Raw genomic sequence first — 50673 nt, 5'->3', positions numbered from 1 at the left:
TCAGCGTCACGCCACGGACCTGCGGATAACTGGCGATGGTGTTGCCGGCATAAACCTGGGCGCCGAAATGAGCCCGATGTTCGGGGGTGTCCGCCGTCCTGAGCGTCGTGCCATCCATCGCAAACAGGCTCAACCCCTTGAACAGGTATTGTTTGCGGTCCTGCTCAGCCCACGCCTTGGCCGACAATTCGAACAGCGCCTTCAGTGGTTGCGCGCCCAGGCGCTGCCGGGCCTGAGCGACAGCGCTCTTGCTGACGAACGGCGCCTGCATATCCGGTAGCGCAAGATCGAGATCGTCGACAACCTCGCTGATCGATTGATGCCGATACAATGCCAGCGCAATAACCAGCCAAACAACCTGCTCAGCGGGCAAGCGGCGTTGCCGGATGCTCGCCCGTCCCGTGTAAGCCACCACCTGCTCAATCCACTCGTAGGGCAAGTGCTCGCCCAGGCGAGCCCAGTCGGGCGTCTCCTGTTCTTCAGCGAGAAAATTCAGGGTGTCATCAAGCATGGCGACGCAGGTTAACAGCCTCCATCACCGTTTACAACACCCAAAACAAAAATGCCGTTCAGTTCTTAACTGAACGGCATTAGGCTCGAGGGCCGGTTTTTTCATGGACGTGCGCCGAAGGACGGCCGGCGGCAACGAAAACTGCGGCGCCCGTTCACGTGCCCGACAAGCGCCGATGCAGTTCCACCAGCGACAGCTTCGTGCGAAACAACCGCGCGAGACTGCGGCTCGCATAGGTGTCGACGTCGCCCGGCGCGGTCCAGCGGTACGCATCCATCTCGGGAATCATCGAGCCGTCGCGACGGCTCGGAAAGAGCGACGTACACGTGCACTGAGCCGGATCGATCTCGCCTTCGGCCACCTGCACCGCGAACAGGTGCAGGTCCTTGTCGTGCCGGTACGCGAAGCGGCCGAGATCGAGCAAGCGCGCCGGTGCGAATTCGATCCCGGTTTCCTCGAGCAGTTCGCGCAGCGCGGCGTCGGCCGGCGTCTCGCCCGGCTCGCCCTGCCCCTTCGGGATATCCCAGTGCGTGGTGTCCGTCGCGTGCGCGAGGAACACGCGGCCACCCGCATCGAGGATCACGACGCCGCACGATACCGTGCGCGGCGCGCCGCCCCGCTTCGTCATGCGCGTGCTCAGCGCTTCTGCAACTGCCACTTGCCCGCGGCCGTCTTGCAGTAGACGGGCTTGAGCGTCATCGTCTGGCCCTTGGCGGTGATTTCGGTCGCGATTTCACGGCAGGTCTTGCCGTCCGTCTCGGTCGTGCTCGGCGTGAGCTTCGCGTCGATCTGCGTGCCGCGGCCGCTGCTCTGCCACGTCGTGGTTTCGCCGTCCTTGCCTTCGTCGCGGGCCTGCACGACCGCCTTCGTGAGCGATGCGCGATCGGTGTTGCTGAAATAGCTGATCGGCGTGTCGTTCAGGAAGTTCAGGTTGTTCTGCGCATGGGCGGGCAGCATCGCGGCTGCGCACGCGGCGCCGGCCAGCACGCGCGTGACGACGGAAAGGGATGCACGCATCGACATGTTTTTTTCTCCTTGGATGTTCGATCGAACGGCGCGGCGCATGCCGGCGAACCGGGGGCCGGCCCTCCGGCGCGCGCCACGCCCGTCAGCGAGCGAGCATAGCATGCGTGCCGCAAGGACCGTCTTCTAGCGCGCAGCAGACGCGGCCGTCGGTTGATATCCGTCGGTCAGCGTGCCGAGGAGCGCGATCACGTCCTTGATCTCGGCCGCATTCAGCGCCGGCCGATCGCCGCGCTTGCGGTCGAACGGCGGCTCGCGGTTGATGTTCGGCCAGTAGCGCTTCGGCAAATCGTCGTAGATCTGCACCTTGCCGTGCACGATCGGGTAGAACTTCTCCGGATGGATGTCGCGTTCGACGTAGAAGCGCATCACGTCCTCGAGCGAGTGATACACGCCGTTGTGGAAGAACGTCTTGCGCAGCGCGACGTTACGCAGCGACGGCGTGCGGAACAGCCCGCAGAATTCGTCGCGCCCCTTCAGGTCGGTGCGTTCGGGGCCGCATGCGCCGAGATCGTAAAAGCGCGGGTCGCGATTGACCGGCAGCGCGCGGTTGCGCGGCACCGCGATCGCGATCAGCCCGAAATCGCTGAACTGCGGCGGGCCGCCCTCGAGCGTGCGCTGGCTGATGTGGCAGCTCGCGCAGTTGCCCTTCTTCTCGTCGTTGAACAACTGCAGCCCGTGCAGCTCCGCGGGCGTGAGCTGCGCGTGGCCGGCGAGATATGCGTCGTATTTGCTCGTGTACGGATCGAACAGCGCAGGCTGCTGCTGAAATGCGTCGAGCGCGCGCAGCACCGCATCGAACGTCGCCTGGTCGTCGCCGAGCACCCGGTCGCCGAACGCCTTGCGGAACGCGTCGGCATACGGCGCGGCGCGCACCGCCTTCGCGACCCGTGCGGGCGAACTGCTCATCTCGAACGGCGACGTGAGCGGAATGCGCGCCTGCGCGTCGCGCGTGTCGACGCGGCCATCCCAGGTCAGCCCGCCGGTCGGACCCGCGTCGATGCTTTCGTCACCCTCGTCCGGCGAATCGTGGAAGTGCTCGCTGAACGGCGGGATGCCGCGCAGGTACTTCAGCGACGGCACCGCGCGAAAGCCGGTACGGTGCATGTCGTCGCCGCCCAGTTGCACCGACAGCGCGTTCGGCGGCCCAAACGCATGCTCGGCGCTGTGGCACGACGCGCAAGCGAGCTTGCCGGACCCGGACAGCGACGGATCGAAGAACAACTGCTTGCCGAGCGCCGTCATCTGCTTCACGCCCTCGAACACCTGCGCGCGCGTCTGCGGCTGGCCGGCCGGCGCGACCGCCGGAACGGGAGCGGCCTGGGCCATCGGTACGACGGACGCGGCCGGTGCGGTCGTGCCGGGCCGCGCATCGCAACCGGCGAGCGCCGCGAGCGCGCCGACCACCGCGAGCGTCGCCGCGGCCGGGATCAGCGATCGCGCGGACGCGAAGGATTTCAGAAGGGTGTGCATCGTTGTTCTGGTAGCGGTGGGCAATCGGCCGGAGCTTATGTCAGTTCCGTGACCGTTGAATGACGTTCCACCGACAGTCAATTGAAAGCGGCCCTACACTCGGCTGTCAAATCGGTTCCAGATAATGCGCGCAGCCGGGCGGTACCGCGAGGTTCGTGCGCCGGCCCTTCCGCCACCCGGTTCCCACACGCGACCAACGACGAAGAGAGAGAACATCGCATGAAGAAGCACGCCTGGATTCGCTGCACGCCGATCGCCCTCGCGGCCGCGCTCGCCCTGACCGCCTGCGGCGGCGACGACGTCACGCAGCAGGGCCTGTCGGCCGTCAAGAACGTGGTCGTGATCTATGCGGAAAACCGCAGCTTCGACAATCTGTACGGCAACTTCCCGGGCGCGAACGGGCTGCAGAACGCGACGGCCGCGAACTCGGTGCAGAAGGACCGCGACGGCTCGACGATGGCGACGCTGCCGAAGATCTGGGGCGGCCTGACCGCGACCGGCATCACGCCGGCGGTGACCGAGGCGATGACGGCGAACCTGCCGAACGCGCCGTTCGCGATCGACGATCCGAACGGTTTCAATCAGTCGATGAGCATCGCGACGCGCGACATCGTGCACCGCTTCTATCAGGACCAGATGCAGATCAACGGCGGCAAGAACGACATGTACGCCGCATGGACCGACGCGGGCGGCCTGACGATGGGCCACTACACGGCCGATCCGTCGAAGCTGCCGCTGTGGAAGATCGCGCAGCAGTACGTGCTGGCCGACAACTTCTTCATGGGCGCGTTCGGCGGGTCGTTCCTGAACCACCAGTACCTGATCTGCGCGTGCGCACCGTACTACCCGAACGCCGACAAGAGTCCGGCGGCCGGCAAGATCGCCGTGCTGAACGCCGACGGCAAGTCGCTGAAGGTCGCGACGAACTCGCCGGCTTCCGCGCTGAGCGGCCCGCCGAAGTTCGTCAACGACGGCGCGCTGACGCCCGACTTCTACGGCATCAACACGATGCAACCGGCGTATCAGCCGAGCGGCAACAAGGCGGCCACGGGCGGCGATCCGCTGCTCGCCGACCCGGCCAATCCGTCGACGATGCCGCCGCAGACGGCGACCAACATCGGCGACCTGATGACCAACGCGGGCGTGTCGTGGGCGTGGTATTCCGGCGCGTGGGGCCAGGCGCTGCAGGCGAGCCAGAACGGCACGTCGAACGTGATCTACGGCGCCGACCTGTCGACGCCGAACTTCCAGCCGCACCATCAGCCGTTCAACTACTTCGCGAACCAGGCGCCGGGCACCGCGAGCCGTGCGCAGCACCTGCTCGACGGCGGCGCGAACGGCGCCGAGTTCATCAAGGCGATCGATGCGGGCGCGCTGCCGCAGGTCACGTTCTACAAGCCGCAAGGCAACCTGAACGAGCACCCGGGCTACACGGACGTCACCTCCGGCGACCAGCACATCGCCGACGTGATCGCGCACCTGCAGGCCGGCCCGCAATGGAAGAACATGGTCGTGGTCGTCACGTACGACGAAAACGGCGGCTTCTGGGATCATGCGACGCCGCCGAATGCCGATCGCTGGGGCCCGGGCACCCGCATTCCGACGCTGATCGTGTCGCCGTATGCGAAGAAGGGTTTCGTCGACCATACGCAGTACGACACGGGCTCGATCCTGCGCTTCATCACGCGCCGCTTCTCGTTGCCGCGCCTCGCGGGCCTGCAGCAGCGCGACGACGCGCTGAAGGCGAACGGCGCGCAGCCGATGGGCGACCTGACGAACGCGCTCGCGCTGTCGCCGAACCTGTAACGGCATCGCCGTCGCCGCGAACGGGCCGGCCACGCCGCCGGCCCGGACGAACGAAGGGCAGCCCCGCGGGGCTGCCCTTTTTCATGCCGCGTGCGGGTGGCCGCGCGCCGCCACCACCCGTACTTCAGCTCGACACCGACGTAATCCGCGTTGTGCCCGCCCGCCTGCCGGATCGCGTCGCCGACCTGGAAATGCACGGCCTCGATCGCGCCGATCAGCGGCGTCAGCACTTCAAGTTTCGGGTTGCTCATGGCGAAGGGGTCCTGTGAACGGAAAAAGGGCGAGCCTGCCTCGACCGTGAAAACGGGAGGCGCCCGGAATGCGTCGGCGCCGGATCGTCATCGGCCGCGTCGAAACATTTAAGCCGCAAGCGCGTGGCGCGAACATCCAAGGAATGGAATCGATCCGCTTCCGGAAACGACGCCGGTTCGAACTCGCCCGCTCTTTTTTTCTTCTCGCAAACCCGATACGCTTTCAAAACTTTGACGGTGCCGTTCCGGTGCCGCTCGGCCGTCACGAGGCGCCCCCATGAAACCGTATGTCCTCTCGCTGCTCGCCGGCATCCTCACCGGGGTCATCTACGGCGCGATCGGCGTGAACTCGCCCGCGCCGCCGGTCATCGCGCTCGTCGGCCTGCTCGGCATGCTGGCCGGCGAACAGATGCTGCCCGTCGCGCGGCGCATGCTGTCCGGCCATCGGCTGAACGCCGCGTGGTGCGACGCGAAGTGCAGCCAGCACATGTTCGGCGCGCTGCCGGGCGGCGCCGCGAACGACCGCAAGCCTTCTTGATCCACTCCATCGCCGCCCGCCACGCATGACCAACGTCGAGCTGTTCCATTACCTGTTGCTGTTGATCTGCGGCGCGGGCGCCCTCACCTGGCTCGCCGAGCGAATCTCGATTCCGCCGGCCGTCGTGCTGCTGCTCGGCGGCTGCGTAGTCGCCGTCGCCGGCAAGCGCGCGCCCGACATGGACCCGGCGCTGCTGCTCGCCGCCGTGCTGCCGCCGCTGCTGATGTCGAGCGGGTTCTACACCGCGTGGAAGGAATTCCGGCAGGAGCTTGCATCGATCGCGTCGCTCGCGCTCGGGGCCGTGGCGTTCACGACCGTCGCGGTCGCGCTTGCCGTGCATGCGGCGAATCCCGCGCTGCCGTGGGCCGCGTGCTTCACGCTCGGCGCGATCGTGTCGCCGCCCGACGCCGTCGCCGCGAAGGCGATCCTGCAGCGCCACCCGCTGCCCGCACGGCTCGTCGCGGTGCTCGAAGGCGAAAGCCTCGTCAACGATGCGTCGGGCCTGCTGCTGTACCAGATGGCCGTGTCGGCCGCGCTCGCCGTGTCGATCACGGGGGCGAGCGCGACCGGCCTGTTCTTCTCGCTCACGCTGATCGGCATCGCGGTCGGCCTCGCGTGCGGCCATGCGATGTGCTGGGTGCTGCAACGCCTGCGCGAGCCGATGCTCGGCATCGTCGTGACGTTCGCGATGGCATGGGGCAGCTACGGAATCGCGGAAGCCGTCGGCGGCTCCGGCGTGCTGTCGGTCGTCACCTGCGGCCTCGTGCTCGGCGTGCGCCAGCATCGCGTGTTCGGCGCCGACATGCGGATCAAGGCGAAGGCGACATGGGAAGCGATCGTGTTCGTGCTCGACGCGCTCGTGTTCATCCTGATCGGCCTCGCGCTGCACGCGATCCTCGCGGGCGTGAACCACGAAGGCGCGGTGCTGATGGCCGGCCTGCGGGTCGCGCTGCCGGCGACGGCCGCCGCGATCGGCGCGCGCGTCGTGTGGGTGTTCGTCGCGATGTGGCTGCCGGGCCGCCTGTGCGCGCGGCGCGCGGGCCACGCGGCGTGGTCGTGGCGCGAAGCCGTCGTGCTCGGCTGGTCGGGCATGCGCGGCGTGGTGAGCCTCGCGGCCGCGATCGCGCTGCCCGCCAGCTTCCCGGGCCGCGACCTGATTCTGTTCAGCACGTTCCTGCTGATCATCGCGACGCTCGTCGTGCAGGGCGGCACGCTCGCGCCGCTGATCCGCGTGCTGAAACTGCGCCCGGCCGCGCGCCGCACGATGTCCGAACATGCGGTGCGCGCGCACACGTTCGGCGCGGCGCTTGCCGAGCTCGACGCGCGCGAGCAGCGCGGCGCCGGCCTCGAACGCGCATCGCTCGACCGGCTGCTGACCGAATACCGCAGCCGCGTCGCGTTCAACGAACGCGCGCACCGCGACGGCGCGGAGCCCGCGGACGTGCGCGCGCGGATGCTGCGCGTCGAGCTCGAGCTGGTCGGCGTGTCGCGCGACGCGCTGCTCGGCCTGCATCGCGACGGCCGGGTCGACGACGCGGTGCTGCACCGCATAGAATCCGAACTGGATTTCGAGGAGCTGCGACTGCAGCGCCTGCTCGAACCCTGACGTCCGGCCCGCGGCCATGCCCGGCCGGGCCCGCCCCCTTTCCCACCTGGAATTGCCATGAGCGAACTCACCGTCGAAGCGAGCATCGGCCCGGTCGATTATCTCGTCCACTTTACCGACGGCGTCCACCAGTGGCGCGCCGACGAACCCGCGTCGCTCGGCGGCGGCGATACGGCGCCAACGCCCGTCGCGCTGCTGCTGTCGAGTCTCGGCGCATGCACCGCGATCACGCTGAAGATGTACGCGCAACGAAAAGACTGGCCGCTCGACGAAGTGCACGTGACGCTCACGCACGAATCGGGGAGCGCGGGCAGCACGATCGTGCGCCGCATCACGCTCGACGGCGGCCTGACCGACGAGCAGCGCGAACGCCTGTTGCAGATCGCGAACGCGTGCCCGGTGCACAAGATCCTCACGCACCCGATCGCGATCGACACGGCGATCGCCTGAGCGCCTCCCGTCACCGCCACTGTTCCCGTCACGAGATTCCCGACATGTCCGCCCCGATCAAGACCCTGCTCACGCCGCGCGAAAGCGACATCGGCCACCTCGTCGTGCGCCGCGTTCTGCCCGCGCGCGCCGCGCGCCTCGTCGGCCCGTTCATCTTCTTCGACGAGATGGGCCCGGCCGTGCTGCCGGCCGGCCGCGGCATCGACGTGCTACCGCACCCGCACATCGGGCTCGCGACCGTCACCTACCTGTTCGACGGCTCGCTGATGCATCACGACAGCCTCGGCTTCCGGCAGAAGATCGTGCCGGGCGACGTGAACTGGATGACGGCCGGCCGCGGGATCGTGCATTCGGAGCGCTCGCCCGACGAGGATCGGCCGCGCGAGCAGCCGGTGCATGGCATCCAGACCTGGGTCGCGCTGCCGGTCGAGCATGAAGACACCGCGCCCGCGTTCGTTCACCACGCGGCCGACACGCTGCCGTCGTTCACGCGCGACGGCGTGACCGTGCGCGTGATCGCGGGCACCGCGTTCGGGCTCGCGTCGCCGGTCGCCGTGTTCTCGCCGACGCTCTATGCGTATGCGGAATTCGCGCCGGGCGGGCAGCTCGCGCTCGATGCGGAGCACGACGAGCGCGGCGTATATCTCGTCGACGGCGACCTCACGATCGACGGCACGCCGCTCGCTCCCGCGACGATGGCCGTGCTCGAACCGGGCGCGACCGTGGCGCTCGCAAGTACGAACGGCGCCCGCGTGATGCTGCTCGGCGGCGCACACCTGCCGGGCGAACGGTTCATCGAATGGAATTTCGTGTCGAGCGAACGCGCGAAGATCGATGCGGCGCGCGCCGCGTGGGCCGATCAGACGTTCGGCAAGGTGCCGGGCGAAGAAGGCGAATGGACGCGCCAGCCGGAACGCAAGGCGCAGTAAGCCGGTTCGCCCGGCACGGCGGCGACGTGCCGGCCATCAAGCCGGCCGTCGTGCGTTTACCGCTTCAATCCCATCAGCTTCGCGAGCGTGGGCCAGCGATCGAGTGACGCGTCGAACGCGCGGCGCGCCTGCTCGTCGACATAGCGCTCGGGATCGAGCGCGGGCAGATGCCGCGCGAGGCCAATCACGTCGTTAGGTTGCGACAGGCGATCGTCGTCGCCTTCGCCGGAAATCGTCACTGTTCGTCGATCCATACGCCGTCCGGAGTTTTCACCGCATAGCCCGCGGCGGTCTGCATCGTCACCGTGCCCTCGTTCTCGCCGACCATTCGCGTGCGCGGCAAATCGGCCGCATATTGCGCGAGCGTCGCGCCCGGCTTGAACGGGCTGTTCGACACGAGATTCGACAGCAACTGCGCGAGCGCGAGGAAGCTGGTCGGCTGGTCGATCACGGTCGTCGCGCCGTGGTTGCCCGTGAAGCCGACGAGCCGCACGCCGACCGGCCCGTGCACGATGCGCGGCGTCGGAATCTCGCGCAGCCCCGCGATCTGGTTCTTGTCGCCGCGCAACGCGGCGCCGTGCTCGGGCACGAACACGATCACCGCGCGGCGGCCCGATTGCGCGATCAGGTCGGCGAGACGGTCGAAGTCGGTCATCATTTTCGTCGCGCGCTGCGGGTACGAATCGATGCTCGTCAGCGCGCTGCCGATGACGCGGTTGCCGTCGTGCAGGCTGATCGTGTTGTAGTACAGCGCGACCGGCCCCGGCACCGCCGCGCGCTGCGCGTACCAGTTCGCGAGCGTCGAGTAGTCGTCCTTGATCGCCGAGCCGTCGAACGCATGCATCGTGACCGGCGCGGCCGCGTTCGAGATCATCGGCGCATCGGCCACGCCGATGTTGTCGTGGACCACCTGCAGGAAGTTGTCGAAATGGCCGTCGTGGTTGAGCAGCGACTGCACCGTGTAGCCGGCGCTCGCCAGTTGCGAGAACAAATGGCACTGCGGCGGCGCGGGCTTGTACAGGTCCGCATGCGCTTCCTGCCCGCAGCTCGCGCGCAGCACGCGGATCGCCGCCGGGCCGCTGTAGCTCGCGGCCGTGCTGAAGTTCGTGAACAGGTAGTCGAAGTGGCTCAGCATCGGATGGTTGCGCACCTTCGCCGCGTCGAGGTCGTCCCACGACAGCGAGCAGATGTGCAGCACGATCACGTCGAACTGCGCGGCCGGATCGCTGCCGAGATGGCCGAACGCGACCTGCCGCTGCGACTCCTGCGCGCGGAACGTCGCGAGCGCCGCGTTGTGGTCCTCGGGCTGGTCGACGCGTGCGGCGCCCGCCGCATTCGCCTGCGTCTGCGCCGGCGCGGCGACGCGCGCCATCAGCCCGCTGCCGGCCTGCCACAGCGGCATCACGATCAGCACGGCCACCACGAACGTCGCGACGCGCAGCCAGCGATTGACGATGAAATAGACGATCAGCACGCCGACGATCGCCAGCGCCAGCACGGGCGGCAGCAGCCGCGGCAACAGCTCCATCCAGTAGTCGAGACGGAACGTGCTGACTTCGCGCGCGGCCTCGGCGAGACGGGCGAGCGGCGGCGCATGCAGCTCGCGCGCGAGCAGCGGCACCGCGATCGCGATCGCCACGACCTGCCGGACGATGCGCCACGCACGCGAGCGGATCGGCGCGCTCGCCACCAACGCCACCGCGAACGCGAGGTTCGCGAGCCAGAACGGCTGCAGGTGCCCGGTCGCGAACAGCGCGAACTTCAGGATGAAATACAGATTCCAGAACGTCATCTAACCTACTCCATGATGCGCGCCGCGTCAGTCGCGCGCGCGATCGAGTTTCGGCGCAAGCATGGCCTGCACGCCACGCACCGCACCCTTCCACATTCGGACATAACCGTCCAGCCCGATCCGCAGCACTTCCTTGAGGCCGCCGAGCGGCGTGTCGGGCCGCGCGCTTTCGTGCCAGTCGAGCCACGCGTCCGCGCGGCCGAACGTGCACTGCACGAGCTGGCGCTCCTGCTCGAGCGTCAGTTCCTCGAAGCTCACGCCGACATGCGTCGGCGTCGCGCGGGTCACGCGCACCGGAAACGGAAACGCGCGGTCGCCGCGGGTCACGCACACCGTCAGCGTGTCGCCGACGGCGAGCGACAGCCCCGGCACCGCTTCGAGCCCGAGGCCACCCGTCGAGTAATCGCTCGTGAAGCACGCGGCGGTCGAGCCGTCGGCGAGCAGCAGCATCGCCGGCACGCGCATCGCGATCCGGTGCGTGACGCGCACCTGCTTGGTCTCGCGCGCGACGGCCAGCGCCGCGCCGAGCATCGCGAGGTTGTAGACGGTCCAGCCGAGCGTGATCAGGATCGTCGACGCCTCGTCGCCCTGGTCGACCACGAGCCGCCACAGGCCAGCGACGATCGCGAGCACGTTCAGCGCGAACAGCACGAGATACGGCTTCGAGGTCGACCAGTCGACGTAGCCTTCGTCGATCTTGCCGCCCTTGTCGGTCACGTTGAACTTGCCGTGCTTCGGGCTGAAGAACGCGACGGTGGTCGGCAGCGCGATGTACCACGCGAGCACCGATTCGTAGACCTCGGCCCAGAACGAATGACGGTAGCGCCCCTGCATCCGCGAGTTCGCGACGTTCGCGAGCACGAGGTACGGGATCACGTAGCTGGCGAGCGCGAACGACGACGCGTTGATGAAGTACAGGTGGAAGAACAGGTACGCGAGCGGGATCGTCAGGAATATCAGCCGCGGAATCCCGTAGAAGAAATGCAGCATCGCGTTGCCGTAGCAGATCCGCTGGATGAAGCCGAGCCCGCGCCCGAGAAACGGGTTGTCGATCCGGAAGATCTGCGCCATCCCGCGCGCCCAGCGCGTGCGCTGCTTCACGTGGCCGGCGAGGCTTTCGGTCGCGAGGCCGGCCGCCTGCACGGTCGGCAGGTACGCCGACGTATAGCCGCGCCGATGCAGCTTGAGCGCCGTGTGCGCGTCCTCGGTCACGGTCTCGACCGCGACGCCGCCGACCTCCTCCAGCGCGCTGCGCTTGAGCACCGCGCACGATCCGCAGAAGAACGTCGCGTTCCACAGGTCGTTGCCCGACTGCACGAGGCCGTAGAACAGGTTGCCCTCGTTCGGGACCTCGCGGAACGTGCCGAGATTGCGCTCGAACGGATCGGGCGAGAAGAAATGGTGCGGCGTCTGCACGAGCGCGCATTTCGGGTCGCGCAGGAACACGCCCATCGTCGTCTGCAGGAACGAGCGCGTCGGCACGTGATCGCAGTCGAAGATCGCGATGTAGTCGCCGTGCGTCTTCGGCAGCGCGCGGTTGATGTTGCCGGCCTTCGCGTGGAGGTTGTCGTCGCGCGTCAGGTAGTCGATGCCGGCCTCGGCCGCGAATGCCGCGAACTCGGGGCGCCGGCCGTCGTCGAGCAGGTACACGCGCAGCTTCGCGCTCGGCCAGTCGATGCTCTGCGCGGCGAACACCGTCGGCTTCACGACCGACAGCGGCTCGTTGTAGGTCGGGATATAGACGTCGACCGTCGGCCAGGTGTCCGGATCGTCGGGCAGCGGCACGATCGGCCGGTCGAGCGGCCACGCGGTCTGCACGAAGCCGAGCAGCAGGATCATCCACGTATAGGCTTCGGCGCCGTACAGCAGGTAGCCGGCGACGGCTTCCACCGGGCTGCGGAAGTCGAGCGTCTGCGTCGTGCGCCACCACACGTAGCGCAGCGTGGCCAGCAGCGCGAGCGACGCGAGCGCGAGGGTCGGCAGATGGCCGGGCAGGCGGCGCAGCGCGAGCGCGAGCACCGCGACGATCGCGAAGAACGCGAACTGCGCGCCGGGCATCAGCGGCGACATCCCGGCCGCGGCCCACAGCACCGCGCCGGCGACGAGCAGCAGCGGCGCGAGCCAGCGGCGCCGGCCGACGCCGTTCGCGCGCGCATCGAGCCAGCCGCCCCAGCGCGTCCACGGCAGGCGCTCGAGCATCGCGTTGATGCGCCGGGCGACCGCACGCCCGGCCACGTAGACGGGCACGACGAACGTGTCGAACCACGCGAGCGGATCGCGCGCGGGCCGGCCGTCGGCCGCACGCGGCGCACGTACGATCGCGCGCCACAGCCATTCGCGCACGCTGAGCGGCTGCAGCACGCCCCAGTCATGCGCGAGCCGCAGGAACGCGATGCGCACCCAGCGGCGCACGTGATCGGGCCGGCCGGGCGGCGGCGCATGGAAGAACAGCCGCACGAACCAGTCCACCCGCGTGCGTTCCGCGGGCAGTCCGATGCCGCGCGCGCACCAGTCGGCCGCGCGACGGCCGAACATGCGCAGTCGCGACGCGAGCGCGGCCTTCATCGCACGGCTCCCGCGCGGCCGGCGACGGCGGCCTTCAGCCACGTGTCGACCCAGTTCGCGACGCCGTTCAGGTCGTGCGACGCCTGCGAATACGGCGCGTCGTCGAAAATCCAGCTGCCGCGCGCGAGCGCTTCGGGCACCGCCGCATCGACGTGGATGCGCTGCTCGAGCATCGACGCCGGCCCCGCGACCGCGCGCAGCATCGCCAGCGCGTCGCGCTGCATGTCGCGCGCCGGGTTCAGCCGGTTCACGACGATCTGCAGTTCGCCGCGGCCGGCCCGTAGCGCGCCGAGCCGCGCGGCCGTCGTCGCGCAGGCGACCGGCTCCGGCGGCACGACGACGAGCGTCAGGTCCGCGCGGCGAATCGCCTGCTCGGCCTGCGGCGACGGATAGCGCGCGGTGTCGACCAGCACGACGCCGTCGGCCGGCAGCGCGATCTCGTCGAGCGCGCGCGACAGCCAGGCCGGATCGGCGGCGAGCTGCGCATCGCACGCGGCGGCGCCGGCCGCATCGACCTGCCCGTACGGCACGAACAGCACACCGTCGGCGTTGCGCCACGTGTGCGCGTGCCACGGTTCCGCACCGCCCAGCAGGCCGTGCGCAAGACCCTGTTCGGCCAGCGTGTCGAGGCCGAGCGTCGCGCCCATCAGGTTCTGTGCATCGAATTCGACGGCGACGACCGGCCGGCCGCGGCGCGCGAGCAGCACCGCGAGCGCGGCGGCCAGCGTCGTGCGGCCCGCGCCGCCCGTCGTCGACGTGAGGGCGATCGTCTTCATCGTGCCCCCTTGCCGGCGCGGTTATCGCGGTCATCGCCTTCTTCGCCGCCGGCGCCCGGCAGCAGGCGGCCGCGCAACGCGACCGGCACGAGTTCGCACGGCACCGCGTCGCGCCGGTCGATGCCGCGCGGCGCGTGGAAGCCGCGGCCGACGCCGAGGTGCTGCGCGACGATCCACACCGGCACCGCGATCACGATACCGACGATGAAGCCGATGACGAGTTCGGCGATCATGCGTTCTCCTGCTTGCGCAGCGGCATCGCGCTGCGGACGGCGCCGCGCGCACGCACGGCGGGAATGACGGGCTCCGGCGCCGACGTGTCGGCGGCGGCATCGGCGGCGGCAGGCTCGGACGCCTGCGGTGCGCCGATCGCGTCGAGCGTGACGACGGTATCGATCGCCTCGATCGCGTCGCTCACCTCGCTCGCGTCGGGCAATGCCGTGCCGGCGCCGGCGTGCGCGGGCGGCGCCGCGCGTGCGGCGCCTGCCGGCTGCGTCGCCGCGAACAGGTCGCTGTAGTCGGCGATCGGCGCGCGCCGGTTCTCGGCCTTCAACGCATCGAGCTCGGTGTCGATGCTGCCCTGCCCGAGACACACGACGCGGTCGGACAACGTATCGACCGGCACCTCGAAGATCCGCGCGAGCGCGTCCTCGGCGTCGACCGGCTCGCACGCGAACAGGAACACGAACAGGTGCCCCGCATCGGCCGTCACGACGTCGCCCGCGCGGCGCGGCCGGCAGTGCCGCAGCGCGTCGACGTGCGACACGCCCGGCAACAGCGTGAGCTTCGCGAGCGTGTGCGGCAGCGCGAGCACCGCGCCGCGGTCGAGCACCGCGCGAATCCGCAGGCAGAACGCGCCGACCGGCAGATAGCCGAGCACCGAATCGCCGAGCGCGGCCGCGAGCGCCGCGCGATAGTCGGCCGCGACGGGCCGCGCGTAGAGCTGGCCGTGCAGCGCGTGCACGGCCGCCTGCATCCGCGAGACGGGCAGGTCGCGCGCGACGACCCGGTTCGCGCCGACGCTCAGCACGAGCACCTCGAACTGCTGGCGCAGCACCTCGCCGCGCTCGACGACCGCGATCTTCAACGCGCCGCCGCATTGCCGGCGCAGCGCGTGCACGTCCGCGCACAGCGCTTCGAGCTGCGCGTGCGAGCGGAACACGAGCACCGCGGTCGCGGCCTGCGCGTTCGCGCACGCGGCGACGACGGCCGCGTTGTCGTCGACGATCTCCCAGCCGTCCGGCACGCGGCTCGCGCCGTCGAGCACCGCGCGGCTGACCACCACGCGATCCTCGTCGCTCGCGAGCTTCATCCGGCGCGCCGGTTCGGTCGCGCCGCCATCGACGCTCGCCGACAGCCGGCCGCCCGGCGCAAAGCGCAACGGCCGCACCTCGCCGGCCGCGAGCGTGTCGCCCGCGCGCCAGAAATCGACCACCCACAGCAGCTCGCCGTGGGTGCGCTGCAACTGCGCGACGCCCGAGCAGATCCCGTGGAAGCCGCTGCGCGGCGTGCGATCCGCCTCACGCACGAGCGGTGCATCGTCGGCGCGCGCGGCGCCGCCCGCACGAGTGGCTTCGGGGTCGAGCAGCAGCACGAGCGCAATCCGGCGCGTGCGGCACCAGTCGGCCAGCGCGTGCGCTTCATCCGCGAGCGCGACCGGATCGTCCCAGCTGAACCAGCGCTGCGCGCCTTCGACGAAATACAGCGACCGGGCATGCAGCCCGTAGCGCTTCATCGCGCGCAACCCGCCGGTCAGCCGCGCGAACGGGCCCGGCGCCACGCCGCGCGGCGCGTCGGCGGTCACGCCGGCGTCGGCCGGCTCGGCCGCCGGCGGCATCGCCAGCACGTTCAGGTTGCGCGGCCAGCCGGCCGGCTGCGCGCCGCCCGCGAAGCCGAGCGATTCCATCCGTGCGGCGACGCGCGCCGGATCGCGCGCGAGCACGATCGTGACGTCGCGCGTGCGCGCCTGGCGCGCGCTTTCCCACACGAGCGCGTCGCATCCCGGCGTGCCGCCGGCCGCGTAGATCGCGTAAAGGCCGCCGGCCTCCAGTTGCGTCCACGTATCGGGCAGGCCGTCGATCGCGAGCCGGCTCAATGCGCCGGCGCGGCCGCGCGCCGACCCCACACGCAGCAGCGCGCGCAGGCGATCGACCAGGCCGGTGGCGCCGGGCGCGGGGCGGGTGGCATCGAATTCCGTCTTCACGCGTTCCCCTAGTAATCCGAATAAAGCCGCACGGGCGTCGGCGTCACGAGCCAGTTGCGCGGCGCGCGCGCATCGAACGCATAGCGCAGGTACACGAGCGCCGCGCTCGGCGCATAGTCGTGCGACCGGTCGATCTGCAACTGCGCGCCGACGCTCAGGTGCGGGTTCACGCGATACTCGACGATGCCGTTCACGCCGTACGAGAACGACACGCCGCGCGTCGAACTGCCCGCATACACGAACCCGGCCGCCACCTGCGCGGCGCGCTGGCCGGTGAGCGTCGGGTAATACAGCGAATCCTTCTCGTAGCTGTTCGAGATCCCGCCCGTGACGGTCAGGTCCCACGACAGCGCATCGTGCCGCCCCGCCCATTCGATCGGCACGCCGAGCGACAGATAGCGCTGCGGGCTGTAGTAACCGCCCTGCCCGTACGTGTAGTAGCGCAGGTTCTGCGCGTAGTGCCATGCGTTGCCGACGAGCCCGGTGCTGACCTTCATCGTCGCGCGCTCGTACACGGGCACCGTGAAGCCGGTGCGCAGCGTGACTTCCGCATTGCGTTCGACGTTGCGGCCGGACAGCACGCCCGCGCCGAGTTCGGCGAACAGGTTCGTGCGGCCGACGTCGACCGATGCGCGCAGGTTCACGCCGTCGCGGCGCACGCCGCCCCACACCGCGCCCGTCCACGGGTCGCGCATCCCGGCGTACGACAGCACGCTGCTCGTTTCCGGCCGCCGCGACGCATTCACGGAGAAGCTCGCGGGGCCCGCGTCGAAGCGATAGCGCACGCCGCCGACCAGGTAATGCACCGGGAAACCGAGCGGCGACGTGCCGAGATCGAAACGCCATGCATCGGACAGATAACCGGCGCCGAGCGCGACGCCCGTGGTCGACTGGTGCAGCGAGCCCGGCGGATTCGCGATCGATGCGGGTGTCAGGGCGTTCTGCGCCCTGAGCCCCGCGTACGTGCCGAACGTCTTCAGCGAAAACGCGTCCGGGTTGCTCGTATCGAGCGTGCCGGGGTCGAGGTGCACGGTGTCGATCTGCGCGAACACATGCCCGTCGTAGCGGACCGGCATCTGCATGTAGATCGGCACCTGCTGCGCGCGATACGACGAGATGCCTTCGTCGCCCGATTTGTATGCGGGGATCCAGCCGGTCTCGATCTCGGGATTGCGTCGCTGCGCCAGCTCCGCGAACGCGGCCTGCGCGGGCGTGAGCCCGTCGCGGCCGGGGCTCACGCCCGTCGCGGGTTCCTGCGACTGCGACAGCCGGTACAGCGACGCCGCGTCGTCATAGCGGCCCTGCGCCTCGGCCACGCGCCCGGCCGCGACCGTCACGTCGGCGCGTGCCGGATACGCGGCCTGCAGCCGGTCGGTCACCTGCGCGGCTTCGTCCGGGCGTCGCAGCGCGTTCAGGCGGCGCACGGCCGACAGCTGCGTGTCGACGTCGTCGTCCGGCGTGCGCGCCAGCACGGCCTGCACGCGCTCGCGTGCGGCGGCTCGGTTGCCGCTGTCCTCGTCGATCCGGGCGAGCGCGAGCTGCGTATCGGCGTCGTCCGGCGTACGCGCGACGACCGGTGCGAGCGCCTCGCGCGCCGCGTCGTAATGGCCCTGCGCGCGTTCGAGATCGGCGAGTTCGAGCGCATAGCGCTTGTCCGCGCGGCCGGCCGGGCTCGCGCGATCGAGCAGCGTGCGCGCCCGTGCATAGTCCTGTCGTGCGATCGCGTCGTCGGTCTGCCGCAGCACGAGCCGCAGCGACTGATCCTCCAGTCGCGCCGTCTGCGCCGGCGTCAGCGACGGATCGCGGCGCAGCGTGTCGAGCCACGCGGCGAGCGCCTCGTCGCGCCCCGCGCTGCCGAGCAGGTCGCCGTAGCGCAGCCGCACGTCCGCATCGGCTTCGCGCGGATGCGCGGCGATCCAGTCGCGCAGCGGCGCGAGGCCGCGCTCGGGTTCGCCCGCGTCGATCCACTGCGCGCCGATCGCCGCGAGCATGTCGGGATCGTCCGGCGCGCTCGCCTGCGCGTGCGCGAGCGTGGCCGCGAAGGCCGCGCGGTCGCCGCGTGCGCGCGCGCCGCGCGCATCGGCCAGCGCGCTTTCGGCATCGAGCTTGCGCGCCAGCGCGCGCATCCCGTCCGAGCGGTGCGCGTCGTCGACCGGCGCCAGCGCGGCCTGCGCACCCGCGACGTCGTCGATCGAGTTGCGGTACAGCGCGCTCGCGTAGCGCATCTCGGGCGTATCGCTTCGCGCGAGCCCGTCGTCCATCACCGTGCGGCCGAGCTGCGGCAGCCCCATGTCGCGATAGAGGCGCGCCAGCGCGAAGCGCGTCCACGGCGCGTCGGGCGCCGCGCGCACGGCCGCCTCGTAGCGTTGCGCGGCCGGCCCGCGCGCCCCCTTGTCGGCCAGCGCCCGCGCTTCGTTCGCGAGCACGTCGCCGCGCAGGCCGTCGAGCGTGCGGCGATCGTCGGCGCCCGTCACACGCCCTTGCAGCGCGTCGAGCAGCGGGCCGATCCGGTCCGCGCGGCCGGTGTTTTCATACAGCGTGGCCGTGTCGCGCACGGCCGACAGGCTCGGCGAACGCGCAGCCAGCAAGCCGCGCAGCAACGGCTCCGCCCGCGCCCAGTCGTGCTGCGCGAGCAACGCATCGGCGAGCTGCAGCTTCGCGTCGGGGTTGTCCGGCTGCATCGCGAGCGCCGCACGCGCGGCGCGCTCGGCATCCTGTGGGCGCCCGGCGCTGGGCGCTTCGCGGCCTTGCGCGAGCAGCCCCCAGAACTGCGCGGTACGCGCGAGGCCCTGCCATTTGCCGCGCTGGTCGGTCGCACGCGACGCGGCTCGCGCGAACAGCGCACGCGCTTCGTCGTGGCGCCCTTCGCGCAAACGCAGCAGGCCGAGCCCGCCCAGCGCGTCGGCGTCGTCCGCCCGCGCCCGCGCGGCGCGCGCGAGCAGCGGATCGGCGGCGGCCAGGTCGCCGCGCGCGAGCGCCTGCAACCCGCGCTGCTGCGCGATGTAGTCGGGATCGCGTTCGAGCCGGCGCTGCGCGTCGCGCTGCTGGTCGAGGGCGGCGGCGCGATCGCGGAATTCGGTGTCGTCCGGCGCGAGCGCGAGATACGCATGCAGCGCATCGAGATACGCGGGATCGCTGCCGGCCGACTGCAGCACGCGCCGCCACAGCGCCATCGCTTCCGTATGGTCCGCGTCGGTGCGCTTCGCGAGCGACGCGGCGATCCGGTTCGCTTCCGCGCGCGTGTCGTCGCGCTGGTTCAACAGCCGCGCGAGCGCGACCGACGCGCTCGTGTCCCGCGGATCGGCGGCGATCGCGCGGCGCAGCGCGGCGATCGCCGGCTCGCGGCCGCCCGGCGCATTCGACACGATCTGGTAATACTCGGCGCCCAGCGCGCCCGACGGCGCGCCGTTCGGAAACAGCGCGACGATCCGCCGGGCCGCCTCGTCGGCGCGGCCGCTGCGCGCGAGCAGCCGAATCTGCGCCATCTCGCCGCGCCCGCTCGTCGCGACGCGGTATTCGTCGGCCACCCGCCGCGTGCCAGGCGCATTCGGCGACTGCGCCTGCAGCCGCGCCAGCGACGCCTGCGCGCCTTTCGCGTCGCCGAGCCGCAGCAGCACGCGCACCTGTTCGGCCAGCAGGTCGGGGTCGCCCGGCGCGATCAGCAAGCCCTTGCGCAGCGCATCGCGCGCGAGATCGTCGCGATGCTTGATGCCCCACATCCGCGCGGTGTCGAGCTCGCGCCGCGCATCGGCGGCGGCCGAGGTCGACGGTGTCGCGGGGTTCGCGATCGCCGTGCCCGTGGCAGCACCCGGCGCCGCCGCGCACACCGACGACGCGAGCCACGCGAATCCCGCGACGTGCGGCGCGGCGCGCTTCAGCGGGCGGCGCACGAACGGCCTCCCCAGCGGGTGTCGAGCGTGCCGTCCGCCCCGAATCGATAGCGGCCGTCGCGCCAGCCGAGGCCGAACAGCGTCAGCACGCTCGTGTAATAGCCGGGCGCCGACTGGCGCGCGAGCGCATCGACGCGAGCCGCCTGTGCATCCGCGAGCGCGTGCTGGCCGCGTGCGTCGAGAAACGGCACGGCCGCCGCGGAGAAGCCGCCGTTGCCGTCGTTCGGCCCCGCGACGCCCGTCGTCGTATCGACCTTCTCCGGCGGCGCGCCATGCGCGGCGATATGGTCGGCGAACGGCGCGAAGCGCGCGAGCAGCGGCGCGGCAAGCGGATCGGCGCGGTCGAGCGTGCCGGCCCACAGGTACACGCGGATCGCGTTGTACGCGCTCTCCGCATGCGTGTCCGGATCGGGCCCGAAGCCCTTGCCCGCGCGATACAGCGCCCAGTCGGGCGAGAAGCCCTTCGGCGCGGTGTCGAGCAGCACGCGAGCGGTGCTCGATGCCAGCGCGCTCCAGCGCCGGTCGTCGGGCAGCCGCACGCCGAGCGCGCGAATCACCTGCGGCGGCGAATAGCTCGGATTCACGCGCCATTGGCCGTTGGCGAGCTTGAAGCCGGTCGGCCCCGGCAGCAGCGTGAGGCCGAGGCCCGGCACGGTCGCCGTCTCGTCGTCGAGCACGCGCTTCGCGAGCAGCGCGCCGCGCGCCGTATAGCTGCGCTCGTGCCACAGCCGCCCGGCCTCGACGAGCGCATACGCGATCCACAGGTCGGCGTCCGACGCCGCGTTCGCGTCGAGCACGCGCCACGCGCCGTCGGGCGCGCGGCCCCACAGCCACGCCGGCAGGTGCGCGCTCAGGTCGCCCTGCGCGAGGTTGTTCTCGGTCCATGCGAGGATCGTATCGAACATGCGCCGGTCGTTCGCGACCAGCGCGAAGAAAAGTCCATACGCCTGCCCCTCCGACACCGTGCGCGAATCGGCCGAGCCGATGTCGATCACGCGGCCGTCGGCCGAGATGAAATCGCGCTTGAACGCGTCCCAGCCCGGCCACGCCGCGCCGCATCCCGCGCCCGCCGCATCGGCCGTACTGGCCGGCGCGGCGTGCGCGCGCGTGGCCACGCCGGCCGCCGCGCACGTCACCGCAACCGCCAGCGCGAGCATCGCGCCGACACGCCGCGCCGGCTGCGTTGCCCGTCGCTTCGTCATTGCCCGCGCCATCCGTTACATCCCCCGTCGACGCGCGGCGATTCGCTGCAGCACGCTGAACACGCCGAGCGCGAGCAGCAGCCCCGCGGCGACGCCGACCGCGCCGAGTACGACCGGATGCCGTGCCGCCTCCGTCCACACGCGCGCATACCACGGCACGAAGCCGACCACGTAAGGCTCGCCGACCCGCAGGCTGTCGACCCGCCCCGGCCGCACCAGCGCAAGGTCGCCCTGCAGTTGCGACACGAGCCCCGAGTTCTCGAACACGTCGAGCAGATCGCCGAGGCGCGGCTGGTCGGTCGCCGTCAGCGCGACGACGCTGCGGCCGTGACTGTCCGGCAGCTCGAACCCGGCGAGCGCCGCGAGCGGGCCCGCCTGTTCGATGTGCGCGCCGCCGTCGGGGAGGCCCACGCCGTTGCGCCAGCGTTCCTTCACCGTGAACGCGACACGCGTCGCGCCCGCGCCGCCGGCCCCGCCCGGCTCGCCGATCGCGAGCGGCAGCGCCGTGCGCCACTGCGCGAGCAGCGGCGACGCCGGCGAGCCGTCGATCACGAGCAGATCCTTGTGCCCCGACAGCGCGGCGACGTCCCCGGGCCGCGCGACCTGCACGCGCAGCGCCGGGAAGCCGGTCCATTCGCCCATGTGGCCAAGCATCGTCAGATAGGCCTCGAGCTCCTGCGGCGACGGCCGGTCGGGCATCACGACGGCCGTCTGCGACAGGTCGGCGAAGCGCGTGAACGGGAAGCCGCTGTTCGCGAAGAACGCGAGGTTCGGCAATTGCGCGTAATGGACGAAGTGCGAGAAGTCGATCGTCGAATCGGGATCGATCGCCGCGCGCTGCGGCTCGGTGGCCGTGCTCGAACACAGGCCCGTCTTCTGCGAATCGAGCGTGAAGCGGAACTGCAGCTGGTTGCCGCTGCCGACGCGGAACGCGGGAATGTCGACGTCGCTCGTCACGCGCCCTTCCGGCACCGACAGCAGCGGCAGCTGCATGCGGCCGTGCGCGTCCTCCGCCTGGGCCGGCCCGAGCCGGTACGACTTCACGAGCTGATCGTTGATCTCGATCGCGAGCGTCGAATTGTCCTGCACGGTCGGCGCCGTGTAGCGGTAGCGCAGCGTGATCGGCACGCCCGCGCCGTTCCACGAATGCAGATCGGCCGGCACGCGCAGGTTCAGCCGGATCGCGTCGGGCGTCGTGCCGCGCACTTCCAGCTGGTGCGGGTCGTTCACGAGTTCGCGGAACGCGATCGGCCGGTTCACCGGCAGCCAGCGCGGCGCGTCGTACGGCTTGCGCGGCGCGCCGAGATCGACGTGCGCGACCGTCGCCGCCGGCCCCGACAGCGCCGCGCGGCCGAGCACGAGCGTCGCGACCGCATCGTCGACCTCGGCCGCCGTGCGGCCCGTGACGACCAGCAGCTTGCGGCCCGGCGCGGCCGGGTTGTCGGCGACCGCGAGCAGCGGGCCGTTGACTTGCGGCAGCGCGAGACCGGCCGGCAGCGTCGCGGCCGTGCCGACCACGACGGCCTGGTCGTCGGCCGGCAGCGCGGTCGACACCGGGAAGCGCGCATGCCGGTAGTCGGCCAGCGCGCCGAACCACGACGCGAGCACGCCCGCGCTGCGCAGCGTCGCCGAATCGGGCGTGGCGGGCAGCACGAACGGTAGCCGCAAGCGGCCGTTGTCGCGCCGGTCGAAGAACGGCGCCGGCAGCAGCGCGAGATCGTTCGGCAGGCGCACCGGCGCTTCGTCGAGGATCAGCTCGCTCGTCGGGCTCACGTCGGCCCACAGCGCCGAGTTCGCCGGATCCTCGCAATGGTCGAGCGTGTAATGCGCGATCAGGCGCAGGCCGATCTGGTTGAAATCGGAAAAGTAACGCGGATCGATCGGGATTTCCTGCGTCACCGTGCGGCCCGCGCGCGCGGCGTCGAACGGGACGGTCGCGATCACCTCGCCGTTCACCGACACCTTCAGGTGCGACAGCGGAAAGACCAGCGACGGCGAATACGCGTAGGTCAGGCGCAAGCGCGCGCCCGTGACCACGCGGTCGAGCCGCACGCCGGCGTTGATCGTGCGCGCGTCGTCGGCGCCGCGCAGGCGCAGCGGATCGAACGCGCCGAGCGATGCGAACGGCAAGTGGACGGTCGTCGCCGGCAGGCCGGCGGCCGGCGCGCTGGCCGCCGTCGGCGCCGCCGCGGGCACCGCGGCCGGCGCGGGATCGGGCGCCGCCGCGCGAGCGGCCCCGGCCGTCGACGCGGCAGCCGGCACGGCCGGCATCGGCGCGGCCGACAGCGCGGCCGTATGGAAAGCGCCGGTCATCGCGGCCGTCAGGACGAACAGCGACACGGCGGGCTTCATGCGCGGCCTCGCGTCGTCACGATCGTCCGGTGATCCTGCGCGTCGCAGCAGACGCGCGCAAAGCAGCTATGCCCGTGAGTGCACATCCCCTCTGCTTCCCCTCATATCTGGCTTGATTGCATTTATCGGTACGACGCGGCGGATGCTTCAACGACCGGTTCGTCGCGCTGACGGACGTCTGGCACTCGCGCCCGTCATTTGTCACACTATCTTAAAAATAGAACAAAACTTACCGTGATTCGCGACTGAGAGGCGAAAAAATCTCAATTCGGTCGGAAATGCCGCGCGGGAAGAGTGAATGGCAAGCATTGCGCCGCTGCCAGCCGGACGGCTGGAACGGCATACTGCCGGCGCGATACGGCTGGCCGGGCATCGGCCCCGTTCCGTTGCGGACGGCCCGGAACGCGCTGCCGCAAGCGGCGCGTATGCTACCGCAAGTACACGCCGCGCGACGCACTTTCTTCATGGAAAACTGACCTGGATCAAATCGGCGACTCCGCCACCCCGTCGGCCGGGACGCTGCTGCGCAGCATCGCCGCGATGCTGCCGGACGACGGCACCGACATGCACGCGCTGATCGAGCATGCGGACCAGGCGATGTACGAGGCCAAGCGCACGCGGACGCAACGGGCGGCCCGCGCGTAACGTGTGACGCGTCGCATGCATCGCTAGCCGATCGGCGACACCGCGATCGCGATCCCGACGACGAGCCACTGCACGATCGCGACGAGCACGGCGGCCCGGCACAGCCCGACCGCGCCGCGCACGCGCGCGTCGAGCGTGCGTCCGGCCTTCGTCGCGTCGATCCAGCCCAGATCGACGAGCGCGCGGTCGAGCGCCGCCCGGCCGCCGTCGACCGCCCCGTCGCCGTCCATCGCCCGCGCCAGCGCGGCAAACAGCCGTCGATCGATCTCGATGCGCACCGCGTACCACAGCGCCGCGATCCCCGACCCCGTGCTGACGACGGCCAGCAGCACGCGGCCGAGCGTCGCCGGCGGCCAGCCCGCCGCGATCCATCCGCCCGCGCCGGCCGCGGCCAGCGCGGCCGCGATCGCCCACGCGCCCGCGTCGAGCGCACCACGCGCGGCGGCGATCCTGAAGGGGCCAGATCGATCGCCCATCACACGCGCTCCGCGTCGCGACGGCGATCGATCCATTGCTGCAGCACGGCCACGCTTTCATCCGACCATACCGCGTGCGGCCGCACCGCGCGCACCGCGGCCAGCGCGTCGCGCGCATCGGTCAGCCCGCGCCGCGCGGCGAGCCACGCGGCCGCGCACAGCACGCTGCGCCCGTAGCCGAGCGCGCAGCAGACCAGCACGTCGCGCCCTTCGCCATGCAGGCGTTCGAGCGCCGCGACGGCCTGCGCAAGCCGCGCCGCCGTCGGCGCGACGAGATCGAGCTGCGGCACGCACGCATACGCGAGCAACGCATCGGCCGCCGCCCAGCGCGGCATCTCGGCGGTCAGGTCGACCAGCGCGGTGAAGCCGTGGCGCCGGATCTCGCGCGTGGTCGGCGTCCGGCCGATCGACACGCGTTCGTCGATCCGCATGGGTGCCGGCTGCCGGAACGTCCACAGCCGCGAATTGACGAACGCGCCGGCGACCGTCGGCGCGAGCAGCCAGCCGATGAAGACCGGAAACCGGCCCTCCGCATCCTTCTGGAACGCGCCCGGCGCGCCGCGCCGGTATGCCCATGCGACGCAGGCGAGCGCCAGCGCGGCCCACCCCGCCGCCAGCGCCCAGCCCGGCGCGCGCGGCACGCACGCCAGCGCCGCGAGCGCGACCAGAGCGGCACCGCACGCATAGCGTCGCGCGAGCGCGCGACCGGCCGCGGACGGCGACGCATCGGCGCCCGGCAAACGGCCCGCGGCATCGCGCAGCGGAAACAGGAACAGCGCGAGACAGCCGACGGCCGCCCCGGTCGGCACGTCGATCGCATGATGCTGGTAAGTCGTCAGCACCGACACGCCGATCGCCGCGAACCACAGATGCAGCACGACACGGGCGAACGTACCGCGCAGGTGCTTCGCATAGACGGCCCACAGCACGACGAGCAACCCGATATGCAGCGACGGCGCCTGGTTGAACGGCTTGTCGAAGCCCATCAGCAGCGTGAACAGCGCGCCGGCCACGCCGCCCGCGTCGGGCCGCTCGAAGCCGAAACGCAGTGGCCACGCGATGAAGCACGCGACCGACATCAGTTGCACGGTCAGCAGCCGCTTCACGTGATCGAGCAGATCGTCGCGGCGCGTCCAGAAGAAGAACGACAGCGCATACAGCAAGTCGATCGACCAGTACGGCACGATCGTCCACGGCACGAACGGGATCGCATGCTCCCAGCCGAACGCGAACGTCGGCACCGCGGCGCGGCGCGCGGCGAGCCAGTTCGCGAAGCCGTACGTCGAGAAGAACACTGCGCCCATCGCCGCGAGCCAGCACACGCGCAGCGCGAACGACGCGTCGCGCGCGCCGGCCGCCGGCTCGGCCAGCCCGCCGCTCGTATCCGCATCCACACCCGCGCCGCCGAGCGCACTCATGACGCGTCGACCCGCTGCGCGAGGCTGACCGTGAAGATGCCCATCTCGTCGATCCGCTGGTCGAGCTTGCGGAAGCCCGCCCGCGCGACGAGCTCGTCCATTTCGGCCTGCGAACGGCGACGCATCACCCAGGTCGATTCGCCGCGGTGATTATTCAGCGCACGCGCGATGAATTCGAGCTGCGGATGCCACGGCTGCCCCGTATAGACGAGATAGCCGCCCGGCGGCACGGCCTGCGCGAGCCCGCGCAGCGAGCGCTCGATCAGCGCGTTCTCGCCGAACAGCTCGTAGAGACCCGACACGATCGCCAGCGTCGGCCGCGGCTCGAGCGTCGCGAGGGACGCCTCGTCGAACGCATCGCCGCGCTCGAAGCGCGCGATCGGCTCGAGGCCGCGCTGCGCGATCAGCACGCGGCCGGCCTCGACGTTCGGCGGGCTGTAGTCGCGCAGCGTGATGTCGTCGGGCGCCGCGCCGTCGCGCTCGGCGGCCGTCGCGATGGCGTCGAGCACGTAGCGCCCGTGGCCGGCCGCGATGTCGACGATCCGCACCGGCGTGCCGTTCCCGCGCAGGCGGCCGATCGCCGTGCCGATCAGTTCCTGCAGATGCACCTTGCGCTGGCGGATGCCGACCCAGCCCGGCGAATCGAGATACGTGCGGTCGACCAGCGCGCCGATGCCGAATCGCCCCTGCGCGCGGTTGCGGTACACGTAGTCGAGCGTCGAGCCCGAATCGAAGCCGAGCCGCAGCCCGAGCGCGATGCCGTCGGACAGCGCGCCGCCGGCTTTCAGGCCGGCGCGCGTGAGCGCCCAGTACGCCCGGGCGAACGCGTTGGCCGGCGGCCGGCCGAGCGCCGCGTATTCGTCGTGGAACGCGCCGCGGCGGTCGGCATCGGCGAGCGACACGCGCGGGCTCGGTGCGTCGAACTCGCGCAGCACGAACGCACGCAGCGGCGCGAGCGCCTGCGCGCGGTCGCGCTCGCCGAGCGTGTCGTGGTAGAAGCCCGGCAGCACGATGCGCTCCTTGCGCGCCGAGCCGAGCCGCTCGAAGAAGCGGTCCTGCGGGCCGCGATGCACGACCCAGTCGGCGCCCGAGATCAGCAACTGCGTCGGCACGGTGATCGCGGCCGCGTCGGCGACGATGCGCTGCGCGGTATCGTGCAGGTCGAGCAGCATGTTGACCGCGATCGGCCGCGTGATCAGCGGATCGGACGCGTAGCTCGCGATGCGCTCGGGGTCATGCGTGAGGAATTTCGGCTTCACGTAGCTGTTCACGTAGAACAGCCCGCGCAGCCTGTGCATCAGCCGTAGCCCCGGCCGCGCGAACGGCACGTAGAGCTTGATGTGGAATGCCGGCGACGCGACGACGAGCGCGCGGATCGGCGGCGCGTAATCGTGCGCCCAGGTCGCCGCGAGCACCGCGCCGACGCTCTGGCCGACCACGGCCATGTCCTCGATCGCGATGCCGTGCGTGTCGCGGATATGTTCGACAAAGGTCTGCAGGTCGCGCACCGACGCGGCAGCGCTCGGGCTGTAGCCGCGCGCGCCGGGCGAACGGCCGTGACCGCGTGCGTCCCACGCGAAAAACGCGAAATCCGGCAGGTCGAGCTCGTCGACGAGGTGCGCGACGCGCGCCGAATGTTCGTGGCCGCGATGCAGCAGCACGATCGCGCCGCGGCAGCGTGGGCCCGTCGCGGGCCAGTGACGATAGAACAGCGTTGCGCCGTCGTGCGTGATGAAGTCGGCCTCACGGGCCGTGCGTGCGTTCATGCGATCTCTCTCGTTTCGTTATTCGAATCATGTGGCGCCGCCCTCCCGCGCCCGGCTGTCAGCCGCCCGCCTCGGCGATCCCGGCCCGCACGCGCCGCACCGCCGTCACGATCGACAGCACGATCAGCAGCCGCCACAGCCACGCGGCGACGCCGCCGACCGGCAAGCCGAGGCCGATCCACAGCGCGAACGCGCCGAGGGCCAACGCCCGGTCGCTCTTGCCGAACGGGCCGTCGTAGCGGCGCGTCGCGCCGACGAGCGGGCCGATCAGCCCCGCGCATTCGACGATCACCGCCGTCAGCGCGAACAGCCAGACGTCCGCCGGCGCGAACGCGGAAATGGCGAGGAACGGCAGCACGAGCGCGACGTCGGACACGATGTCGCCCAGCTCGTTCAGGTAGGCGCCAAGCGTGCTCTTCTGCCCGTGCTCGCGCGCGAGCATGCCGTCGATCGCGTTGAGCGCCATGCGCGCGAACAGCCACAGCGGAATCAGCAGGAACAGCGGGCGGGCGAACACGCCGAGCCCGGCGAGCGCGCCGACGACGATCGATCCGCCGGCCGCGAACAGCGTGACCTGGTTGGCGGTGACACCACGCTCGGCGAGCGAATTCGCGAACGGGCGCAGACGGTTCTGGAATTTGGGTTTGAGTGCGTAGAGGCTCATCGTTTCGTATTCGTATTATTCGCGCGGCACGGCCGGATACGTTTCCCGCCGCCATGCCCCGGGCGGCGAAACGGCCTTCGTCGGCCTGGATTGAACGGCCCTCATCGTCGCCGAGCGGCCTCGATGCGTCAAGCCTGCGGGCCGGCCCGCCAGCGTGGCGCCAATCTGGCGTTTTTCGGCGAAACTCGCGATAATCCGCTGGCCCGATCGCCGCGAGATTCATTCGAACGGCAGACGGGCACTCGTGCAACAGCCGATTATCACGCCGCCGACCGGCGCATTCGCCGCGACGCAACAGCGTGCGACGGCGAATCGTCCGATTATCGCGGACCTGCGACAGGCAGCCACGAATTTTGAAAAAATTTAAACAAGAGCCGTCCGGCGCGCATCCTGCCGCGCCGGCATTCGGGGGTTCCGTCCGCCGCGCATGCATGCAGGAGGCCGCGCGCCGATGAACATCCTCAACGTCTGGCAGCGCGATTTCCTGCTGTCCATCGTGCGGCTCGTCGCCGGCGCGTATCCGGTGTGGCATCAGGCGCCGCCGTCCCCGACGCAGAAGATCTATTTTTCCAACCATACGAGCCACATCGACACGCTCGCGATCCTCGCCGCGCTACCGCGCGACGTGCGCGCGGTCGTGCGGCCGGTCGCCGCGCGCGACTACTGGGACAGCAGCGACCTGAAACGCCACATCGCGCAGAAGCTGCTGAACGTCGTGCTGATCGACCGTCATCGCGAATCCGGCGGCGATCCCCTCGACCCGGTGCGCGACGCGCTGCGGCAGGGCCACTCGATCATCATCTTCCCGGAAGGCACGCGCGGCGCCGACGTATTGCCGCAGCCGTTCAAGAGCGGGCTGTTCCATCTGGCGACCGAGTTTCCGGACGTCGCGCTCGCGCCCGTCTACCTCGAGAACCTGCAGCGCATCATGCCGAAGGGCGCGATCTGGCCCGTGCCGCTGATCTGCAAGGTGCATTTCGGGGCGAACGAAGCGCTCGGCGCCGACGAAGACAAGCCGACCTTCCTCGCCCGCATGCGCGACGCGGTCATCGCGCTCGCGCCGCCGCAGCGGCCGGCCGGCTGAACGCGGCGCGCCCCCTTCTCCCTTTTCCGGATACCAACCATGCGAACCCTCTTCTGGGAACTGGTCGCGGGCGTCACGGGCGTGCTCGTCGTCGCGACCGTGATCGGCGCGATCCTCGGCGCGCGCAGCGGCGGCACCAGCGCGACCATCGTCAACCTGAACCAGCGCATCCGCGCGTGGTGGGCGATGATCGCGATCATGGCCGTCGCGATCGGCCTCGGCAACAACGTCACGTACCTGGTGTTCGCGCTGCTGTCGTATCTGACGCTGCGCGAATTCATCACGCTCACGCCGACCACCGCGAGCGACCATACGACGCTGTTCATCGCGTTCTTCATCGCGATCCCCGTGCAGTACCTGCTGCTCGGCATCAACTGGTACGGGATGTACTCGATCTTCGTGCCCGTGCACCTGTTCTTCGCGATGTCGCTCGTGTCGGCGCTCACGCAGGACACGCGCGACTTCCTGAGCCGCAACGCGAAGATCAACTGGGCGCTGATGGTGTGCGTGTACGGGCTGAGCCACGCGCCGGCCGTGCTGATCCTCGACATCCCGCGCTACGCCGGGCAGAACGCGCTGCTGCTGTTCTTCTTCCTGTTCGTCGTGCAGATCAGCGACGTGCTGCAGTACGTGGTCGGCAAACTGTTCGGACGCCGCAAGATCGCGCCGCAGCTGTCGCCGTCGAAGACGGTCGAGGGTTTCATTGGCGGCGGCCTGCTGGCGACGCTGTGCGGCGCGTCGCTGTATCGCGTGACGCCGTTCAGCTTCGGCGCGGCGTTCGGGATTTCGCTCGCGATCGTGATCGCGGGCTTCGTCGGCGGGCTCGTGCTGTCGGCCGTCAAGCGCTCGCTCGGCACCAAGGACTGGGGCTCGATGATCGCCGGCCACGGCGGCATGCTCGATCGCGTCGATTCGATCTGCTTCGCCGCGCCGGTGTTCTTTCACCTCGTGCGCTATCTGTACGTGTGACGTGCGGGAGGTGCGATGCCGCCCGGCGTACGTCACAACTTGTCGCGGATTCAGCGCTGTGTCGGTCGTCTAGCTGAAGTGGCACTAGCAAGCGTGGCGTTCGAACATCGATAGCTGACCAGAAAAACGTCGGCTTCGGGTCCTCCTCGTCGGCATTATTGAATCCATGAAATGCCGGGCGGCTCGATCGCGTATTCATCAAAACTGGGCCGTTAGCTGGAAGTCGAGCGTGACACGGTTCGTCGGAAAGCCGGACGGCTTGTACACCGGTGTACCGGCGAACAGGTCGTAGCCGTATCCGCCGAAACGCGTCGCGACGCTGCTCTTCACGCCGGTCACCGCGCCTGCCAGTTGCGTGCCGACCAGCGCGACCGGCTGCGGCCCCACACTCGACCGTAGTCGAGGCCCGCGTAGACCGCCATCCCCGTCTGCCCGATCGGTGCTTGAGGCTCGTTGCGCCAGTAGAAACCACGCGCAGCCGCGAGCATCGTTTCGCCGTCGAACCCACGCACGGTATAGCGGCTGCCGATCGTCAGATCGTCGATGTAGTACAACGTGTTGCCCGTGTACTGGCGTGGAATGTCGTGACGTAGCGGAACGGTTGCTGCGCGATTAAGAACGGTACCGACAGATTCGCGTCGAGCACGGCCATCTTGTAGCGATAGGTCGGGCCGCCGTCGGATGCCAGCATGTCGTCCTGCGCGCCGAATGCGCCGATGCCCTGGCGATACGCGAGCGTGCCGTCGATCTGCGCTTGGGTATATTTTCCTTTGCGTTATCTGCAAGCTGCTTCGCAAGCGTCTTTTCATCCGGATGAAACTGCCGATTGAACCGATCAACGTTATACCCAGAGAACGCCCCCGATTCACCGCCCACGACACCACCGGCCCCCGTCGCAAGCGCGTTGGCCACAATGTTGCCCAGCGCCTGATTCATATTGGCGTTCCCGGTCGGATCGCTGCCTGCGATCGCGCTGCTGAGCTCGTTCAGCTTGCCGGAGGCGATCGACGCAATCGCCGCACCGGCTGCGCCACCGACCGCATTGCCGCCTGCCAGTCCAGTCACCAGCGCCGCACCTGCACCTTTCATCAGTGCGCACACCTTCGAATCGTCAAAGCGCTATAAGTCATATTGATCCCGTACACCGCCTTCCCTTCGCTATACTCGACACCTCTTCGCACTTCCGCACTAATACCTTGTTTGCAAAGAATAATTACACCATCCGAATCAACTTCCCTCCATCCGATACGCTTCAACCCTTGACTGTATTTACCGCCCAATTCTGGCACCCACGTTTTCGCGTCGATCCCCACATACAAATATGCAGACCCGTACTTATAATTATGCGATCTCACCGCCACAACACCACCATTCATCAAAATGACATCCATGTCGCGCCGCATAATTCCAAATTTTTCGCCTCCATCAGTCGGATTGTTTCTCACCCCCAAAGTCATAAAAATAAATCCAACAACCGCAACAACAATCCAAATCTTTTTATCCAATTTCATCTTTGTCATGCGGAGGATCATCTCCGCTTAGGTTGCATGCCAGGAATTGTAAAGACTGGGAAGGCAACACCAGTGGAACCACCTCCGCCGGGATTGGGCGCACGTGTAAGTCCACCAAAGCCTACACCAACCTCTACGGATGTATCTCCTCCGAAAGCATGATTACCACCCACACATCCGCCGTACGCACACAAATTTGCCCCAAACGATGCACCTGCAAGAAAATTATCTGTTATATCCGCCTGAAGAGTGGGGACTTTATTAGCTCCAGCCGGAATGATGCCAACGGTGACAGACGCTCCCGGTATCACTGGAACAGCACCGCCGCCTCCCAAATAAACATTCCCGTTGTGCAGGTTAATAGAAATGCCCGCCGAACTACCAAAAGCAGAACCGCCAATAGTTACGTAATCAAGCGTCCCAGGGCGAGTGGCAAGTACATTCGAGACGAATGCGTTACTGTCAGCTCGCAAATCCTCAGCGTTGTACTGAAACAAACTACGCCCCGGCGTTTGCTTCACCATGCCACCGTAACCCGAAGCTGCGAAGTACGTCCCATTGTAATTCTTCAGTTGAGTCTGTTCGACCATATAACCGGCACCCTCTTGCTCCAGCGCTGAGTACTTTGCGTAGTCTGCCGTACCCGGCGCGTACTCCGCTGCACAGTGGACTAGTGCGCATCCCGCCGCTTCCAGTCGATGCTCCTTGTTAGTATCGCCGTTGGCCAAATCATGTATGACTTTCTTTTCTTCGGTGTGAAGTTGGCGATTGAATCGGTCAGCGTTATAACCAGAAAACGCCCCCGATTCACCGCCCACGACACCACCGGCCCCCGTCGCAAGCGCGTTGGCCACAATGTTGCCCAGCGCCTGATTCATATTGGCGTTCCCAGTCGGATCGCTGCCGGCGATCGCGCTGCTAAGCTCGTTCAGCTTGCCGGAGGCGATCGATGCAATCGCGGCACCGGCTGCGCCACCGACCGCATTGCCGCCTGCCAGTCCAGTCACCAACGCCGCACCTGCACCTTGCATCAGCGCGCGATTCGCTCCGCCTTCCTTCCAGGCATCGACACCTGCCTGGTCACCATTCTTCTCGGCTTGCCGTTTCATCTCGTCGGCGTAGTCACCGATCCGTCGCGACACCGCTTCGCCAGCCGCGGTGGCCGCAGCCATCATGTCCGACTGGTTGGCCAGCAGGTTCTGCATGTCCGGAAGTTTCGCGACCGTTCCGTTCGTGTTCGTCGTATCGCGATTCAAGCTGGCCACATCCTGCTTCTGGTTTGCCGAATCCGTGATCGTCACCGTCCCCGCGCTCACGCCGCTCTTCGTCGTCGCGCTATCACTGCCGCTGTCATTCTGGCCAAGCATGGGCGCAGCGCCCCCCGTATTCTTGCCCGACGTGCTGCCGTGCGTGCTGTAGTTCATTCCGCCGTCGCCGGTCGTCGCGCCTGCACTGAAGCCGCTCGAGCTCGCATCGTAATGCGACTGGTTCTGGACGTCCGAGAAGGACAGCGAACCTGTCGTCAGGGAATTCTTCGACGCATCCGCGTCGCTCGCGATCAGCCCACCCTTCAGATCGGTATTGCCGGTGACGTTGATATTGAAACCGCCATCGCCTGCGTGAATCCCTGCCTGTTCATTGACGCCCGCATAGCTGCCCGACGCGTTGCCCTTGCTTTGGCTGACGCTCCCGCTGGCGCCGCCCTGACTGACGCTGAAGCCACCGCCCGAACTCGACTGATGCGCCGCGCTCGACAACGTATCCTGCAAGCTGACGATGTTCAGATTCCCGCCCACATCGGCGTTGACCTGATTACCCTTCACGTTCGAGCCGATGATGTTCGTATCGCCGCCCGAGATGATCGTCACATTGTTTGCTGCGGTTACATGGCTATTGTTCTGCGTAGCCAGATCGCTGTTGCCGTCGCCGTTGGCCTTCGACATCGCCGCGGAAACACCGAACCCGCCCGTGCCGACCGACACACCCACGCTCGCACTCTTCGACTCGTTCGTGCTGCGCGTCGAGTCGGTGTCCGTCGTATTGACGATATTGACCTGATTCTTCGCAGCCAGAATCACATCGTTCGCGTTCACGTTTGAGCCGGCGATCGTCACATTGCCGCTACCCGGTTGCCCGTTCCCCGTTGCAGCAAACGCCACCGTTCCGCCCGCATTCACATTCGAGCCACGATTCGTCGCGCTGTCTTCGGAGAATGCGCTCTTGCTGTGACTGCTGCCGACGCTGACTTCGACCTTGAACTGAGGCGTTTCGCCCGCCCCCAGCGCCCGGACCACATCGCCCGCAGCCATGTTCGCATCCCATGCCGCGCTCGCCGCGGCCATCCCGTGCAGCGCCGCTGCCCGGCCATCCTGACTATTGCCGGACGCACGCGATTGACCCACAGCGTTCGACACCGCGTCGATCACCGGCGCCTTCAGCGCCAGCGTCAGGCCGCTCTTCGATACTTCTTGCGTCTCGCCGCGATGGTTCGTGTCCTCGGCGGAGTCAATCGTCACGTTCGCGCCTGTCCCGCTGAGATTCTTCGCGGCGATCAGGTCGCTGCCGGTCACGTGCAAGTCGTTTCCAGCCGTGATGCTCAGGTTGCCCTTCAGCGAACCGATCGAACTGGCGTTGTTCGACACCTCGGTCGTCTGGCTGGTCGTCTTCAGCGAGCTGCTGCCGACTGATACCGACAGTCCGCCGCCCGACATCAGCCCGGATTCCTTCTTGTTGTAGTAGCTCGACGACTGCAAGGTGTCCTGCGACGTCGTCACCGTCACGTTGCGCGCTGCCGTGAGCGTCACGTCGTTCGTTCCGACGATGGTGCTGCCCTGAACATTGACGTCCTTTCCGCTGACAATGTTCACGCCGTCCGCTGATACCAGACTGCCGCGATTGAGCGTCATCGTCTGGTCGATCCCGCTCGCAACCTTCACGCCGCTTACGACATTGCTGTGGCTGTGCGTTTCGTGTGAGTTCAACTCGTGCGTCTCGGTTGCCGCGCCGACGTTCACGTCGCCGGCCGCCAGCAGGTTCGCGTTGCCCTTGTCGAGACTGATTGCGCTGCCGGAAAGCGTGATGTCCTTGCCCGACACGATATTCACCGTATCACCGCCCTTGAGCGTCGTCCCGGTCAGCGCCTGATCGGACATGTGCAGCGTCTCCGCGTAGCTGCCGTGACTGTCGCTGCCCGAACTGTTGCTGTTCACCGTCGATGTCGTGCTCGCTGCGCCGAGCGTCACGTCGCCCTTGGCAGCAAGGGTCCCGCCCTGGGCGAGGTCGATCTGAGCGCCCTTGGCCGTCAGGTCTCCGCCGACGGCGATCAACGATTGCCCACCGACCGTCACCGAGCTGCCGGTGACCTTGTTGATGTCGGTGTTCGACACCCCGTTCGCCCGCTGCACGATCTTGTGCTCACCCGTCTGCACCGCACCGAGATCCCAGTTGCCGCCGACGGTCATGCCGAGATTTCCGCCGACCAATAGGTTCCCCGCGTTCTGCTGGAAGTTGCCGCCGGTGACGATCGACGCATCGCCCGCGACGTCCAGTTTGGCGGTTGGCCCGAGCGTCGTCACCACGCTCGTCGCGCCATCGCGGCTCACCCGTGTGTTCGTCTTCGTCGCCGTATCGAGAATCAGGTCCTTGCCGGCGTCCAGCTGCAGACTGCCGGCCTTGACGCTCGCCGACGTCAGGTCGATGTTGTTTTCGGTCTTCAGCGACATCAGTCCACCGCTTTGCAGCGCACCGAACGCGTTGTCGATCTGCTTGCCCTGAATGGCCAGCGTGTTGTCCGCCTTGATCGTGCCGCTGTTCGTGAAGGACTGTGCGTTCTGGAAGTCGATGTTCGTCGCGCTGATCAGCGGGCCGTTGACATTCTGCTGGTTCGCCTGCGCGAGATACACGACCGGCACCAACACCGACTGACCGTCGACCACCCGCGTTTCCATCATGACCACGTTACCGGTCAGCTTCGACACCTGATCGGCCGACAGGCTCGCACCCATCGGCAGATCGAGCGACTTCGACAGATCCGCGCCCGCCGTCATCAACGATTGGTACATCGTCTGCAAGTCCGCGTATGGTCCCAGCACCGCTTTTCCGGTCAGCGCCGTCACCTGGTTGCGCACGAGTTGCTGCTCATAGAAGCCGTCACCGAGACGCTTCGGAATATGCGTGAGGTCGACACCAAGCTGCCCGAAGAAGTAGTCGCTCGAAATGAAGTTCTTCTGGTTCGTGAACGCCGGGTTCGTCTCGATCACGTAATGCGCATTCGGCTCGGTAGTCGGCCGGTACAAGCCGCCCTGCGGAATCGTGAGGTTGTTCAGCACGTTCAGCGCCGTCGCACTGGCGATGATCGGGTCGACCGGCGCCGACGGACCGCCGTGTACGGCCGACGCGTCCGATTTCGCGCCGCTTGCGTTACCGCTCAAATTGGTGGGCGTGAGACCCGGCACCGACTGCCCTGGCAGCAAGCCGAGCGACGGAATCGATGCGTTGCCGGCCGTGTTGTTGACGCTGACGCCCGTTCCCGAGATCGTCCCGTTGGAACTCAGCGTCGAGAAGTAACCGGGCAGCGTGTAATCCTTGATCGACGCCGGTGCCGCCTGCGTGTAGCCGCCCGGACGGCTGCCGACGAACGGCGCATTGCCGAACGGCAATTGCCAGTCGTGTTCGGTATTGTCGTAGTTGTTGTAGTGATACTGCCCCGAGTAGGAAACCGACACGCCCGGCAGTTTCTGCCCGGACGCTGCCCAACCGTCGGCGTCGTAGCGCGCCGGCATCTTGATGTTGCCGACCGCCGCGATGTTGCTCCAGTAGTTTTGCAGGGTACCGACCGACGACGCATCGATCTTGCCACCGGACACGATCTGCGCGGCCGGGCTGATGTCTGTCACGGTCGTCGCCGTCGCGCTGTCCGCGTAGTAGGTCGTGAACTGATATGTGCTGTTCCACTGACCGCCATGAGGCGGATCGGTGTAGACACCGCCGATGCTGTCCGGATCCTTCACGCCAACCTGGCCAGTGCGGCCGCTGATCGGAATGCCGAACTGCGCGAGCGACGCAGGATCGATCTGGTTGGTGGACGTCTTCATCACGCGACGCGTGCTCGTCACCTTGTCCGCATGCAGTTCCATGTCGCCTTGGGACTGGATCAGCGCGGACACGTTGTTGACCAGCGCGGCGTTCGTATAATTGCCGCTGGCATCCTTGCCGCCTGCCAGCACGACCTTGCCCATGCCGAAGATCGCCGTCGTCGCCATCGAATCGGTCGCAGTCGCGTCGTCGCGGTTTTCGATGTCGTGCGCGAGGATTTCCAGCGTACCGTTGCTGTCCGATGCACCGATCAACGCGGTCGGCCCGAGGTTCGAGATCGTATTCGTCGCGTTGAGCGAAGCGCTCGCGCCCACGAGCACGCCCGTATTCGTCAGGTTGACCGATTGCGTGTGCAGCAGACCGCCGGCAGTCAATGCGCCCACGTTGACGATGTTGCCCGCGTTGACGCTCAGGTTGTTGACCGACTGCAGGTTCGCGTTGTTCGTGAAGGTGCCGGGCAGCGTGAAGGCGAGATCGTGACCGACGTTGAACTGCGTGTCGGATGCCGCCGTGTAATCTCCCTGCAAGTTCACGTTCGCGTCGCGCGTTGCGCTGTACGTGCCGCCGCCCTGCAGCGTGGCCGCCGCGACCGACAGGTCGTGCGTCGAGCTGATCTGGCCGTTCGTATTCGTGACGGCGCCGCTCATCGTCACGTCCACGTCGCCGTTCGAATTCGTGACATTGCCGATCGTGCCGCTGCTGTTGTCCAAGGTGTTGCCCTGGACATGAAGCGATGCGCCGCTGAGCTGACCACCCTGCGTGTTACTGATCGACGCTGCGCTGACCGTAACATCGCCGTTGCCGGTAATCGCGCCCATGCCCGATACGCCGCCGGCGTGACTGTTGGCGATCTGGTTGCCGCCTTGCACCGTCATCTTGCCCGCGCCCAGGTCGACAATGGCGCCGTCCGCGTTGTCGATCGAGGCCGATTGAATGGCGAGCGTGCTGGTGTCGCCCGCAACCGATTGCCCCGCCTGGATGTGGCCTCCTCGGTTTGACAGAACGCCGCCGTTCTTCAACGACAGCGACGTGTCCGATCGCAGCAGGCCCTGCGCGTTGTTCACGTCGCCCGCAATCGTGGCGTTGATGCCGCGCTGCGCGGCGAGGATACCGCTCGCGTTGTTCCAGGAAGCCGCGTTGACGATGGCTTCTCCCTTCGTCACGATGGTGCCCGACGCGTTGTTCAGCGCGCTGGCCCCCTTGCCGGGCGCGATCGTCAGCGTGCCGGTGCCGGCATGCGTAATGGTGCCGCCTGCGTTGTTCAGATCGGCCGGCGTGAGCGTCAGGTCTGTGCTGTTGGTCTGGATCACGCCGGCGGCCGAGTTGTCGAGTGTGCCGCTGACGTTCATCCCCATCGCTGACGATCCATACTGCGTGATCGTACCGCCATGGTTCACGAGGTTCGCGGCCGTCAGCGCAAGCTGATTGGCCTCGAGCTTGCCGCCGCTGTTGTCGAGCGTCGAATCGGCGGTGACCGACAGGTTCGGCGCGACGATCGAACCGCCCTGGTTCGTCATGGAGCCTGTGTGGATCGTCGCGGTCGTGCTGGCACCGATCTGGCCGCCGTCGTTCGCGAGCGTACCGCTGGTGACGTTCAGATCCGTGTTCGACAACAGCTTGCCGCTCGCATTGTTCAGCGTGCCGGCGACGGTTGCCGTCAGTCCGTTCTGCGCGTTGATCGAGCCCGCCGCGTTGTTCAGCGTGCCGGCTTGCGCGACGACGCGCCCGTTGCTCGCAATGGAACCACCCACGTTCGACACCGAACCCGTACCACCGCCAAGCGTCAGCGTGCCGGTGCCGGCATGGGTGATCGTGCCGCCATCGTTCACGAGTGCGGCAGGGATGAGCGTCAGGTCGGTACTGTTGGTTTGCAGCGTGCCGCCATTCGAGTTGTCGAGCGTGCCCGACACCTTCACGCTCATCGCGCCGGCGCCGGTCTGCGTGATCGTGCCGCCGTGATTCACGAGGTTGGTCGCGTTCAACGACATCTGCTCGGCCTGCACGGTGCCGGCGCTGTTGTCGAGCGTCGTACCAGTCAGTGCGGCGGTCCGACCGACTTCGACAACAGCTTGCCGCTCGCATTGTTCAGCGTGCCGGCGACGGTTGCCGTCAGTCCGTTCTGCGCGTTGATCGAGCCCGCCGCGTTGTTCAGCGTGCCGGCTTGCGCGACGACGCGCCCGTTGCTCGCAATGGAACCACCCACGTTCGACACCGAACCCGTACCACCGCCAAGCGTCAGCGTGCCGGTGCCGGCATGGGTGATCGTGCCGCCATCGTTCACGAGTGCGGCAGGGATGAGCGTCAGGTCGGTACTGTTGGTTTGCAGCGTGCCGCCATTCGAGTTGTCGAGCGTGCCCGACACCTTCACGCTCATCGCGCCGGCGCCGGTCTGCGTGATCGTGCCGCCGTGATTCACGAGGTTGGTCGCGTTCAACGACATCTGCTCGGCCTGCACGGTGCCGGCGCTGTTGTCGAGCGTCGTACCAGTCAGTGCGGCGGTCCGACCGACGATCGAGCCGCCTCTATTGATCAGGCGCGCGCCCGCGTCGACGGTCACCTTTTGCGCGGCCTCCAGGGTGCCGCTACCGTTGTCGACCGATTGGCCCGAAACGTGAAGATTCGTGTTGGATGTGATCGCGCCACGGTTGACAACGTTTGCGCCGCGAACCGAGACATCACCGTTGCCGCCGATCACACCGCCTTGCGCGCCGTTCGCAGTCGTCCCTGCGGCATTGGTCAACTGGCCGCTCGTTGTCACCGACAGGCCGTCGCCGTTGAGCGATGTGATCCGGCCCGCCGTGTTGTCCAGCGACGCACCGGCCACCGTCGTGCCGGCCGCGCTTTGAAGCGTGCCCTGATTGTTCGCGATGGCGCCGCCATGCACGTCTGCCGTGCTCTCGGAAATCAGTTCACCGGACTGGTTGGCGATCTGGCCGGCCACGTTGACCGACAGCGGCCCCTGCGATGAAACCTTGCCGCTCTGGTTCGACAGATTGCCGCCGGTCAGCGTCGTGCTGCCGCCGCTCGACAGACTGCCGTGATCGTTGATCACGGTGCCCGATGCGTTCGCCTGGATGGCGCCTTGCGCGCTTGTGGTCGCGTTCGACAGGTTCATGTCGCCGGCCGTCGCGTTCAGTGACAGATTGCCGTTTGCTGCGGTCTGGCTGCCGGCGAGATTCACGCTCGCACCGGTCAGTGACGCATTGCCGCCCGCTATGTTCTGCCCCGTTGCGCTCAACTGGCCCGAGGCTGTCAGGTTCAGAGCACCGCCCCGGCCTACCGACCCGTCGTTGTTCACGCCCGCGCCGAGCGTGCCGGTCGAATTGACGCTGTCCGCATTCACCGTCGCGCTCTGCTGCGCGGCGAGCGTCCCGGTGTTCGTGAGATCGGCGCTTGTACTGGCCGACAGCGATTGCTGCGCGTAAGTCGTGCCGCCGTTCTGGATGCCCCCGGCAGCCGACAGCGCGAGGTTGCCGCTCGCGGTCGTCTTGCCCGTCAGTACGAGCCGGCCGTTTGACTGCAGCGTCAGATCACCCGCCTGCGCCGCGATCGTACCGGCGTTGACGACCCCCACACCGTTCTCGTTCGATGCGAGGAAGATCCTGTTGGCATACATGCCGCCCAACTGACTCACGTCGATCGCCACCGACGGAGCCGGGCCGTCGCCGGCGATCGGTGTCGCTGCAAGCGTGTCGTGATTGACCCGGGCCGCGCCTGCGATCACGTTCAAGTTCTTCGCATAGATGGCGGAATTGGTCTGTACAGCGCGGGCGATAAGGTCCACCTGATCGGTACCGGTTACGTTCAAACCGGCGCCCGAGACGGTCACGAGCCCGCGGTTGACGTTGTATCCGGCAAGCGAACCATCGGTGCCGTAGAACGGCACACCGGTCGTCAAGGTCGCGCGACTGGTATTCAGGAAGCTTCCCCCGTCCACGAAAATCCCGGACGGATTAGCGATGACCATCTCCGCGCGAGCGCCTGCGATCTCCACGGCGCCGCGAATTTGTGAGGGGTTCGGGCTGTTGACCTGGTTGACGATGATCCGCGCGGCCTGCCCGGCTCCGTAATTCGGGTTGCCGTTGATCCAGCCCGCCTGCTGCGTCTGAACCATCGTGGCCGAGTTGTTCAGGATCGCGCCAGCCTTTTGGACATCGAACTGATTGTAGGTGTTGACCGATACGCCGGCGCCTGAAGGCTTGGCCACGTTGACCTGGGGCAAGCCGTTCGGCGTCTGGATCACCCGCGTGCTGGTGCCGGGCGTCGGGATGATCTGTGCACCGGACAGGGTGGGCAGCATGCCGAGCGCGGCGATACCCGCTACAACAACGCAAGCGCCGGACGTCGACGATCGCGGCCGTGCACGTACTTCGCCCGTCGCCGATTTGCCCTCGGCGATCGCTGTCTCCGCGACGGCCACCACCATACCCCGAAGCCTGGAATACACCAGGCGGTGCGTATTTTTGTTCATTCTCGTCGACGCGGCCCGCGTCCATTCGTTTGCTTATTGGACGCGAGCTTACTGAAACATCGAAAAAGTGACTGTCAGTTATTGCCAAGCTGTTGAAGGAGAACCACAAATCCCGCATTTCGGACCTGTCTAATTGACGTGTACCGACGTACGACTTAGCAAACCGCGAATCGAACGAGAAGCCTCCGAGTACCCTGCGAATTGGCAGTTTTAATCTCGCTCGCGATCGTGATCGCGGGCTTCGTCGGCGGGCTCGTGCTGTCGGCCGTCAAGCGCTCGCTCGGCACCAAGGACTGGGGCTCGATGATCGCCGGCCACGGCGGCATGCTCGATCGCGTCGATTCGATCTGCTTCGCCGCGCCGGTGTTCTTTCACCTCGTGCGTTACCTGTACGTGTGATGTGCGGGCGGGGCGAGGCCGCCCGCTTCCGCGCGACGGATCAGTACCCGTCGCGCAGCGCCTTCGGCACGGTGTAGCGGCCGCGCGCGGCGTCGAACTTCACCGTGTAGCGCGCGTGGATGGCCTTGTCGCCGCGCGTGCCCGTTTCCGTGACCATCAGCGGATAGACGTCGCCCGTGCCGCTCGTGTCCGGCGCGATCTCGAAGCGGCGCTCCTCGCAACGCGCGCGAGCATGCGCGCATTCCGTCGATTCGGCATTGCCGAGCGCCTCGTCGATACGCGCCGCCGCATACACCAGCCCATTGCCGTAGGGCAGCCAGATCGAACGAAAGCTTTGCGTGTAGCCTTGCCGCGTATCGCTTTCGCCGATCACGAACCCGAACAGGTGCGGCCCGAGCCGCTCGATGCGCACCGTGCCCGGTTCGCCGCGCTGGCCCGATGCGATCTCCGTTTTCTTCGCGACCGGCTCGAGCGTCCTGCCGTCCGGCGAAGGCTTCAGCACGTACAGGTCGATCGCGCCCGGCGTCGCATCCGAATCCATGCCCGGCATCCCGTTCTGCACCGCCGCCTCGGTCTCGCCGCACATCGCGAGCAACGTGCGCGGGCCGTCCGCGGTCGCCACGCGCAGCACGCCGCACGGCGAATGGATGAAATCGCCCTCTTCCGCCTGCCAGCCCTTGCGGTCCGCACGCCAGTCGCCGTACGTGTCGTGGATGAAGGTTTTCAGTTGACGGTCGGGCTGGGCCGGCTCGGCGGCATGAACGGGCGACAGCGCGGCGAGCGCCGTGAATGCCGTGAACGCGCCGAGGGCGGCGCGCGAAGCCGCGGGCGGCTTGAGACGTCGATTCCGGTTCTGGATAGTCATGACGAGGTTCGGTCGGATGGATCGGTGGCGGATTGTTGCAGAAACGACGGATCAAGGTTGCCGCGGTGCGATGCCGGTGCCATCGGGCTTCAGCCGCGCGGTTCGCACCCATCCTTCGGCGATACCGCGCGTACGCGGATTCAGGTAGACGACCGACGTGAAGCGGCCGTACTCGGTCCGCGCGTCGACGTGGTCGTGCTCGACGATGAACAGCCCGTCGATCCTGCATGCGTCGTCCGGTGCGGAAAAAAACGGCAGCCGCCCGTTGCCGACGACGACGCGCCCGGCGTCACTGCCCATCACGTCATCGCCTTGCGCCTGCGCACGGCGGTTCAGCGCATCGCAATCGACGGCACTGTGCATCGGCGCGGCCGATACCGAACACGTCGACACGAAACGCGACAGCGCGCGCCGGTCGATCTTCAGCACGTCCGGCCGGTCGGGATCGCGTGTGACGTCGAGCGCCTGCATCGTCCGCGTATCGAGTGTCACCCACCCGACCGTCGCTTCGCGATTCGGCGTGCCGGGATGGTCGGGCGTCGAGAACAGGCGGATCCGATAGACGTCGCCGTTGCGCTCGTCCACGTCGGCATGGATGTCGTGCCGGGCAAACGCGGTCTGCCGCAGCGCCGGTACGATCAGTGCCGTCAGCCGTTCGTTGCACGACGCCGGCGCGGCGGCGGCGGCCTGCACGGCCAGCGCGCCGACGCACGCAAGCGCGACGCGCACGGCGATGGCCGCGCGCCGGCTTCGCCGACCGGCCTCGTCATTCGCGCCGGTCGGCGCTACGATCTCGTTCTTCACGCTTGGCTCCGTTCGGTACGCGCGGGCATCGACCCGCAAGGCCGTAGCGTACACGCACGCGCGCCGAACCACATCCACCGACACCGCCCATCAACCTGAAGCTCGACATCGCCCAGCGCGCCGGCCACGACGGCGACAAGCACGACAACCTGCCGCGCGCGATCGGCGACTATCGTCGGAATCGGCGTCTGCACGTCGCCGGCGAACGCCTCGCGCACGCGAACCGGCGTCGCGAACTGCTGACCCCGTGAGTCCGAATGTGAGCGTGAACGCGCGTGCGGCTGGCCGCGCACACGGTCACGCGTCACGCCGGGTCCGGCACCTCGATGGCCAGCAGCGCCGAACTGACCGACTTGCCATGCGCATCGAGCGCGAGCGAGCGCGTGACCCCGCCGCCGAGCGCATCGCGCAGCACGAAGTTGAACGCGCCGAGCGCCGGCAACTCGTAGCGCACGACGTCGCCGTGCACGATGCCCGCGAGCCATGCCTTCACTGCTTGCGCATCCAGATGCGTGCACAGATGGTCGTAATGACGCGGATCGCGGCAGATGACCGACACGTTCAGCGTATTGCCCTTGTCGCCGGTGCGCGCATGCGCGAGTTCACGCAGTTGCATCAGGCCTCCACGAATGAAAACGACGGCGTCACGGCCGCGCGCGGCAGCAGCACCGACTGCACGGCGATCACCTCGCGCGTCGATTTGAACGCGCCGCCGCCGCCGGCCGGCCCGTTCGTATAGAGCGTCTCGACTTCGTTGCCGATCCGCGCGGCTTCGGCGGCGTTCGCCGCGCGGCCGGCCACCCGCACGCGCACCTCGGCCGGCTCGCCGCGCACGGCCGGCGTCGCGTCGCCATACAGCGCATCGACACCGATCAGGTCGAAGCGCAGCTCGCTCGCCGCGACGCCGGTCAGCGCGAGCCGCTCGCGAACGATGTCGAGCGCCAGACGCGCACGCGCAAGCGCGCCGGGGCCGCCGTACGAGATCTGGCCTTCGCCGATCCAGCCGTCGACGTAAGCGACCGACACCTTCAGCGTATCGGGCCGCGCGGCGCCGCGCCCGCCCGTCACGCGCACGCGATCGGCCGCCTCCTCGGCGACCGCCACGCGCGTGAAATCGGCCACGACGTCGGGTTGCAGATACCGCGCCGGGTCGTGAATCTCGTAGAGCAGCTGTTCCTTGCAGGTCGCCGCGCTCACGCGGCCGCCCGCGTGCGGCACCTTCGTGATCACGACCGATCCGTCGGCCGCGACCTCGCCGATCGGAAACCCGAGCCGCGCGAGATTCGGCACGTCCTTGTAGCCGGGATCGGCAAAATAGCCGCCCGTCACCTGCCCCGCGCATTCGAGCAGATGGCCGACGACGGTCGCGGCCCCAAGCGCGTCCCAGTCGTCCATCCGCCAGCCGAACGCGTGGATCAGCGGCGCGGCGAACAGCGACGGGTCGGCGACGCGCCCGGTCAGCACGACGTCCGCGCCAGCGGCGAGCGCGTCGACGATCGGCGCGGCGCCGAGATACGCGTTCGCGGACACGATGCGGTCGCGATACGCGGCGACGTCGTCGCCCGATTCCTCGAAGCGGAACGCGCCGCGCTGCACGACGTCGAGCACGTCGTCGCCTTCGACCGCCGCGACCTTCAACCCGGCGATGCCGAGCGACTGCGCGATCTGCGCGGTACGTCGGGCGGCCGCGCGCGGGTTCGCCGCGCCCATGTTCGACACGATGCGCACGCGCTTGGCCGCCGCAGTCGGCAGCACCGCGTGCATCCGCGCGTCGAGCAGCGGATCGTAGCCGAGCGCCGGATCCTTGCGGCGCGCCTGCTGCGCGATCGCGATCGTGCGCTCGGCCAGGCATTCGAAGACCAGATAATCGAGCTGCCCGTGTTCGGCCAGTTCGACCGCGGGCTCGATCCGGTCGCCGGAGTAGCCGGCGCCCGCGCCGATGCGCACGCGTCGTTCAGGTTGCTTTGCTGTCATGTCCGTACCGTCGTCCGGCGGCGTGCGCCGCCGCGAAGAATCAAAAGATGCCGAGCACGACGCACGCGATCGTCATCACGATCGACGCGCCGAACAGCAGCGGAAACGTGAATTTCTGATGCTCGGCCAGCTCGATCCCGCACAAGCCGACGACGAGGAACGTCGCCGGGGTGAGCGGGCTGACCGGAAAGCCCGTCGTCATCTGGCCGAGCAGCGCCGCCTGTCCGACCTGCACGGCCGGCACGCCGAGCTGGCCAGCCACTTCCGCGATCACGGGCAGCACGCCGAAGTAGAACGAATCGGGATCGAACAGCATGCTGAGCGGCATCGACGCGAGACCGAGCGCGACCGGGATGTGGCCCGCCATCGACGGCGGCACGAAGCCGACCGCCGCCTGCGCCATCGCCTTCAGCATCCCGCTGCCCTGCATGATCCCGGTGAACACGCCGGCCGCGAGCAGGATGCCGGCCATCATCAGCGCGGCACGCGCATGCGCGTCGATGCGCTTGCGCTGCATGTCGACGTCGGGGTAATTCACCATCAGCGCGATGCACAGCCCGACCATGAACATGATCGCCGGCGGAATCTTCTCGCCCATCACGACCATCGTGCCGAGCACGACGAGCGTCAGCACGAGGTTGAACCAGAACAGGTGGGGCCGGCGCAGCGCCTGCTCGTCCGGCGTCAGCTCGCGCCTGGGCAGCGGGATCGACGCATCGTCGCGCGACAGGCCAAGCCGCTTCTCCTCGCGCCGGCCGAGCCAGTACGCGACGCCGAACACGAACACGAGCCCGATCGCCTGCACCGGAATCAGCGGATTGAACAGCGCCGACACCGGCAGGTGCAGCGACGCGGACGCGCGAATCATCGGCCCCGTCCACGGCAGGAAGTTGATGCCCGCGGCCATCGATACGGCGGCGGCCAGCACGCGCCGGTCCATCTTCAGCCGGTCGTACAGCGGCAGTACCGCCGGAATCGTCACGAGAAAACAGACGGCGCCCGAGCCGTCGAGGTGGATCAGCAGCGCGAGCAGCGTGGTGCCCATCACGATGCGCGTGGGCCGCGTGCCGACCGCGTGCAGAATCCGGTCGATGATCGGGTCGAGCGTGCCGGCGTCGGTGATTGTCCCGAAGTACAGGATCGCGAACACGAACATCCCGACGACGGGCGCAAGCCCCTTCAGCCCGTCGATGACGAATTTGCTGGTGTGCAATCCGAAGCCGCCGAGCAGCGACGCGGCGATCGGCACGATGATCAGCGCGACGAGCGGCGACATCCGCTTCGACAGAATCGCGGCCAGCAGCACGACGATCGTGCCAAGCCCGAGTAACGGCAGCATCCGTGTCTCCTACCTTGTCTTTTGTTGGAGACGAGCGTAAGGTCGGCGCAGCGATAGCACAATTGAAATGATTTGATCGCAGCAATCATGAACCGTTATGGATCTGAATCTTCGCGACATTCGCGCGTTCGTCACCGTCGCGCACGCCGGCAACTTCACGCGCGCGGCCGCGCGGCTGCACCTGTCGCAGCCGGCGCTGACCGTGCAGATCCGCCGGCTCGAGGAGATCGTCGGCGCGCGCCTGTTCGACCGCAACAGCCGCAGCGTTGCGCTCACGCAGACCGGCCGCGAACTGCTGCCGCTGTTGCAGCGCTCGCTCGACGACATGGAGCGCGTGCTGCGCGATGCGCGTGCGCTCGGCGAAGGCGCGAGCGGCACGGTGCGGCTCGCGTGCCTGCCGACCTTCGCGTCGAGCATGCTGCCGGAGCTGATCCAGTCGTTCCGGCGCGACGTGCCGCGCGCGGGCTTCGAGATCCGCGACGGCGTCGCGAGCCTCGTCACCGCGCTCGTGCGCAACGAGGATGCCGATCTCGGGCTGACCGGCGGCGACACGTTCGATGCGTCGCTGGAGGTGCTGTATGCGGGCGCCGACCGGCTCGTCGCCGTGTGCCCGCGGGATCATCCGCTCGCGCGCAAGCGCCGCGTCACCACCGCCGACGTCGCCGGCGTGCCGCTCGTGCTCACCGCGCAGGGCACGAGCGTGCGCAGCGTCGTCGATGCCGCGCTGGACGCGGCCGGCTGCACGCCCGACATCGCATGCGAGCCGACCTACATGATGACGGCCGTCGCGATGGTGCGCGGCGGCCTCGGCGTGACGATCCTGCCCGCGACCGCACGCGAGGTGCGCGCCGAGCCCGATCTCGTCGTGAAGCCGATCGACGATCCGGCATTCGCGCGGCCGATCGCGCTCGTCGCGAAGCGCGGGCGCACGCTGCCGCGCGTCGCGCAGGCGTTCGCCGAGCTCATGCTGGCGGAATTGAAAAAGCGCGCATGACGCGCGCCCGATTCGGGACAGTGCGTGAGGCGCTTACTGCGCGTCCGGATCGACGTGCAGCGATTCGCCGATCGCATAGAAATTGCCGCCCGCGATGTAGTGCAGGCTGCGCAGCGCGGGATCGGCCGATTCGAAATACCAGTGGCCGTCGCGAAACACGCGCGTGTCCGACCACGCGCCGATCACCTCGCCGATGAACAGGTCGTAGGTCTGCTGGTTGTGCGGCTCCGGAATCAGCTTGCACGCGAGCCAGCCCGAGCAGCCGGCGACGAACGGCAAATCGTGGCCGTCGACGTCGAACAACGTGACGCCCGCTTCGCGCAGCTTGTCGGGCCGCTGCGCGAGGCTGTGGCTGCCGACTGCATGCGTGAGCTGCAATTGCGCGGCCGTCGGCACCTGGATCACGAACGTGCCGCTGCGCTCGACGAGTTCGCGCGTCTTCGCGGATTTGTCGAGCACGACCGTCAGCTTCGGCGGCAGGAAGTCGAGCGCGCACGCCCAGGCGGCGGCCATCACGTTGTCGACGCCATCGTGGCGGGCCGACACGAGCACGGTCGGGCCGTGATTGAGCAGACGGTAGGCCTTGTTCAGCGCCACCGGCGCAATGTGACTGTCCATACGGGTTCCTTGGAGAGCGATGCGCACGGGCCCATACCGTGCGGCGCGGCGCCGGCCGCCGCACCTGCGCGCGGCCGTGCCGAAGGCCGCATTCTCGCACCCAGGTTCAATCGGCGCCGGTGCCGTGGCCGGTCACTTCGCGAACAGCTGGCCGATGTCGCGGAACGCCTTGAATTCGAGCGCATTGCCGCACGGATCGAACAGGAACATCGTCGCCTGTTCGCCGACCTGCCCCTGGAACCGCACGTACGGCTCGATCACGAAAGTCACGCCGAACGAACGCAGCCGCTCGGCGAGCGCTTCCCAGCTCGCCCAGTCGAGCACGATCCCGAAATGCGGCACCGGTACGTCGTGGCCGTCGACCGCATTCGTATGCGCACCTTCCTGTGACGCGGTTTTCGGATGCTGGTGGATCACGAGTTGATGCCCGTAGAAGTTGAAGTCGACCCACTGCGCACTCGAACGCCCCTCTTCCAGACCGAACACGCGGCCGTAGAAATCGCGCGCGGCCGGCAGGTCGTAGACGGGAATCGCCAGGTGAAACGGGGAAAGACTCATGATGGCCTCGTGAAGGAATGCTCGCGTGGCGCGAGGACGGCATCATGGTAGACAACGCCGAGCAAAAATTAAATCAATATAAAATTGGCCCATTCACAAATGGAATTGATGAATGATCCGTGAGCTGAAAACCCTCGTCGCCGTCGCCCGGGAAGGCACCTTTGCCGCCGCCGGCAACCGTATCGGGCTCACGCAGGCGGCCGTCAGCGCGCAGATGCAGCGCCTCGAAGCCGAGCTAGGCTTCGCGCTGTTCGACCGGCAAGGGCGATCGGCGCGGCTCAACGAGCGAGGCCATCACGTGCTCGACCAGGCGCAGGCGCTGATCAGCCTGTACGAGAACCTGAGTTCGTCCGCGCCCGGCTCGCCAGCCGCCGTGCGCGTGACGATCGGCGCGATCGCGTCGGTGCAGAGCGCGCTGCTGCCGGCCGCGCTCGCCGATTTCCATCGCCGGCACCCCGCGTGCCGCACGCGCGTGATACCCGGGCTGTCGATCGAGCTGGTCAACCGGGTCGACGCGGGCGAGATCGACATGGCCGCGATCATCCGGCCGCCGTTTGCGCTGCAGAGCGACCTGCACTGGACGACGCTCGCGCAGGAACCGTTCCGGCTGATCGTGCCGCGCGGCGTGATGGGCAAGGACTGGGCCGCGCTGCTCGCGAACGAACCGTTCGTACGCTACGACCGTGCGTCGTTCGGCGGCCGCCAGGTCGATCGCTTTCTGCGCAAGATGCACCTCGCGGTGCGCGACACCTGCGAGCTCGACGAGCTCGACGCGATCGTCAAGCTGGTCGCGAACGGCGTCGGCGTCGCGATCGTGCCGCAGACCGCCGTGTATCGCCGCTGGCCGGCCGGCGTGCGCGCGATCGACCTCGGGCCTCACACGTTTCACCGCGACATCGGGCTCGTGCATCGTGCGCGGCGCACGATGTCGGAGCCCGCGCAAGCGCTGGCGCAACTCATCGAGGCGGCGTCGCGGCGGCGCGCGGGCGCGAGCGTTTCGTAGTCCATCGTCGCGCCTTTCTCGTACGCGAACATCGCGGCGTTGTCGGGGTGCCCGGCGATTTTCCGTTTCACTGGTTCATCGCCGGTTTCATCGCGCACCTGACGTAATACGTCAGGTTTCCGTCCCCGCCATTGCGTCGGCATTCGCCCAATGCCGGCCATTTTTACCGATTCGCGATCGCCTCGAACCGTGATCCGGCGCGATAAAAATGCGCGGCACCCGCACGGGAAAATGCAAAGGAAAGTTTGACACGAGCCATTTGCCCGCCTGCTATGGCACACTTCGCGTCTGCGTAATTTCCTTGCACCGGGCGCCCGGATTCCGCCCCATCCTGCCATGCCGCGTCATACCACTCGCCCGCTCAGCCGCAACGCGCTGACCCTCGCCTCGACGATCGCGCTTTCCTGCGCGCTCTCCGGCGTCGCACGGGCCGATTGCCTGGACGACGCGGCCGCGTTCCAGCACGTCAGCGTCGCCCTGATGCGCGGCATCGCGCAGGTCGAGTCGGGGATGAATCCGAATGCGATGAACACGAACACCAACGGCACGGTCGACATCGGGCTGATGCAGATCAACAGCACGTGGCTGCCGACGCTCGCGCGCGAAGGGATCACGCGGGAAAGCCTGTTCGATGCCTGCACGAACGCGTATGTC

Annotated in this window: 39 protein-coding genes and 4 pseudogenes; 12 read left to right on the top strand and 31 right to left on the bottom strand. The window is 68.3% G+C overall.

The window, feature by feature from the left end; genetic code table 11:
* The 4 genes from AC3IFE_RS01180 to AC3IFE_RS01165 all read right to left on the bottom strand — a co-directional run.
* On the bottom strand, nucleotides 1-511 hold a 511-nt coding region (locus AC3IFE_RS01180; RefSeq protein WP_489189340.1), incomplete at its 3' end, for a transposase domain-containing protein.
* 154 nt (nucleotides 512-665) lie between these two features.
* On the bottom strand, nucleotides 666-1139 hold the full coding sequence (locus tag AC3IFE_RS01175; RefSeq protein WP_301738864.1) for an NUDIX hydrolase: 474 nt from the start codon (nucleotides 1137-1139) through the stop codon (nucleotides 666-668).
* An 8-nt stretch (nucleotides 1140-1147) separates the two neighbouring features.
* Nucleotides 1148-1534, bottom strand: coding sequence for a hypothetical protein (locus AC3IFE_RS01170; RefSeq protein WP_301738863.1), 387 nt, complete (start codon nucleotides 1532-1534; stop codon nucleotides 1148-1150).
* Between the two features lie 126 nt (nucleotides 1535-1660).
* Complete coding sequence (locus AC3IFE_RS01165; RefSeq protein ID WP_489189339.1) at nucleotides 1661-3007, bottom strand: cytochrome-c peroxidase; 1347 nt, start codon at nucleotides 3005-3007, stop codon at nucleotides 1661-1663.
* Between the two features lie 219 nt (nucleotides 3008-3226).
* Here AC3IFE_RS01165 and AC3IFE_RS01160 point away from each other — a divergent pair, with 219 nt between their 5' ends.
* From AC3IFE_RS01160 to AC3IFE_RS01140, 5 genes are all read left to right on the top strand, one after another.
* Nucleotides 3227-4813: an acid phosphatase gene (locus AC3IFE_RS01160; RefSeq protein WP_089467222.1), complete on the top strand. Its 1587-nt coding sequence runs from the start codon at nucleotides 3227-3229 to the stop codon at nucleotides 4811-4813.
* A gap of 528 nt (nucleotides 4814-5341) precedes the next feature.
* A complete protein-coding gene (locus tag AC3IFE_RS01155) occupies nucleotides 5342-5602 on the top strand; it encodes a XapX domain-containing protein (protein WP_301738859.1) in 261 nt (86 codons plus the stop codon).
* 25 nt (nucleotides 5603-5627) lie between these two features.
* Nucleotides 5628-7208, top strand: coding sequence for a cation:proton antiporter (locus AC3IFE_RS01150; protein WP_301738858.1), 1581 nt, complete (start codon nucleotides 5628-5630; stop codon nucleotides 7206-7208).
* A 57-nt stretch (nucleotides 7209-7265) separates the two neighbouring features.
* Nucleotides 7266-7658, top strand: coding sequence for an OsmC family protein (locus AC3IFE_RS01145; RefSeq protein WP_301738856.1), 393 nt, complete (start codon nucleotides 7266-7268; stop codon nucleotides 7656-7658).
* A gap of 44 nt (nucleotides 7659-7702) precedes the next feature.
* A complete protein-coding gene (locus tag AC3IFE_RS01140) occupies nucleotides 7703-8587 on the top strand; it encodes a pirin family protein (RefSeq protein ID WP_489189338.1) in 885 nt (294 codons plus the stop codon).
* Nucleotides 8588-8643: 56 nt separating this feature from the next.
* Here AC3IFE_RS01140 and AC3IFE_RS01135 read toward each other — a convergent pair whose 3' ends face one another.
* The 9 genes from AC3IFE_RS01135 to bcsB are packed head-to-tail and all read right to left on the bottom strand — an operon-like array spanning nucleotide 8644 to nucleotide 23367.
* Complete coding sequence (locus AC3IFE_RS01135) at nucleotides 8644-8841, bottom strand: hypothetical protein (RefSeq protein ID WP_069617189.1); 198 nt, start codon at nucleotides 8839-8841, stop codon at nucleotides 8644-8646.
* Complete coding sequence (gene bcsG, locus AC3IFE_RS01130) at nucleotides 8823-10379, bottom strand: cellulose biosynthesis protein BcsG (RefSeq protein WP_489189337.1); 1557 nt, start codon at nucleotides 10377-10379, stop codon at nucleotides 8823-8825. The genes AC3IFE_RS01135 and bcsG overlap by 19 nt, the downstream gene beginning before the upstream one ends.
* Nucleotides 10380-10406: 27 nt before the next feature.
* On the bottom strand, nucleotides 10407-12944 hold the full coding sequence (gene bcsA, locus AC3IFE_RS01125; RefSeq protein ID WP_489189336.1) for a UDP-forming cellulose synthase catalytic subunit: 2538 nt from the start codon (nucleotides 12942-12944) through the stop codon (nucleotides 10407-10409).
* A complete protein-coding gene (gene bcsQ, locus AC3IFE_RS01120) occupies nucleotides 12941-13720 on the bottom strand; it encodes a cellulose biosynthesis protein BcsQ (RefSeq protein ID WP_489189335.1) in 780 nt (259 codons plus the stop codon). The genes bcsA and bcsQ overlap by 4 nt, the downstream gene beginning before the upstream one ends.
* Nucleotides 13717-13953 (bottom strand): hypothetical protein, encoded by a 237-nt coding sequence (locus AC3IFE_RS01115; protein WP_301738849.1) that lies wholly within the window; start codon nucleotides 13951-13953, stop codon nucleotides 13717-13719. The genes bcsQ and AC3IFE_RS01115 overlap by 4 nt, the downstream gene beginning before the upstream one ends.
* Nucleotides 13950-15923 carry a cellulose biosynthesis protein BcsE gene (gene bcsE / locus AC3IFE_RS01110; protein WP_301738848.1) on the bottom strand — a complete coding sequence of 658 codons (1974 nt, stop codon included), beginning with the start codon at nucleotides 15921-15923 and terminating at the stop codon, nucleotides 13950-13952. Before bcsE ends, AC3IFE_RS01115 begins: the two co-directional genes overlap by 4 nt.
* Before the next feature lie 8 nt (nucleotides 15924-15931).
* On the bottom strand, nucleotides 15932-19813 hold the full coding sequence (locus tag AC3IFE_RS01105; RefSeq protein WP_489189334.1) for a cellulose synthase subunit BcsC-related outer membrane protein: 3882 nt from the start codon (nucleotides 19811-19813) through the stop codon (nucleotides 15932-15934).
* Complete coding sequence (gene bcsZ / locus AC3IFE_RS01100; protein WP_489189332.1) at nucleotides 19798-21027, bottom strand: cellulose synthase complex periplasmic endoglucanase BcsZ; 1230 nt, start codon at nucleotides 21025-21027, stop codon at nucleotides 19798-19800. Before bcsZ ends, AC3IFE_RS01105 begins: the two co-directional genes overlap by 16 nt.
* A 3-nt stretch (nucleotides 21028-21030) precedes the next feature.
* Nucleotides 21031-23367, bottom strand: coding sequence for a cellulose biosynthesis cyclic di-GMP-binding regulatory protein BcsB (gene bcsB / locus AC3IFE_RS01095; protein ID WP_489189331.1), 2337 nt, complete (start codon nucleotides 23365-23367; stop codon nucleotides 21031-21033).
* Between the two features lie 294 nt (nucleotides 23368-23661).
* Here bcsB and AC3IFE_RS01090 point away from each other — a divergent pair, with 294 nt between their 5' ends.
* Complete coding sequence (locus AC3IFE_RS01090; protein ID WP_489189330.1) at nucleotides 23662-24012, top strand: hypothetical protein; 351 nt, start codon at nucleotides 23662-23664, stop codon at nucleotides 24010-24012.
* Between the two features lie 23 nt (nucleotides 24013-24035).
* Here the strand turns inward: AC3IFE_RS01090 and AC3IFE_RS01085 are convergent, their stop codons facing one another.
* The 4 genes from AC3IFE_RS01085 to AC3IFE_RS01070 are packed head-to-tail and all read right to left on the bottom strand — an operon-like array spanning nucleotide 24036 to nucleotide 28336.
* Complete coding sequence (locus AC3IFE_RS01085) at nucleotides 24036-24488, bottom strand: hypothetical protein (protein ID WP_489189329.1); 453 nt, start codon at nucleotides 24486-24488, stop codon at nucleotides 24036-24038.
* On the bottom strand, nucleotides 24488-25906 hold the full coding sequence (locus AC3IFE_RS01080) for a phosphatase PAP2/dual specificity phosphatase family protein (RefSeq protein ID WP_489189328.1): 1419 nt from the start codon (nucleotides 25904-25906) through the stop codon (nucleotides 24488-24490). Before AC3IFE_RS01080 ends, AC3IFE_RS01085 begins: the two co-directional genes overlap by 1 nt.
* Nucleotides 25903-27672 carry a bifunctional alpha/beta hydrolase/class I SAM-dependent methyltransferase gene (locus AC3IFE_RS01075; RefSeq protein WP_489189327.1) on the bottom strand — a complete coding sequence of 590 codons (1770 nt, stop codon included), beginning with the start codon at nucleotides 27670-27672 and terminating at the stop codon, nucleotides 25903-25905. Before AC3IFE_RS01075 ends, AC3IFE_RS01080 begins: the two co-directional genes overlap by 4 nt.
* Before the next feature lie 58 nt (nucleotides 27673-27730).
* Nucleotides 27731-28336, bottom strand: coding sequence for a CDP-alcohol phosphatidyltransferase family protein (locus AC3IFE_RS01070; protein ID WP_489189326.1), 606 nt, complete (start codon nucleotides 28334-28336; stop codon nucleotides 27731-27733).
* A gap of 451 nt (nucleotides 28337-28787) precedes the next feature.
* Here AC3IFE_RS01070 and AC3IFE_RS01065 point away from each other — a divergent pair, with 451 nt between their 5' ends.
* Nucleotides 28788-29420 carry a lysophospholipid acyltransferase family protein gene (locus tag AC3IFE_RS01065; RefSeq protein WP_089467931.1) on the top strand — a complete coding sequence of 211 codons (633 nt, stop codon included), beginning with the start codon at nucleotides 28788-28790 and terminating at the stop codon, nucleotides 29418-29420.
* A gap of 39 nt (nucleotides 29421-29459) precedes the next feature.
* Entirely contained in the window at nucleotides 29460-30389 is a 930-nt protein-coding gene (locus AC3IFE_RS01060) for a phosphatidate cytidylyltransferase (protein ID WP_489189325.1), read from the top strand.
* Between the two features lie 198 nt (nucleotides 30390-30587).
* On the opposite strand, the gene AC3IFE_RS01055 is transcribed toward AC3IFE_RS01060, so the two are convergent.
* The 7 genes and pseudogenes from AC3IFE_RS01055 to AC3IFE_RS01025 all read right to left on the bottom strand — a co-directional run.
* A complete protein-coding gene (locus AC3IFE_RS01055) occupies nucleotides 30588-30719 on the bottom strand; it encodes a peptide transporter (protein ID WP_489189324.1) in 132 nt (43 codons plus the stop codon).
* 5 nt (nucleotides 30720-30724) lie between these two features.
* Nucleotides 30725-31107, bottom strand: a pseudogene (locus AC3IFE_RS01050) (ShlB/FhaC/HecB family hemolysin secretion/activation protein).
* On the bottom strand, nucleotides 31002-31478 hold the full coding sequence (locus AC3IFE_RS01045; RefSeq protein ID WP_489189343.1) for a hypothetical protein: 477 nt from the start codon (nucleotides 31476-31478) through the stop codon (nucleotides 31002-31004). The pseudogene AC3IFE_RS01050 and the gene AC3IFE_RS01045 overlap by 106 nt, the downstream one beginning before the upstream one ends.
* A complete protein-coding gene (locus AC3IFE_RS01040) occupies nucleotides 31478-31909 on the bottom strand; it encodes a hypothetical protein (RefSeq protein ID WP_489189323.1) in 432 nt (143 codons plus the stop codon). The genes AC3IFE_RS01045 and AC3IFE_RS01040 overlap by 1 nt, the downstream gene beginning before the upstream one ends.
* Before the next feature lie 8 nt (nucleotides 31910-31917).
* Nucleotides 31918-38976, bottom strand: coding sequence for a hemagglutinin repeat-containing protein (locus AC3IFE_RS01035; RefSeq protein WP_489189322.1), 7059 nt, complete (start codon nucleotides 38974-38976; stop codon nucleotides 31918-31920).
* 53 nt (nucleotides 38977-39029) lie between these two features.
* A pseudogene (locus AC3IFE_RS01030) lies at nucleotides 39030-39392 on the bottom strand (hypothetical protein); the annotation flags it as partial.
* 111 nt (nucleotides 39393-39503) lie between these two features.
* Nucleotides 39504-41465: pseudogene (locus AC3IFE_RS01025) on the bottom strand (two-partner secretion domain-containing protein); the annotation flags it as partial.
* Between the two features lie 213 nt (nucleotides 41466-41678).
* Here AC3IFE_RS01025 and AC3IFE_RS01020 point away from each other — a divergent pair.
* A pseudogene (locus AC3IFE_RS01020) lies at nucleotides 41679-41864 on the top strand (phosphatidate cytidylyltransferase); the annotation flags it as partial.
* A 40-nt stretch (nucleotides 41865-41904) separates the two neighbouring features.
* Here AC3IFE_RS01020 and AC3IFE_RS01015 read toward each other — a convergent pair.
* The 5 genes from AC3IFE_RS01015 to AC3IFE_RS00995 form a co-directional block, all read right to left on the bottom strand.
* The gene (locus AC3IFE_RS01015) at nucleotides 41905-42729 is read right to left on the bottom strand and encodes a topoisomerase IV (protein ID WP_489189321.1); all 825 of its coding nucleotides are present in this window, start codon (nucleotides 42727-42729) and stop codon (nucleotides 41905-41907) included.
* Nucleotides 42730-42780: 51 nt separating this feature from the next.
* Nucleotides 42781-43533: a hypothetical protein gene (locus AC3IFE_RS01010; RefSeq protein WP_256979592.1), complete on the bottom strand. Its 753-nt coding sequence runs from the start codon at nucleotides 43531-43533 to the stop codon at nucleotides 42781-42783.
* Nucleotides 43534-43837: 304 nt separating this feature from the next.
* Entirely contained in the window at nucleotides 43838-44149 is a 312-nt protein-coding gene (locus tag AC3IFE_RS01005) for an AtuA-related protein (protein ID WP_301738834.1), read from the bottom strand.
* On the bottom strand, nucleotides 44149-45507 hold the full coding sequence (locus AC3IFE_RS01000) for an acyclic terpene utilization AtuA family protein (protein WP_489189320.1): 1359 nt from the start codon (nucleotides 45505-45507) through the stop codon (nucleotides 44149-44151). The genes AC3IFE_RS01005 and AC3IFE_RS01000 overlap by 1 nt, the downstream gene beginning before the upstream one ends.
* Before the next feature lie 40 nt (nucleotides 45508-45547).
* Complete coding sequence (locus tag AC3IFE_RS00995; RefSeq protein ID WP_489189319.1) at nucleotides 45548-46846, bottom strand: CitMHS family transporter; 1299 nt, start codon at nucleotides 46844-46846, stop codon at nucleotides 45548-45550.
* A gap of 97 nt (nucleotides 46847-46943) precedes the next feature.
* Here AC3IFE_RS00995 and AC3IFE_RS00990 point away from each other — a divergent pair, with 97 nt between their 5' ends.
* Nucleotides 46944-47840 (top strand): LysR family transcriptional regulator, encoded by an 897-nt coding sequence (locus AC3IFE_RS00990; RefSeq protein ID WP_489189318.1) that lies wholly within the window; start codon nucleotides 46944-46946, stop codon nucleotides 47838-47840.
* A 33-nt stretch (nucleotides 47841-47873) separates the two neighbouring features.
* On the opposite strand, the gene AC3IFE_RS00985 is transcribed toward AC3IFE_RS00990, so the two are convergent.
* Both AC3IFE_RS00985 and AC3IFE_RS00980 read right to left on the bottom strand, forming a co-directional pair.
* Nucleotides 47874-48458 (bottom strand): flavin reductase family protein, encoded by a 585-nt coding sequence (locus AC3IFE_RS00985; protein ID WP_089467199.1) that lies wholly within the window; start codon nucleotides 48456-48458, stop codon nucleotides 47874-47876.
* A 132-nt stretch (nucleotides 48459-48590) separates the two neighbouring features.
* Nucleotides 48591-49016 (bottom strand): VOC family protein, encoded by a 426-nt coding sequence (locus AC3IFE_RS00980; protein WP_301738825.1) that lies wholly within the window; start codon nucleotides 49014-49016, stop codon nucleotides 48591-48593.
* A 112-nt stretch (nucleotides 49017-49128) separates the two neighbouring features.
* On the opposite strand from AC3IFE_RS00980, the gene AC3IFE_RS00975 reads away from it, so the two are divergent.
* Nucleotides 49129-50019, top strand: a complete 891-nt coding sequence (locus tag AC3IFE_RS00975; protein ID WP_489189317.1) for a LysR family transcriptional regulator — start codon at nucleotides 49129-49131, stop codon at nucleotides 50017-50019.
* Between the two features lie 336 nt (nucleotides 50020-50355).
* On the top strand, nucleotides 50356-50673 hold a 318-nt coding region (locus AC3IFE_RS00970), incomplete at its 3' end, for a lytic transglycosylase domain-containing protein (RefSeq protein ID WP_489189316.1).

The organism is Burkholderia sp. APQ4-4ca (assembly GCF_057837105.1).
This window is presented reverse-complemented; position numbering and strand designations above follow the sequence as displayed.

What these genes read in the sequence shown, in the direction of transcription:
- AC3IFE_RS01175 (WP_301738864.1), bottom strand. Translation starts at nt 1,139, where the DNA reads ATGACGAAGCGGGGCGGCGCGCCGCGCACGGTATCGTGCGGCGTCGTG.
- AC3IFE_RS01170 (WP_301738863.1), bottom strand. Translation starts at nt 1,534, where the DNA reads ATGTCGATGCGTGCATCCCTTTCCGTCGTCACGCGCGTGCTGGCCGGC.
- AC3IFE_RS01165 (WP_489189339.1), bottom strand. Translation starts at nt 3,007, where the DNA reads ATGCACACCCTTCTGAAATCCTTCGCGTCCGCGCGATCGCTGATCCCG.
- AC3IFE_RS01160 (WP_089467222.1), top strand. Translation starts at nt 3,227, where the DNA reads ATGAAGAAGCACGCCTGGATTCGCTGCACGCCGATCGCCCTCGCGGCC.
- AC3IFE_RS01155 (WP_301738859.1), top strand. Translation starts at nt 5,342, where the DNA reads ATGAAACCGTATGTCCTCTCGCTGCTCGCCGGCATCCTCACCGGGGTC.
- AC3IFE_RS01150 (WP_301738858.1), top strand. Translation starts at nt 5,628, where the DNA reads ATGACCAACGTCGAGCTGTTCCATTACCTGTTGCTGTTGATCTGCGGC.
- AC3IFE_RS01145 (WP_301738856.1), top strand. Translation starts at nt 7,266, where the DNA reads ATGAGCGAACTCACCGTCGAAGCGAGCATCGGCCCGGTCGATTATCTC.
- AC3IFE_RS01140 (WP_489189338.1), top strand. Translation starts at nt 7,703, where the DNA reads ATGTCCGCCCCGATCAAGACCCTGCTCACGCCGCGCGAAAGCGACATC.
- AC3IFE_RS01135 (WP_069617189.1), bottom strand. Translation starts at nt 8,841, where the DNA reads ATGGATCGACGAACAGTGACGATTTCCGGCGAAGGCGACGACGATCGC.
- bcsG (WP_489189337.1), bottom strand. Translation starts at nt 10,379, where the DNA reads ATGACGTTCTGGAATCTGTATTTCATCCTGAAGTTCGCGCTGTTCGCG.
- bcsA (WP_489189336.1), bottom strand. Translation starts at nt 12,944, where the DNA reads ATGAAGGCCGCGCTCGCGTCGCGACTGCGCATGTTCGGCCGTCGCGCG.
- bcsQ (WP_489189335.1), bottom strand. Translation starts at nt 13,720, where the DNA reads ATGAAGACGATCGCCCTCACGTCGACGACGGGCGGCGCGGGCCGCACG.
- AC3IFE_RS01115 (WP_301738849.1), bottom strand. Translation starts at nt 13,953, where the DNA reads ATGATCGCCGAACTCGTCATCGGCTTCATCGTCGGTATCGTGATCGCG.
- bcsZ (WP_489189332.1), bottom strand. Translation starts at nt 21,027, where the DNA reads ATGGCGCGGGCAATGACGAAGCGACGGGCAACGCAGCCGGCGCGGCGT.
- bcsB (WP_489189331.1), bottom strand. Translation starts at nt 23,367, where the DNA reads ATGAAGCCCGCCGTGTCGCTGTTCGTCCTGACGGCCGCGATGACCGGC.
- AC3IFE_RS01085 (WP_489189329.1), bottom strand. Translation starts at nt 24,488, where the DNA reads ATGGGCGATCGATCTGGCCCCTTCAGGATCGCCGCCGCGCGTGGTGCG.
- AC3IFE_RS01080 (WP_489189328.1), bottom strand. Translation starts at nt 25,906, where the DNA reads ATGAGTGCGCTCGGCGGCGCGGGTGTGGATGCGGATACGAGCGGCGGG.
- AC3IFE_RS01075 (WP_489189327.1), bottom strand. Translation starts at nt 27,672, where the DNA reads ATGAACGCACGCACGGCCCGTGAGGCCGACTTCATCACGCACGACGGC.
- AC3IFE_RS01070 (WP_489189326.1), bottom strand. Translation starts at nt 28,336, where the DNA reads ATGAGCCTCTACGCACTCAAACCCAAATTCCAGAACCGTCTGCGCCCG.
- AC3IFE_RS01065 (WP_089467931.1), top strand. Translation starts at nt 28,788, where the DNA reads ATGAACATCCTCAACGTCTGGCAGCGCGATTTCCTGCTGTCCATCGTG.
- AC3IFE_RS01060 (WP_489189325.1), top strand. Translation starts at nt 29,460, where the DNA reads ATGCGAACCCTCTTCTGGGAACTGGTCGCGGGCGTCACGGGCGTGCTC.
- AC3IFE_RS01045 (WP_489189343.1), bottom strand. Translation starts at nt 31,478, where the DNA reads ATGAAAGGTGCAGGTGCGGCGCTGGTGACTGGACTGGCAGGCGGCAAT.
- AC3IFE_RS01040 (WP_489189323.1), bottom strand. Translation starts at nt 31,909, where the DNA reads ATGACAAAGATGAAATTGGATAAAAAGATTTGGATTGTTGTTGCGGTT.
- AC3IFE_RS01015 (WP_489189321.1), bottom strand. Translation starts at nt 42,729, where the DNA reads ATGACTATCCAGAACCGGAATCGACGTCTCAAGCCGCCCGCGGCTTCG.
- AC3IFE_RS01005 (WP_301738834.1), bottom strand. Translation starts at nt 44,149, where the DNA reads ATGCAACTGCGTGAACTCGCGCATGCGCGCACCGGCGACAAGGGCAAT.
- AC3IFE_RS01000 (WP_489189320.1), bottom strand. Translation starts at nt 45,507, where the DNA reads ATGACAGCAAAGCAACCTGAACGACGCGTGCGCATCGGCGCGGGCGCC.
- AC3IFE_RS00995 (WP_489189319.1), bottom strand. Translation starts at nt 46,846, where the DNA reads ATGCTGCCGTTACTCGGGCTTGGCACGATCGTCGTGCTGCTGGCCGCG.
- AC3IFE_RS00990 (WP_489189318.1), top strand. Translation starts at nt 46,944, where the DNA reads ATGGATCTGAATCTTCGCGACATTCGCGCGTTCGTCACCGTCGCGCAC.
- AC3IFE_RS00985 (WP_089467199.1), bottom strand. Translation starts at nt 48,458, where the DNA reads ATGGACAGTCACATTGCGCCGGTGGCGCTGAACAAGGCCTACCGTCTG.
- AC3IFE_RS00980 (WP_301738825.1), bottom strand. Translation starts at nt 49,016, where the DNA reads ATGAGTCTTTCCCCGTTTCACCTGGCGATTCCCGTCTACGACCTGCCG.
- AC3IFE_RS00975 (WP_489189317.1), top strand. Translation starts at nt 49,129, where the DNA reads ATGATCCGTGAGCTGAAAACCCTCGTCGCCGTCGCCCGGGAAGGCACC.